Here is a 57,671-nt window from a genome sequence, read left to right on the forward strand (position 1 = left end):
GTAGATCAGCTGATTAAAAATGGGCCGAAACGCATTATCGTTTCATAGCGCTGCAATGAACGGTATAAATGCAGGAGCGTAGGTATAACCATCCATTCTTCGGAACTTGCTACCCCAAGTTCCGAAGAATTTTTTGTGCTTTGTCATCATTTTTACTGATTATCATCATCGGTCATTGATTATCCGATGAATTTATGTTGTATTTACAGATTGAAAAAACTATTGATCCAATGATGGGGAAACCTAGATTATTAATAACGGGAATAAAATTCCTTTGCTCCATAGGTGTCCCACCATATGAATAAATTTAGTTATTTATCTCTTCAGCATATGCTCAATAATATCCTAGACATTTTAACCAGCGATCAACGCCAAATCAGCTACCCGGCGGGCGATCTCTTCACCAATTGGGAGACAAGCCGTCGCTGCGGGCGAAGGAGCGTTCAACACATGAACCGTACGTTTCGTATTAATGATGTAAAAGTCATCAACAAGCGTGCCATCAGCGCGTAGCGCTTGGGCGCGCACGCCCGCAGTTGTCGGAATCAAATCATCCATTTCAACTTCTGGAAGCAAACGTTGCAGGTTCTTTAGAAAAGCTTTTTTACTGTACGAACGAACCATCTCTTCCATTCCTTCGCGCCAATACTTAAAGGCAAGCTTCCAAAAGCCTTTAAAAGAGAAAATATCCAGCACATCTTTTGCGTCAATATCTGTCTTCTTATACCCTTCACGTTTGAAACCAAGTACGGCGTTCGGTCCAACTTCGACTTCGCCGTTAATCATCCGCGTAAGATGGACGCCGAGAAACGGGAATTGCGGATTTGGAACGGGATAAACTAGATTTTTCACCAGATAGCGTTTTTCAGGGCGTAACTTGTAGTACTCTCCCCGGAACGGAACAATTTTCAAATCGGTGATAATTCCAGAAGCACGTGCGATGCGATCGCTATGGAGCCCCGCACAGTTGACTGCGAAATCAAAGGATCGGGCACCGCGATTGGTGATAACATCGACTTTTAGGCTGCTTTCTACGATTCGTTCTACTTCTGTATTTAATAGCAACTCGGCGCCGGCATCTTTCAACAACGACGCTATCATCTCGCAAACTTTGGTATAATCGACGATGCCCGTTTCTTTCACACGGATGGCTTCGATACCGCTGATATGGGGCTCAAAATCCCGCAAACGATCTTGATCGATTAGTTCCAGATCCAGCCCGTTTTTCAATCCGCGGTGATACAAGTTTTTCAGAAGCGGAAGCTCCTGTTCGTTCGTCGCGACAATCACCTTTCCGCATCGTTCAAAAGGAACGCCATATTGACGACAAAAATGGATGAGCATTTCTCCGCCCAATCTCGCGAATCGTGCTTTGTAACTGCCGGGCTTATAGTAAATGCCCGAATGAATGACGCCGCTGTTATGCCCGGTTTGGTGCGCTCCCCATCGATTTTCCTTTTCCATGATGGTTATTTCGGCGCTTGAATCGGCTTGTTTGAGGGCATATGCGGCAGCCAACCCGACGATGCCTCCACCGATGACGGCTACGTGGTTCATACAGTTCCCCCTCTTTTCTTTAATCTATTTAAATGTAAAGAATGCAAATTGCTGATGGAGGAAGATGGTCGTTTTCAAACAGATTAGAAACATACACCAAAATATTTATTTAGTGGTAACAGCTTATTATGATGGAACGATTGCGACGTCTAATGAACATACTTATTCCTCTAATGGTACACATAAGTTTTAAAATGTCTTCTTCTATATGCTGTAGATATAAGACTATATGAATGTTGATTATCCATTATTTTACTACTGAGAAACTAAAATCAATTCAAACGGGACTATATTGCCGACTAAAATAACAGATTATCTTAGCTTTTCTGCCGTAATCACCGAACGAGAACGCCACGGACAAAATATATTGTCTGACAAGCGTTCTTCGTTCAGTATAGACATGCGTGTCGCATGCTAAGTCGGCAAGCATAGCTGTGCTAACTTCGACAGAAAAGCGATTGATTGACCAATTGTAACTATTCTTTATTGGGTTAATAAAAATTGTATATATTTTTGTATAATATAAAGTTGATCATGCGTTTCCGTAATGACAGAGCTCGCATTTAAACCACCGCAATTTGCGTAATATTTTTATTTTAGTTGCCACCCTTTGGTCTCTGGCAAGAAAAAGATGACGAGAAAAACGGCAATGACAAATGCTATGGTCAAGAAACCGAATGCACCACCAAGACCGAAGCTGGAGGCTAGCATGCCAATGATCGTTGGGGCAAATGCAGCCAAAGCGCGACCAAAATTGTAACAAAAACCTTGAGCTGTGGCACGCACCTCCGTAGGGAATAACTCTGCGAGCACGGATCCGAACCCACTGAAATAGCCGGAACCGAAGAAAGCGACGAACGGTCCGATGAGAAGTAGCGCCGTCGATTGATGAATTAAACCGTATACGGGAACCAAAATCGCAGCCAACCCAAAGAAAAGGATGAACGTGCTTTTACGTCCAAAACGGTCAGCCATTAAACCGAAAAGTGAATAACCAAACCAGGCACCTATCTGCATGATGACAATCCATGTTGTTGACTTAACGATGTCAAGGCCAGCACCACCTTCGTTGACTGGCGTTGCCAGATAGGCGGGAATCCACGTAAACAGTCCCCAATAACCAAATTGTGCGCAGATACTCAATAACGAACCGATTATCGTCCATTTTCGAATGCCAGGGCGAAAAAGTTGCAAAAGTGATCCCTTATTTGTTTTGCCTTTTCTTTGTTTGCTGCGCGTTTGCCAAATCTCTGGTTCTTCAGTACCTCGCCGGAAGATTAAGATAATGAGCGCCGGAAGGATGCCAAAGAAGAAAACTGCTCTCCATCCTCCGAGAGGAATTAAAATCGCAGCAACAATTGCAGCCAATATATAACCAATGGCCCAGCTGCTTTGAACAAATCCCATTGCCTTACCCCTGTGTTGTGCCGGCCAGCTTTCCGTTACAAGTGCGGCACCGGCAACCCATTCACCACCCATGCCAAGTCCCAATAAAAGACGAAAGATAGCGAGCTGCGTGACGGTTTGCGAAAAACCGCAAAGTGCCGTAAATATCGAATAGACAAAAACACTGACGATGAGCGCACGGACTCGTCCAAACTTGTCCGCGAAGATACCGAAGAGTAACCCCCCAATGGCGGAACTCAATAAAGTCAACGTGGCCAAAAAGCCAGCGATGGATTGTGTCATGTTCAAATCCTTCATGATGTAGACAAGAACCATGGAATACAACATAACATCCATAGCATCCAACATCCAACCGAAACTAGAAGCCAAGAGGCTTCTCCATTGTTTGTTGCTAATTTCCTTGTACCACGGATTGCTGACACTCTGATTGGACATTTGTGGTTGAATCATCACCCGACTCCTCCTCACTCTTTATATTTACAATAAAATTGTTATAACTTTGGAAAAGTAACAGATATGATCTATGATTCGAATAGGTGATGTAACTTTTCTATTTAACTAAATTAGATAAGTAAAGTTTCTAAAAATATGATTTTACTGACAATTAAACCCGCTAAATGTCCGTATTTTCAGAAAACTTGGTGATGAATAAGGTCTTTAAGATGAAACGACGCGAACTGAGACTTGGACGGGAACTTCAATAGTGATGTCTGGGTGTGCGTGTTTTACAACATGTATAGCACTTTCATCCATACGTTCAAGAATAAGTTGTTCGTCATGTCCAGGAATGACCACATCAGCAGTATTTTTTATCCAAACGATACTCTGCTTACTGGCTTTGGGATCAAGTGTCATTGTCACAGTTTCGGTTTCAAGCTCATAACTGTTTTTGACAGCATCTGATGCAAGTACCCATTTTTTCCCTCCAATCGTAAGCAGCATACTACAAAGCCCTGGTGTATGTCCTGGAGTCAATACCCATTCCCATGTGTCGACACGCCCGCGTGGCCCACGTAATACACGAAGGTTATCTGATGATTCTAAAGCTAGAAACAATTCATGCGGAACGGCAGGATCATGGACGTTGCCGTTTCGACAAGCGTGAATATGGGCGATTTCTTTTTCATGAAGATAAATTTTAGCATTTGGAAACATGCCAACGTTTGCGACGTGATCGAAATGAAAATGACTTAAGAAAACCGCTCCGATATCTTCGGGTTTCATTCCGAGCTGACCTAATCGCTCGTACAGCATGACCCGTTCGTTAAACCCTGCCGTGTCAAAAAGTATGGGTGAACCGGTCTCGGGACGCACCAAAACACAACTGCTCCAACCGAGAAATCCCCTATCCGAGCGCCCAGGAAATCCTGTAAACAATATATCCAACCTCACAGAATCCCCTCCTTTTTTATCAATCCGTTTAAGTTTCTCTTCGTTATCAGGGCGGAGTAAAAAGCGCTTACAATACATTTTAATAAAAATATTCAGAATATAATTTGGTATATTGTATTGTGCACTTGCTATCACCATAGGGGTTCTATCTAACGTTTTTCGGTGCGGGCTTTAAAGTTTTTTATTTAACAAGCTCATAAGGATTGTCCACATACATTTTGCGAATTTCATCTTCTCTGATGCCCGCTTCCAACAGTCCTCGAACAAACTTGCGCATCGCCGTTATCGGATCGTCATTGAACGATTGCCCGAAGTCAGTGACGAGCAGACAACGTTCCGGACCAACGCATTGAATTGTCTTCGCCATTTCTGCAACGGTTAAATCATTGAAAGAATCGGTCGTCGCCAAAAAACATTTTTCCAAATATGCACCGCGTCGTGCCAGATCTATTTGATTTTCCAGAGAAACTGGGGCGATGCCCATATCCGGATGAGTGATTACAAATTTATCCAGTTTACGTTCAAAAACAGCATCCGCAAGCACCATCACTTCTTTTTCGCTGATATGGCCGGTCGCAAGTACACCGTTGTTTTCCTTTACGATATCTATGATGTCATATACAACGTCTCTTAAGCGTCCATCCTCACGTAAAAGCGAGATTCCGTTTACGGGGTGGCGGATATCATTGATCCCTTGAAATAGTTTGCCTTCCTTACCACGATAGTGCGAAATATGCTGTTCTGAAGAAATAGTGGGTAACCATATAAATGTACCGCCCATTTTCAATGCGGCTTCAACGGCGAAAGGGTTGAGACCACCGATGAAAGCATTGAGAACAATGCCACCCCGGATGATCAAGTCAGGCACTTTCATTTGCAAAACGAGCGCTCGGTCGACTGTCGATGACTCGTGTGACTTAATGACTATACCACCCAAACGGTGTTTCCGCGCGGCGTCGATCATTTCCCAATCGGTCCATTTACGAGGAAATAAACTTGGACTACTATGGGTATGAAGATCAATGCCACCTTCCAACAATTTGTCAATGTCCATTTTTTACACCTCCTGAGGAAAATGGTTTCGAGAGGGTGTTTTAACAAACGATTACCTGTCCTCTATTCTAGTGATTAATCCCACACGCTTCGGCCAACAGCTCGACGAGATGGACCGCTTTTATGCGGTCATTGAGCCCTTCCTTCGCGATGCCCGTCTTAATTTGCAACAAGCATCCTGGATTGGTCGTTACGATCATGTCAGCTTTTGTACTTTTGATGTCCGACATCTTGACGTCAAGAACATCCATGGACTCTTGAAAATGAATCAAATTGTAAATCCCAGCAGAACCACAGCAAAAATTCGGATTGTTTAACGGTATAAACTCAATGCCTTTGATCGAACGGATCAGTTTCTCCGGTTCTTTCGTGACTTTTTGGACGTTTGTCATATGACAGGAGGGTTGATAGGTGACCCGATACGATAAGGTTCTTTCTGGTTTGAATCCAAGCATGTCTAAAATAACACTGATGTCTACCGTTTTTTTGGAAAATCGCTCTGCCCGCTCCGACCAGTCCGGATCATCTGCAAATAATCGGTCATACTCTTTCAACATAGCTCCGCAACCGCCGGCATTGTTTACAATATAATCAAAACCGCTGTCTTCAAAAGCTTCAATGTTTCGCTTCGCCACCATTTTTGCTGTCTCTTCGTCACCAGCATGGGCTTGCAGCGCACCACAGCACGTTTGACCATCCACGACGATGACCTCACAGCCAGCCTTTTGCAATAAGCGGATACTAAGCAAATTAATTCGGTGAAACACAGCTTCCATGACGCAGCCGGTGAAAAACGCAACTTTCAAAGCCGGTCGTTTACCAATAGAAGAATACCGCCGGCCGTCATTTCTTTTAAAAGGAGGCTTTGCTTCAGTCAACCCTTTATCTAATAACTCGAGTTTTTCAGGAAACAAACGGTTAAACGGCTTCATGTGGGCGACTTTTTTTATGCCCAATCTTTGATATATCCACAAAAGACTGCCAAGCTTATTCATCACTTTTTTACGTGTAAATATCTGTTTGAACACTAAATCCTCGCAAAAACGGCGAAACGGGGAGGTGGATTGCTTTTTGTGATTGTGAATGGCGATCTTCGTAAGTTCAAGCATTTTCCCATATTGCACATTGCTCGGACAGACTTGTTCACACGCGCGGCAACCGAGACAAAGATCAAGCGGCCCGCTTAATTCGTCCAAAGTGATGTGCCCTTCCGCTGTCATGCGCACAAGATTGATGCGCCCCCGTGGAGATTGCGTTTCCGTTTTCATCGTCAAGTATGTGGGACAGGCAGGCAAACAATAGCCACATTGAACACAGTTATAGGTCAAATCTTCTGCTTTTTTCAAATGCGTTTTTTCTTCCGCTTTCATTGCTTTAACACCAGCCTGTCATTTGGTTTTGGAAAAATCTTTCCGGGATTCATAATCCCATTAGGGTCCCACGCCTCTTTTATGCGTTTCATCATTTCGAGCGAAAAATGATCGAACTCCATTGGCATGAAGGCTTTTTTCATTATCCCGATGCCGTGTTCGCCAGAAAGCGTTCCCCCAAGATCGATGGCGGCTTCAAAAATCGCGGTCACCGCCTTCTCCACTTTCTCCATTTCTTCTCTATCGCGCTGGTCGCAAAGGATGTTTGGGTGAAGATTTCCATCTCCGGCATGCCCGAAGACAACGAGGTCGATATCGAATTTATGCTTGATTTCCCGAAGCCGTTTCAAAAAGGCTGGGATTTGGCTTCTCGGAACCGTCGCGTCCTCAGAAATTTTGGTTGGCTTATGTCTTGCGATTGCTGGGGAGACAAGTTTGCGCGCTTTCCACATTTCTGCTTCTTCCTCGCTGTTTTCAGCCTTTTTGATGTGAAGGGCTCCTGCTTTCGCCATCAATTTATAGACGGAATCGGCTTCATCCCGGATCGCCAACGGATGGCCGTCAAGTTCGATGAAAAGGACAGCTTCAGCGTCTATTGGTAATCCCATTGGATAGTAACTTTCTACCGCTCGAATAGAAGATTGATCCATAAATTCGATTTTCGATGGAAGAATGCCTGAAGTAAGCACATCAGTGATTGCATATCCGGCTTGCACGATATCATCAAAAACAGCCATGAGAGAAAGCGTCGCCTGAGGCCTTGGAATAAGCCGCAAAGTCGCTTCTGTAATAATGCCAAGAGTCCCCTCGGAACCAACAATCAGTTTCGTCAAGTCGTAACCGGTTACATTTTTGACCGTCCGTCCTCCTGTACGTATAATGTGCCCTTCTGGAGTTACCACTTGCAACCCTAGTACGTAATCTTTTGTTACCCCGTATTTTAGACAGCGCGGTCCACCAGAGTTTTCTGCAAGGTTGCCAGCTATGGTCGAAACATTGGAACTACTCGGATCAGGCGGATACATAAGACCGACTTTTTTTGCAGCACGATCGATATCCGCGGTGATTACACCAGGGGAGACAATGGCTATCATGTCATCCTTATGAATTTCCAAGACATCATTCCATAAAGAGACATCAATCACAATCCCCCCTTCCACCGGCAGCGATCCGCCACTTAAGCCAGATGCGTGCCCTCTTGGCGTAACCGGGATTTTTTCTTCGTTTGCGAGCTTGACAATCTCCGACACTTCCTTGACATTCTTCACTTGGCAAACGACATCAGGTACAAAAAGTCCGAAAGACGCATCATATGCATAACTCAAAAGATCGGTTTTTTGTCTCAGGACTCGATGCTCGTCTCCCATGATCCGGATGATTTTTTCTATGGTTTGTGAAGTCAAGGACACATTCATCACTCCCAAAATAATAAGTCAAAACGAAGTCACTGCACGAAATCCTGATTGGTTTTAACAATCTAAATATGGGCTTTACACGCCACTTCAGACTATGATCGCATGGTTGGTTTTTGGTCAAAAGCCACACATATATATAGATGCAATTTGTCGTTGTACGATAGAAACTGCCCATGAGGCGATGTTTCGAAATAAAGTTATTGAGTAATCAATTACATAAGCTGAATTTATCTATCTAGACTTTATCGTTTTGATCAGAAGTCATTTTTCAAACTAATATTTCTGTAACGATAAATGACACTGTCGAGGTGATGGCGCATCGTCCGACGTGCTTCCATTCCATCCCCCTTCAGTATCGCTTCACAGATCGCGCGATGTTCTTCCAGCACATCTTTTGGATTACCGGCACCCGCAAGCGTATTTACAGTATTTTTTGTCACTGATTTAAGAAGTTTGTCAGAAATGAGCTCCATGGTTTTTAAAAATAAAACATTTCCAGACATTGCAGAGATTTGCATATGAAAGGAAAAGTCCGATTTGGCTGGAAGTTTTTTAGAACGAACCGCCTTTTCTAGTTCTTCAAATTGACGACGTAATTTTTGTTTATCCTCAAACGATCCACGTACAGCCGCATAGTAAGCGGCTTCCACTTCAACCGCCTGACGGAACTCCATCAGTTCATCGATCTCGGCACCGTTGTCACTCAAAATATCATTTAAGTCCTCTTCCAAATTCTCGTTTGTTTTTCGAACAAAGGTCCCGATACCGGTACGTATTTCCAAAACCCCAATAGCTTCCATAACAGTGATCGCTTCTTTTATCGTCGTTCGTGAGACTTGAAATCTTTCTGCCAAATCCCGCTCAGACGGCAATCGATCACCCGGTTTTAATTGGCCATTTTGGATCGCTTTTTGAATTTGCTCAATAATTTGGTGATAAACTTTCTTTTTTTTAACTGGTTTTATATCCATGTTTCTGAACTCCTCAATCAAGTCATATCATTGGTATTTTGGTTTAGTGTATCAGTGGATGGTCCACTCTACCAAAAATTTAACACGAAAACGGTTACTTGTAAATATCTATTTTTAATTAATTATCTGAAAAATAACTATTAAAACTACACTCATATTGGGTTTCGGTAACCCAACAGAATATTCGATATTTGTTAGAAACCTAAAAAATGAATTTAGGTCTCTTATCACCTGCCAACAAACAGAAGTGATAATTTGAACAAGGCTAACAAAAAAGACCAATAGAAAGGATCCGTCACGGCTTTTTTTAGTGTACTTACAAGCGATACCTTCACGGAAAGCGAATGAACCGACCTGAAAATGGGAAGAAGTTGATCTAATTAAAGAAGGACATAGTTATTATATCTGGGCAAAATGTGAATTTAGATGGGCTCCAATTGGAACGGATTGCGATGGGACTTTCACTATTAGTAGTTGGTATTAAGGAATTTGGTGCAAATGATAATACTAATTTGCACCTGTTGTTAGATTTTTTAGATTGTTAGTGAAAAAGAAAACGACACATCGGTAGTATTATGGTAAACTATTATACGCAATTCAAAATGACGCTTTTAGGTAAACTCATCCCCCTTGATGTTTCAAGGGGGATGAGTTTATTGAGAAGTTTGGAATTAGAGTGCGTTTTTGCAAACAAAAACTGGAGGTGTTTCTCCTCCAGTTCTCATAATTTAGTACCCATAAGTTGATCCTTCAAGTACCGACAAGCTTTTATATCGTGTACTACAAATATTATAAAATACCCACCTGTTTCTTTTTTAACGACCTTTAATACCTCAGCCTGCCATACTACTTTTATTTAATTTATGCTCCCCTTTTATTTACCCTTAAACACCGGCTTTCTTTTTTCTTTAAAGGCAGCGACGCCTTCCTTGTGATCCTCTGTCTGAACCATTAATGTTTGGATCAGCCGTTCTTCCTCCAGTATTTCTTCGAGTGTAGACGTAAAGGAATGCTCGATTAATTTCTTCTGTTTTCCGAATGCTTTACTTGGCCCATGTGCTAATTTTAATGCTAGTTTGATTGTTTCTTTCTGAAGTTTTTCTAATGGGAAAAGATAATTGATGACGCCTAATTGATACAGTCTTTCAGCCGGAATCGGCTCTGCGGTAAAAAAGAACTGTTTAGCCAAATGCGGACCGACTAATCTTAGCAGAAAATAAGAACCTCCGCCATCCGATACGAGACCAACTTGAGAGAAGCTTAAAGCAAACTTACTATCCTCCGCAGCGACAATTAGGTCGCAAGCTAACACTAGATTGAACCCTGCACCAGCTGCGAAGCCGTGAGCAGCAGCAATAATCGTTTTTTCTATTTCCTTCATCGCCAAAATCAGTCTATTGAGCCTGCCGATATGTTCATAAACTTGGACGACGTTTGCTTGCCCCATCGTTTTTACATCGCTGCCAGCACTAAATGACCGGCCTGCACCAGATAAGACGATCACTCGGACATCATCATCGTTTTTGGCATTCTTGAATAGCTTCTGTTAAACCTAAAATCATTTCCGGGCTGAAAGCATTTAAGCTTTCCGGACGATTTAGTGCGAGCGACGACACAGGTCCTAATTTTTCAATAACTAAATGTTTTTGAGACATGCCAATCTTCTTCTCTTTTATTCGTTATTTTATCAGCCAGCCGCCATCAACAAGTAAATCAGACCCAGTCATATAGGATGCTTCGCTAGAGGCCACAAAAGCGATTACATTGGCAATTTCCTCTGGCGTGCCGACTCTTTGCAGGGCTGTATTTCTTTGAATGGCTCTAACAAAACGATCATTTTGCAACGCATCTTCTGTTAACGGCGTCTCTACAAAACCGGGAGATACGGAGTTGACGCGAATTCCGTATGGTGATAACTCAAGGGCAAGTGATCTGGTAAAATTAATAACACCTGCCTTGGCAGCGCTATAATGGGGAATTTCCGCACCAGCCTGATGTCCGGAAAGGGAAGCAACATTTACAATCGCACGGTCACGTTTTTCCCGCTTTGCTCCTTCTGCCATCACTTTCCCTAGTGCTTTGGAGACAAGAAAGACACTTTTTAAATTGACATTTTGGACATAATCCCATTCTTGTTCAGACATTTGTAAAATCTTCGTGTGGGTAGAACCACCAGCGTTGTTCACTAAAACATGCAAATCCCCATATTGCTGCTCTACATACTCCGCTAATTTCCGAACCTCTTCTCCATCGGTTACGTCCGCAGGGAAAATGTCAGCCGTTGGAATTCCGCTGTTGCGGTTCATCTCCTGTGCGGTTTCTTCAAGCTTCGCTTTTGTCCGGCCGACTAAAATAACCTTTGCACCTTCCTTTGCCAAACGAAGGGCTGTTGCCTTGCCAATGCCACTTCCGGCTCCTGTTACTAAAGCAATGGTTTGTGAAAATCTCATCTTACTGCCCCCTTTGTTTTATCATAACTTTCAACCAGCACTTTCCTACCCTGTCCCCTTTTTGTTGCAATGCGTCAGTCATTGGTTTTGAATTTGTTTTAGTTTACATAATATATTTATGATAAATTAAACCTTTTGTTAGAATGTGAGCCCACCGCCATCAACAGAAAGGGTAGCACCAGTAATAAAAGACGCTTCATCCGATGCTAAAAATAAAACAGCATTTGCCACCTCCTCCGGAGTGCCAATTCTGCCAAGCGCATTTGCCCTGGAGATAATTGGCCATTTTCTCTCGTCCTGCTTCCAGCCATCAATAATTTTTGTATCAATGACACCTGGTGCTATCGCATTAACACGGATGTTGTACTTGCCGTATTCCAGTGCGGCATTTTGCGTTAGCCGTATGACACCAGCTTTGGATGCATTGTAAGCCGCTTGATATTTCTTCCCTTTTAATCCTAGTAAACTAGAAGTATTAATGATCGCTCCACCGCCAGATTTTTTTAACTCAGGAACAGCATACTTGATGCCAAGGAATACGCCTTTTAAATTAACGTCAATGACCCTGTCCCATTCCTCTTCTGTTAAATCAACACTTCTCACTTCAGAATTCGCGATTCCAGCATTGTTGAACATGATGTGCAATCCGCCGAATGTACTTGTTGTTATATGAACGAGCTCTTTTACTTGATTGGAGTCCGATACATCCGTTTTCACAAAAATAGCATCTCCCCCAAATTGTTGAATCATGTTAACTGTTTTCTCACCACTTAAGGAGTCTATGTCACTAACGACGACCTTCGCTCCTTCTTTGGCAAAGCGGATGGCTGTTGCGCGTCCAATTCCTCCTCCGCCGCCAGTAACAATTGCGATCTTTCCTTTCAGTCTCATGCATACACATCCTTTCTACCTTATCTAGTTCTGCAAAAAGAGTGAATTAACATCTTTTTGGCCTATATTATTATTGATATGGTTTAATTTCAGCTTGGCAATCTGGGCTCGGTGCACTTCATCAGGTCCATCAGCGAATTTCCATGTTCTTGCGTTCGCCCATGAAGCTGCAAATGGTGAATAGCAGATACTCTTGCACGGTCAATCGCTCCTAAAGACATTGACGAATTTTGAACACGCTTACATAAAAAAACATTTAGTCGTACCCCAACGACTTTCTTTCTGATTCTGTTGCTGTTCATACGCTCGTTCAGGCAGGCGTATACTCTTCCATGAAATTTATTACCTTTTCCCGTAATTCTTTCATAAGCGATAAGGAAATGAAGTCCTTGCATTTAGACGTGAGAGAATTGATCCTTCCTAAAATACTAACCGGTTGGTATGCTATAACACTATTATACATCTAAATATTAAATATTCAAATTATTATCTAAATATTCTAAAAAAGAAATTTGCTACGTGAACCTTCCCGACTAAATCAAAGAATTTTAGCAGAGGCATCAACGGTCTTTTGCTATTGGCTGATTAATAAATTTTCGGCCAATGACAGTTCCGTCAAAACGAATAGCGGAATTGGTTAATCCCAAATCCGCAGCGACAATCACTTTTTTCATGCCAGCTCTTCCAAAGAGAAGACATTATTTCTCTCAAAATCACTAATTATTTCTGGAGTCAATAGCAATCTCAATTGCTCTTTAGTCGACCAGCGGTAATCAATATGTTCCTTTGAGAGAACGACATCTCTATTATTGCTCCTACATAAGTAGGTAAGAATAATTACCTGCTTTGTTGGGCCAGTTTTGAATGTGGTTGCATATAAAATCTTTTCAACTGTAACATCTAACCCAACTTCTTCCTTAATTTCTCGTACAAGTGCAGTTTCTAAATCTTCTCCAAATTCTACTTTACCCCCAACTAATTCCCACGTTCCTCCGCCGATTTCATCATCCTTTGCACGTTGTACAATTAATACCTTACCTTCATATAAAATAAGACCTTTTACAACTACAACCATCTTATTTGCATTTGTCATTAGAAGTCCCCTTCCTTATAAATACTTATTAACTCTACTTTCACTTTTGTGCTGGTGAATATGAACGACTAATTACGATTTCTGTTCAATCTTTAAAACTTTGACTTTGGCCGGATATGATTCTAAAATCTCTGAATACCACACTTTCAGCTTTTGTCCATTTTCTATTCCCTTTAGAGTACCAAGCCCTTTAATCCATAACTTACTCATATTATATTTGCTTCTTAATTCTTGTATTGTTAACTTATTTGCGTCTTCCTGAACAAAATCTGAGTCTTCAACTAAATATACTTCGCCTTCTTTCATAATTATAAAACCTTCCAAAGTAGCTTCTTGATTAAGAGATTGATTGGTTCTATATTCGTCAAAGAAAAATAATAATACTATAAAACCTAGAATAATGCTTGCTGAAATAAACCTTTTCATACGCTTATCTCCTACCTTTTGTAAGATAGGCCTGCACAGCTACACATACAATCAAGATCATAAGTCATTGCCAACTTCCTTTTCCTCAACTATCCCGCTTTAAGTAAGTCATTTCTCTTCATCGGTCAATTCTAGGTCGCAACCCAAATTGAACTATTTCATCCTTGATGGTGAGTAAGCTGGCAAGCCTGTCTGGCTGTAACAAAGAAATTTTTGTTCCCCGATGTTATCCTTCCGTGGCGCCTCGTAGATGCGGCATGATGTCTCCCATGAATTTGTTCCAGACTATAATATTGAAATTGTATCAAAAAGCTTTCGGAATCGGAATTTTGATTAATTTGTCATCATGATTGGCTGGAACCCCTCTTCCATCCGTGTTGTTTGTGACAAAGAACAAATGATCCCCCAATATGAATACATCCCGCACACGGCCTACGTTGGAAACGATTTGCTTATATGTTTTATTTTTTAAATCGAACGCTAAAATACCTTCCCCCCGCAGCTGTGCAACATACAAAATTCCATTATGATAGGCAATTCCAGATGGCGCCCAAGTATGATTCCCCGAATGGAACAAGGGTGCGATCATCCCGTTTCTCGTTTCATCTCCTTGAATAAAAGGCCAGCCATAGTTTCCTTTCGGTTTAATCAAATTGATTTCATCATGTGCACTGGAGCCATGCTCCGAGCTATAAAGCCGGCCCGTTTCATCCCATGCCAAGCCTTGCGGGTTGCGGTGTCCATAGCTATAGACAAGAGAGTTGGGATCAGGATTATCGTTCGGTATGGTGCCATCAAGATTCATTCGTAAAATTTTTCCGCCAAGAGATGTCTTGTCTTGGGCAATCATCGGATCTGTAGCATCCCCAGTGGTGATGTACAGTTTTTTGTCTGGTCCGATTTTGATTCTTCCGCCATGATGAAACTTTCCGCTTGGAATTTGATCAAGCAAAACTTTTTGCTCAAACCATTCATTATTTTCTTCCCGTATTTCTACAACACGATTGAATTGCCCGTTTTTATCCTCATATGTATAGTAAAGAAAGGCGTAATTTTTTTTCTCGGGATGAAGCACAAAACCTAATACACCAGCTTCAGATGCCGTTGAAAGCTTCTTTTCTAAATATAGATTCTGTCTAATTTTTTTGTTGCCTGTAATTTTTACAATGGAGCCAGTCCGCTCTGAAATATAAAAAGATGTCCCATCCCAGTCGATCGCCCATGGCACACTTAAATCTTGGGCAATGATTTCCATATTGCCATTGTTACTTGTTTGTTGTACGTTTTGAGAGCTGTTTTCTTCTTGTTTTTCATTTGAACAGCCGATTAAAAGAAAAATGATGCTGATCATGATGAGAGGATATTTTTTCATCCAATTTCCCTCCCAATAAAAATGAATCTGCAACGTTTGTCATTCCGCTAAAGGTGAAGCGCCATCCATCATCTACATTGAGCTTGGCTGCTACGATAAAAATGAATTTCTACTTAAATAATCTTTTTCCCTTCCATTTAACTATGGATAACAGATTTTCTTTGAAAATATTTCATCGTAAGCTTCATTTAAAAAAGAAGGAAGCGTTAGCATATGCCTAATGCTTTTTCATTCGTAGTGTTCTGTAAATATAACACTCTTTTGATTTGTATTATGGTTCGTTTTTGTCATCTGATTTATTGTTATTTTTTTCCTCCCAATAGCTTCCTTCACCAAAAAACTCCGCACACACTTCATTTAAAGACTGTAGCTTTTCAATAAATCCCTTTACATCACAAGTGTGAAAAGTATCATGCAGTTCGCGATTTTCTTCCGTAACAGAATAAACATGAACTTCCATACATCCATCCCATCTGACATTGACATCGAATTGACCGTCTTCACTTTCCAACTCGAGCGCAACGGTTGCCCCATCCTCGTTCTTATGCTGTGTCTTAATAATCCACATAAAAGCACTTCCTTCTCGTTGGTTATACTTGTTAGGCCTTTTCACTTAATTTCCAATGGGTAGAGACAGTAGGAAAATATGAGGGAGCCACTTTGCTCCCTTGTATTTAATCCATCATTTGATTTGATACGGAGATAGGCGAACCGGTAGAAGTATGTTGATTTACCCATTCACGAGCTTTATCCAAAACTGCCGATTGGTTTGGAATTTGATCACTGTGTCGTGTAATCCAATTCATACAGTACTGCGGGTCAATATTGTGTTCTAAGCATTTGGATAAGAAAGACTCAACGTTCGACTCATTACAGTTTTTCCATGTCCCGCACGTTTTGCGCCAAATGTCTTCCATTGTTTCCTGTACGGAAGGAGCATCCACGGAGTTTTTCATTTCGTTTTCCTTTGTCATATCACTTCCTCCTTTCATCCGTTGGCATCGTCATTTACAGTATGCCCAATTTCCATGAAAAGTTATTGTATTCGATGGCCGATGGTTCCCATTTTTCCCATTCCCCACTGTCCGGATCAATGGAAACAAGACGAAGCCAGCCGTTTTTCACTTTTCTATGGAAATGAGGATCATCTTCGAGCAAGTGCTCAATATATTGTCGTGGAGCTTCGATGATGACAAGTAGCCGAAGCGGAGAATGGAACATTTCTTGATCGGATGCCATGACTGACTGCCATGGAAGCCCGGTAAGCAAATCGCTCGCGTTCCCTTGCATGACCCCGATTCCTGCGGTAACTGTTTGTGTTGCTTTGCTGCCGCTGCCATAATAATGAGGGGCAACAGTTGATGCGTAATATTGTAAATTAATCCATTGAGCAACTGTCACCGGACCGGCAATGATGTTTGCAAGCGATTCTCCAAATGGATCCTCGCGCCAATCATAACTGTGCAAAAATGCTCTCCCCTCTAAATGGCAATGTTTCGTTAGCTGACGGCGCCCGATAATAAACGCAGCATTCCCTGCCAGCCCCCATTCCGGACGGATTTCGCTCCAGTCTTCGGCACGGCGATATGCTTCGGCAAGCGGGTCTCTCTTCTTGTCGTTTAAGCCGGGCAACTTCGACAACCGCTCCATATTTGCATTACGGCTTACTTTTTTGAGCCTGCTTTGCAACATATCAAACGCTTTTTGTGCCGCTTCCGAAAGCATTGGCACATAAAGCCAACGAAGTTCATCGACCGTTGTTATATGCTCTGCCGCAACAAAAACGGTGTCCTCTGGAATAACGATCCCTTCCTTTGCAAGCCCTTCCCGCACTTCCTTAAGGTTGCAAAGCGTTGCGAACACTCGGGCATTGTATCCCCCAGCCGCTCCGCCGCATGCACCGCAATCTAAAGACGAGGCATACGGATTGTTCGTTGTCATGCTTTCATGACCACAGACAACAACAAGAGGCGCGAAAGAAGACGTCAATCCCATTCCCTTTAATAGCCGTTTGACATATTTTATTTTTTCTTCTGCAGAAAACCCTACTGGCAAGTCGGTTGCTTTTAAGGAGTCATTCCGATGCAATAAAAGTTCTGTCTTCGGTTTACGTTCTAATGTTTCTTGTATGCGACGGAGCAATCGGCCTGCCCTGCTTGGCGCTATGCTTCGGGCCAGCGTATGTAAACCGAGCCATGGTCCGCTTACTTCTGGAAGCAACATGCTTGCAAGCAGATGTTGTTTCATTTTTTTAAACGTATGACTAATTGAAAACAGTATGTTCCGCCGTCTGCGGTATTCCTTTAGGTTCACCGCCGCTGCGTATTCTCGAACTTCATGCTGCGGCTTTGCAATCACCGGGCAAGAAGCATGTGAATAGACACTGTCCAGTTCGCGCGTTTGGATAGGGAGGCCAAAAAAACCAGCACACCCGTATGTTTCAAATGGGCCCTCCCGTTCTAAATGCCGGCGGAAAGGTTCAGAACGAACATCAATGCAAAAGATGAGCTGAGCGGCTGCCTGTTTCGGTGCGTTGTTTGCAAAAGAGGACGTGATCCTATTTTTTAGTTGCGCCTCTTGTGTATCTTCCCATGCTTCTAGCCAAAGTTTTTTGCGGATGATTTGGTTAAATCGATCAACAAGAGATAAACGGGCTTGCTGCTCAGTTTGCGGCAATTGCAGCCATTGTTCTGGTGTCAATCCTCCCCAGTGCATCCAAGCCGCCAGAAGCGGAAGGAGAACCGTTGCGTCATCCTCCTTTCGTTTAGCCAATGGCAAATGTGGTGCGATCAACGCCCATTCAAGTGAGAGGCGGATCGCTAAATAATCCATTAGCAGCTCATGTGCTTGGCCGGATTGCTGCGAGCGCCACAATAACATTCCCGCCCATCCCGGCAAGGAAAGAAGATGCGCTTCCAAATAGTCTTTCATCGCTCCATGCGGTATGCCAAGCGCCAGCAACGCTTGTCGCAAAGCGTCTTTGGCATCATGCGGCAAATCTTTTAACCGTTTGCGTTGCTGTTTGTTTAAGGATGGATCGTTGATCACAAGCTTTCTCCATGCGTAGTAAAACCCTTTTTCCCGAAATGGCATCGTCCATAAAGCTTGTGATTCATCTAAAAATAACTTGCACCATTTTATCATTTGGTGATCAAGCATCTGAGCCCATTTTTCCTCGCCTTGCTCTTCAAGGAGAACGCTTAACGGCTGGATGAATAAACGTTTGGAATCTCCTTGTAATCGTATCTCTTTTACTTTCGCTGCCAAACTTTTTAATGTTGGAGACGTTAGCACCTCATTCGGAATTTCATCGTGCCAAAGCATTGCGCGAAAAACACGTTCAGCTTCTTCACGTGGCATCAATAACGGCTGCTCATCAAGCCAGCGTTGAAGCCGCATTTCCAAAAACTCCGGATTCAGTTCCCCTTTCCGTTGCGCCGCGCGCAGCATGGATATGGTTGGGTAAAGGTCAATATTTCGCGACAATTTGAAGCGGTACGCAACTTCCTCAAACGAAAGATGTTCCAACCCCATCCACGGGTGGCGCGCGACAAAAGTGGCAATAGGCCAAAGCGGAGCAATCACTTTGCTAGCGCTTTTGACGAGCTCGCTTATGTTTATATCTGCTGCGACATCTTTTCTCTGTTGCACGCGCACACTAGGACGTTCAAGCGATACGGTTGCCTTGTTCATCCACTATCCCCTCCTCCTGCAAATAAGTTACAAGATAATGTGGATGGCCTTCCACCGACTCTGAACGCGGTTCGCCTATATGGACGAGCCACATATATAAGTATGCAAATGAATCCGATGAACGATGGACAGAAAACCATATGCTCGCTAACCCGCCGAGCCCGAACATCAAAACGGCTGCCATTTCCGTGATCATCGATGTGCTCGAACTTGGCGGCAACGTTTTGTATAAAAGCGCCATGAGACCGCTATGCATCACCTCGGAAGCCAGCGCCAATCCAGCTAATACGGCCACCCCGATCCATCTCCCTTCTTTCAAAACAGCGAGCCGCCCCCACGCAAACGCCAGCGACCAGCCAAGAAGCAACGCGCTTAGCAACCTCGTGTTTTCTTCCGGCGAGGTCATCCAAAACACTAATCCTAACGCAAATCCGAATATGGCTCCGCCAAGCAGCCATGTTTTCGATAACGTCAGCGATGGGCGAAACATTTTATGTGGCCGCGGCACAACCGAGCCGGATTGTAAAAATAACGTTGCTTTAAACAGGCCGTGCAGCACTAAATGAATTACTGCTGCTGCATATGCACTTAATGCACATTGAATAAACATCATTCCCATTTGCGCCATCGTTGAGGCAACTAATTGCCGTTTATAGTCCACTTGAACCAAACTGATCCCCGTGCCGATCAACACTGACACAGAGGCGATCATAAGCAGCAGCATTTGCGAACCATTACCACTAAAAAGCGGCGAAAATCTTGTCAACAACAGACTGCCCGCATTTACCAAACCCGCATGCATCACTGCTGAAATCGGGGTCGGAGTCACCGTCGACTCCAATAACCAGCGTTGAAACGGCCACTGCCCCGCTGGAATGATCGCCGCTAATACGAGCAAAACGTTCACCCCGTCCGCTTCCCACCATTCTAGACCGGCAATGCTTTCCTTTGACAGTGCAAACGATAATCGCCAATATCCCGTTGCTTGCCACAACCATATGGCAGCTGCCAATAAAGCTACCCAGCTCAACAAAAACATCCTTGCCATTTGCATAACCGTTACTCTTACCGGCTGCCATTCTTTTTTCTGCATCGCCAGCAACGTAAGTCCGAGTAATGGCATTCCCCAGCAAAGAACAAGCAATCGTAAATCATCGCTCATCCACGTGATGGAAGCGGCGCTAACCGTAAACGTTAAAAGCATAAAATACATTCGATACGCGCGGTCGCCATGTAAATAGCGTATACAAAACCGCTGTATCATCCAGCCAAACATGAAAATATACAAGGCCATCAACCATGCAAGCATATCAGAGCGCCATGGTCCGATCGCCACATTTTTATCGGCACCAACAAGTCCTGCTAAAGCAACTGCTATCGGCAAAACAAGCAAACTGACATGAATTCGAACGTAACAGACAGGAATGCGAGGATGTAATAGGAATACCGAACTGATTAGAGTAACAGTAAGTGTTGCAAACAAGGTAATGAGCATTGTTTCACTCAAGGCGATCCTCCTCTCCCTTTAATAACAAAAAAACCGACTATGTCATCCATACTGAGTGCCCCTTTTTAACCTGAAAAAGGTAATGGCCGCTGTATGGATTGCACATAGTCGGTTTATCTTCAACGAATCCTTAATGGATTTTTTGAAGATCTACCTTCTTTATTTAACCCTAATGCTTCATTCGGTTTACCTTCAACAAATCCACGACAGTCACAGATTTTTTGAAGGTCTACCGACACGTTGAAACTGGTTATTCAGTTATCCAACATAATGATGTTATCAATGTTAGTGATAGTATATAAATTTATATAACATTAATTATTATATTATTTTAAAAGTTTTTTCTCAAGATCATTAAATAATTTGAACACCATGATCCGTTCTCCTGTACGAGTGCTTAAATCAGTGTGAAAACTCTTCACTTTTTCCCCAGTTATATGTAGGATAATTTCCTTCAGCTCTTCCTCTCCTGATTCAACCAAGCTGGATCGATTTCTTTTTACCGATAATCTTCCTTCCTTTGATTCACAAAGTGAATATTCGGCAGGGGTTAGAATCCCGTGCAAAGAGACAATAATCATATCTCGCAAAATATCTGTCTTAACAGATACTGAACCTCGTCCAAGGAAATCTTTTTCCCATTTCGTTAATGCTTTACTTATTTCCGCTTCCATAAAGCCTTTTGATTTGTTCATTATGAATTCTCCCCTCTAGCCTATATAAGTTGCAACAATCATTTTCTCTTTCCGTCTACATCTTTATCTCCGTATAGGATGATACGATAGCGCGGTGGGCGGACAGTCGGATGTAAAATCAAACTGCAACTGATATAGCTCCTTAGTCAAGAAATATATCAATCTATCTTATTCTTTTCTTTTAAGTCAATATCAACATCCATAAGTAATTTCGCCCACACTACTTCATGAAAATAACAGCCTGGACTCACCGTTATTTTCACAAAAAAAAGGACTGACAATATGTAAAAGTGCCTAGTTAATCAGAAGATCAAATAAACCTTTTTCGGTTTTTATGTCTAATTATAAATTTGTCTTCGATTATACAGTATGTCAACATTAAAAAGCAATAATATTCCATATGGAGCTTTTTAGGGCAAGTCCACATTACTGTGTAAATTCCTCTTTGATAGACGCCTTCGAACAGATGATTTGACATAAGGTAGGGTCCCAATTGCAGGCCAAGAATTTCCCGTTATCCTCCCCGCAGCAATAAAAACCACTCTAATAAAGCAATAAAGGAAACTTGGAGGACCAAGTTTCCTTTCCTTATTTTGATTCTACCTTCGCAGATTTTGTCAAACCAATATTTTTATGTATGGAAGCCCATGGTCTATTATTTTCCCAATGAACTTTCAGTGCCAATTGAAATGTCTCTGATAAAAACTCATCTGTTAATACTTCCTCTTTTGGTCCTGCAGCTACGATTTGTCCCTCTTTTAACAATAATACGTGTGTCATCTCTTCTACAATTTCTTCAATATAATGAGTGACATATAGTACGTGGCATTGCTGATGGGTAATAATTTCTTTCGTTAATGATAAAATCTCTTCCCTTGCTAACATGTCTAATCCTATAGACGGCTCATCTAATATAAGCAATTTCGGTTTCGCCATTAACGCTCTTCCGATCAGTACCTTTCTTTTCTCTCCTTCTGATAGTGTGTCATACGTTTTCCCCTTTAAGTGATCGATTCGAAAAGATGCCATTAGCTGTGCCGCCTGTTCCCGGTCCTCATTGGTCACCTTTTCGTACAATCCTATCGAAGCAAATTTACCGCTGATCACAATATCCTCTACCGTTTCCGATTTTAAAGTTTGACTAAACCGGTCAAGAGAACTGCTAACAAATCCAATTTGCTTTCGCAGCTCAGGCAAGTTTGTTTGCCCGAATGGATGTCCTAAAACAGAAACTTCCCCTTTTGTCGGATATTGATAGCCTGTTACGATATTTAATAGGGATGTTTTTCCTGAACCGTTTAAACCTAATATGACCCAGTGTTCCTTTTCTTTTACTTCCCAATTTATATCCTTTAAAATAACTCGATTTCCTCTTATCAAGGACACATTTTTCATACTTATGATATTTTCCATTTCACACTACCCCTCTATTTTTAAGAATATTATAACAAATCAACAGGCCAGTGAGTAGTTCCAAAAACAAGGCTTTCTTATGTGAATATTTCTGTTCTGTTTAAAAAGATAAAATTGTAACAGTTGACAATTTGTGTCTGCTCACAGATAATACAGTAATAGGAACGTATATTCGCTCATTTATTGAGACTAGAATTTAATGCCGTTCTTACATGTTTATAAAAGGAGCTGGTTATAAGTGGGAAATTCAAATCAAAAAATTACTACGTGTTTCATGTTCAATGGCAAGGCTGAAGAGGCAATGAATTTTTACACCTCTGTATTTGACCAGTCAGAAATAAATAGTGTTTTTCATCATGAAGATGGAACAGTATTACATGCTACATTCACATTAAAAGGACAAACGTTTATGGCTATGGATAATAGCAACAAGCAAGAGCACCCTTTTACTCCTGCAATATCGCTGTTTGTAACATGCGATACCGAAGAAGAAATAAATAGAGTTTTTAAGCAGTTATCGCAAGATGGCAAAATTCTAATGCCATTAGCTGCTTATCCATTTAGTGAAAAGTTTGGTTGGGTGGAAGATAAATATGGTGTTTCATGGCAATTAAACCTTGCAAAAAGCTAACGGTTTGTTGACGGCCAATTTTAAATGTTAACGAAATATTTTTCCTCTGTTCATCGGTTCGATGGTAATCATGATGAGCTTGGCCGGTTTGTCGAAAGAACGATTCTCTTTATTATGACCTATCAAGCCTCTGCAACTCTCTTTTCATTGGCATTCTGGCATACTCCCGATGTTCCGAATGCTTAAAACGACTGAAGCCAAAAATAACAACACCTATTTTCTTTATTCAACTAGCAAAACCTATTAGCCAGCCATATCGCGGCGCAGTACCACAGATGATGAAAATGTTGTTTTATGTCTATTAAAATAGATTAGTAGGTTCCAAAAATAACCGTTTTTGGAACCTACTCTGAGTGCAGTGAAAGCCTCTGTACTTTTAGTCTTGAACAAAAAAGCGATATAGTTATCGACGTATCGCCACCACATCATTTAGTTAGTAGATTCTCCTTGTATTCACTGGATAATAATGCAAACAAATAATTGTCTCTCCTCTGTCCTTTCACATACAATTTCTGCTTGAAATGCCCTTCTAATCGGAACCCTAAACTCTGGAGAACCTTGATGGACTCTATATTTTCAACATCACATGTTGCAAGGTATCTATCGGTTGGTCGTGTTTAAAGAAAACTAAAAATCACTTTATTAATATGCTCGTCACTCGAACATTTTCAATCTCAAACCTCTTATTTGCTAGGTCTTCATTGGTAGTTGCGGCTAGCAACTCTACTTTTAACCCTGCTTCATCGGATTGAACAAAATGCAATTTTGTCTCTCCCATGTCATATGTCGCCATTCGCTCATCTCCCGAAAGAGTTGGAAATATCGCTCTTATATACTTCCATGCTGCTTCAGAAAATTGATAACGAACAACTGCTTCTTTTATCCCCGTAATCCCATTTTTCTCTGCATTCGGCTTCATGAAATATTTTCTCATGTATTCATACTTCTCTTGGCTGTCCATCTCCAAAAAGAAAATCTGAAGATCAGTCCCTGGAATTGGCGGTGTATAAACACAACGAAACGGCAGGGATTTCCTCAATAGCCCAAACAGCATCTTAAACGTAATCCGCTCTGGGGCACTGGCTGCAATGCCTCTTTCTCGCAATTCCTTTTCCAACGAATCAAGTTGGTCCGTCATTAAGCACAAACCGAAGATCCCTCGCAACCCCCGGTTATACTTCTCGACCCACTCTCTGCGCCAACCGCCACCGTCTTTTGTTTTCAGCCAAATCAACTCTAAGTATTGGTCGCCAATCCAAATATTTGCTACCTGAAATCCTTTGGTTCCCTTACCGGATGTCGGATTGAAAGGAAAGCCTATCGGCACTATTTTGTCTTTCAAGGATTCTAATTTTGTTTGATCTTGATCGATATGTACTACAAAATGATCCAAACGCATCATGATTGTCACTCCTTCAAAAAACACTTTTACATTATCTCCGGACTTTTTTCGTATGTTCCAGCAAAAATCCCCCTTTGCATTCGAGGGGGAATTGATTAAATACGATTATTTCGAATATAGCAACTCATTACTTGTTATGGCCTCAATTTATTCGCTTTTTCTAAAAAAAAGACAATCCAATCATAAAAATAATTCCAGATACCAGTAGCGTAGTGACACAGTACCCCATAATATCTCTCACTCCTAAACCCGCAATGGCAAGAGCAGGGAGTGCCCAAAACGGCTGAGCCATATTCATCCATGCCTCACCGTAAGCAATAGCCATCGCCGCAATCCCCGGATCTACTCCTAAAGATGCAGCAGCAGGCATAATGAATGGTCCTTGAACAACCCAGTGCCCTCCGCCAGACGGCACAAAGAAGTTAATTACGCCTGAACTTAAAAAGGCAAGAATCGGAAAAGTATGCTCATTAGAAATAGAAATAAAGGCATTCGTAATGACACCACCTAACCCTGATTGCTCCATCATCCCTTGAATTCCCGCATAAAAAGGAAATTGAATCAAAATGCCAGCTGTACCACGCGCAGCGTTTGTGATTGCTTTCATATATGATAGAGGAGTACCGTGCAACAACAAGCCAGTAAAAAAGAAAATTAAATTAACTGTATTCACATCGACTTTAAATCCCTTCGTCGCAAAGTAATATATCAAGTATGCGTATCCCATAGCGACAATGAAAAATGTCAAGATTCTGCTGTTTTCCATACGAACAGCGAAACTTTTCTCATCCGATATAGTCAATGATACAGCAGTTTCGTCTTCCGCAAGCAATTTCGGATCAATGGTTACTACTTCATCAGGCTTCGGCATCATTAATCTCGTCATAATAGGGAGAACAATGAGAAGTGAGACAGTAATAAATAAATTAAAGTCTGTAAAAATAGTCTTCGTTAATGGAATAACCCCGGATATTTTCTCCATTGGATTGCCTGGTGTTGCTGCCAATAAAGGAATCGACCCAGAAAGTCCGCCATGCCAAGTCAAAAAGCCTATGTAAGCACTTGCGATTAACAACCGATAATCAGAGCCTGGAACCTTTTTGGCTACTTCTTTGGCAAACAAGGCACCGACAATTAAACCAAATCCCCAATTGATTAAAGATGCGACCGCTGCACCTAATGTAACTAAGACAACACCCTGAGCAGGAGTTTTGGCAACGCTCGCAAAACTTCGTAACCATTGTTTAACAAGCGGTGAACTAGCTAAAGCATGTCCCGTAACTAAAATTAAACTCATCTGCATAGCAAACGCCAATAAATTCCAAAATCCATCTCCCCAAAAGCGAATCATATCTATTGGACTATGGGGAGTAAAGATAATCCCAAACACAAACAAAATAGCCGTTAGAATAAGTGCAAACACAAAAGGATCAGGTAAAAACCTCTGTACAAGCACTGTAAAAAAATTAGATAATAATTTCATATAATCCCCCTCCCTTATTAACACTAATATTTTATTAATTATAAATTAACATAATATTCTAAATTTTAAAAGCAGGTCTGCTTTCATCGTTTAGGACTGGGGTGTAAATATTTTCGTTGAGTATGTTCCGGGGGAACGTTACAATATTGAATTTACAGCAGAAAATTCGTTCCATTGTCATGATTTGCACCATGCTTCAGCCAAAACGGTCAAAAGATACAACTTCACCTAACAACGATTGTTAGCTTGCATCTTGTGTATTGTAAAAAAGGGAATCAATTCGGATTACATCGCTTCTGGCAGAAATGATAATATGTCTCTCTTTCATTATGAATTCTATCTGCCTCGCATTTGTTTTCATAAAAAACCATCGTGGCGCCTCGCTGATTAGCAGATAGGGGTCAAAACTTGTAATCCTTTCTCTTGTCCAAAATCTAATGCTAACTGGCAGATTATTAAATTAGGAAAGAACTTTTATACAAAAACCATTTGACTATGACATTACGTCACCCTTTATCCTGTAAATGGAAAGGAGGAACCACTTGGATCGTATAATTTTACCGTATCACCGAGTTTGCTTGGAAGGCTTCTGTTTCCGTTAGAACGCTGCGCTATTACGATAAATTAGGCTTGTTGGTACCAAAGCATAATCAATCAGGTCATCGATTTTATACAGATGAAGATCTAATTCAACGGCAATATATTCTATCTCTAAAGTTTCTTGGATTTTCTCTAAAAAAATTAAAGATTTTCTTAAAGTTGATGCTAAACATTTGCAAAAACGATTAACGCAACAGAAAGCAATGATGAAAAGAAAGATTGCTCAAATCGAAAAAATAATCGAAGCAATTGAAAACGTAGAAAATGCTTTAACGTCAAATAAAATAGATTACGACTCCATTATAAATACGATCCAAGTGATACAAATGAAACCGGAGTGGGTAAATCCATATCTCACTGCCAAAGAGCGATCGACAATGAGAGAATTGGTAAAACAATCATATTCAAAAGAAGCGTTGCGAAAATTAACTGCGAAAGGTTGGACAGAACAAGACTACAACCAACATATCAATCAATATCGATTATTTAGAGAATCGTTGACAAAACTTGTTAAGAAAGGCGCCAGTCCCGATAGCCCTGAAGCACAGGAACTTGCAGCATTTTTGATGGAGATGATCCATCGTCGCTCACAAGGCGACCCGGATATTCAGGAAGGCATGAAAAAGATTTGGGAAAACTTTAACTCATTACCAGACCAAGAGAAGCTCAAAATTCATATGATTCCAGATAATGAAAGAGAGTTCATCAAAGAGGCCTGCATCATATATCTCAAGAATAAAAACAGATAAACAGATTCAAGAAAAATGTAACGGCCTTTCCTCGATTGGTACCGAGAAAAGGCCAAGGCTTTTCATTGCCTACTTGTTAGGAATATTTGCAAATAGACACTTTTTTAATACGGCGCCCACCTCGGCTGGTCTAGCCAAATCATTCTGGAGTCTATCGACTCTTGCACGATTCGTCTTATGCTTGTTAGGACTAAACAGGGCGCTTGCTCCTTTTGTTCTTTCAATATATTAAATCGATAAATTCTTTTTTCCCAATATTTCCGAAATAATGCTTAATATCAACATCTTGCAACGCTTTTTCAATCTCAGATTTCTCATATCGTTTTCCGATAAGTTTTGCTTCGATTTCCCCTATGTCTCCGACTCCAAAAAAGTCACCGTAAATTTTGCAATTTCTAATTATCCCTTTTTGAACTTCGAGTCTCACATCTATTTGGCCTGCCGGGAATCGGTGTGAATGCTGAAGATTAAATTTAGGCGATTTTCCGTAATTCCATTCCCAATTTTGATAACGTTCTATAGAAAGCTTGTGAATGTTAGCCCAATCCTCTTCCGTCAAGACATATTCAGGAATCCCCTTGTCTTTTCCAAAAATACTTTCCAACAGAACGGAACGGAACTCTTCTATCGTCATTTTTTCTTTTAGAAATTCAGAAATATTTGCTACCCGGCTGCGAATGGACTTAATTCCTTTTGATTCAATCTTATCTTTTTTTACATTAAGTGCTGAAACAATATTCTCTATTTTCGAGTCGAATAACAGCGTGCCATGGCTGAACATTCTCCCTCTTGTTGAAAACTGAGCATTCCCTGAAATTTTTCTTCCTTCTACAACGATATCGTTACGACCGCTTAATTCCGCATTAACACCAAGTTTTTTTAACGCTTCAATAATAGGTTCCGTGAATTTTCGGAAGTTAAGAAAACTATCGCCATCATCTTTCGTAATAAAACTAAAGTTTAAATTTCCTAAGTCGTGATAAACGGCTCCGCCACCTGACAGTCTTCTGACGACATGAATCCCATTCCGCTCTACATACTCTGTATTAATTTCTTCAATAGTATTCTGGTTTTTTCCGATAATAATGGAAGGTTCATTTATATAAAACAATAGATACGTTTCATTAATATCGAGGTTTTTTAAGGCATACTCTTCGATTGCCAAATTAATTCTTGGATCCGTAATCCCCTTATTATCAATAAACAACATTTTTCCATGCACCTCGATTCAGGAAAATCCCTTACATATTCCGTTTTTTGACTGCTTGGTTGTTTAGGTATTTTTTTGTTTTAATTTCATTGATTATTTAGCACATAATTCTATTTTTTATAATTTCTAAAATATAAAATAAATAAAAAATGCTACCTTCCTTTTTTGGCAATCTAGGAGTTCTCCCTCTGTATTCAGATCATTGACAAATTCGCCAGCGCGGTTTCTGTTCGGTTTATCACCGGCTGAAATGAATAAAGTCGATCTAACGGGAAATCATGTTACTACTCATGTGTTTGACAAATAGATTATCATTTTTTTCTCCCAATGTAAAGCAAATGAGTTGATATTCCAAAAACATAGGGATTTGTCGCTGTTTCTTTTAATAGATCAATAAGTTGAGCGAACTCATGCTCTCCACAGTTTTTCCAATATTCCCACTTTTCTGGTGGCAAAGCAACGCCAATGTTAGTCGAGCCAATTAGATTTAACGTTTCAAAGCCATGTGATTCCATAAAAGGCTTAATATCTTCTATATTGATCAAATGATGAGTAATAATCAATAATAGTACGCATAAATTGTTCGCCCTTCTTCAAATTAAAATGACTCTTTCCCTTCGCATCTTTTAACTATTCTTGAGCCATTCTATGTGGTTTTGCAGCTATAAAAATAAATAACGAGGCTTGGGACATAACTAAATCCAAAACCAGCTTCAAATAGTGAGAGAGGTGGATTTGAGTGTACTCAAATACACTTCTTTCTATTTTTATGTAAAATTCTTCTATTACTTTAGTGAATGGCAGTGAATTTTCTTAAATTCACTGCCATTAACACAAGGCCCATTTCGTTTTCCACCTTCGATTTCCCTCTTACAGAAAATCGAGTGAAACGCAAATTAGCCTTCAAGAATCCAAAAACTGGTTCCACATCGATTTTGCGTTTTCGATAGATGGCACTCGTTTTCTCTTCTGAAAGCTTTGCTCTTACATATTCTTTTTGTTGTTCCCATTTTTCATTCACCATTAGTTTTCGATTGTTGCCTTCTTTAGCTTTTGTACATAATGAACGGAATGGGCATTCCGAACAGTCTTCACACTCATAGACTTTAAATTTTCGTTGAAAGCCTGTTTGATCATTACGGACAGTATGATATTTAAATTGAAGACGTTTTTGATTAAGGACATGTATATGTATCTGTTTCTTCATCATACTGCCAGTTGTCGGGATCAAATATATTTCTCTTATGCTTTTTCTTTTGTTCCTTCAAATACATGTTGTACGTAATAAGTGCTTCTCGTTTTCTATTGGAAAGAATATCATTATAGTTTTGTTCACTACCATAACCTGCATCTGCGACAATGTGTTTCCCGCTGCGATTTGTACGTTGTAACCAGCTTTTAATTGCCCATTTTTCATATAATCATCTTTCATTCGCATAAATGTCGCATCTGGATCTGTTTTAGAATAGCTATTACGTGTACCAAAGATTTCAAAGCCACGTTGGTATTTCTGTTTTCGTAAGACCATATCAATCAATTGTTTTTTCACTTGTTTCGGATACTTTCGTTCACTTCTTAAAGCTTTTCGTTCTGAAACGTCTGATGTTGCTTCAATTTTTTTATCATATTCGGTTACTACCTCGTCCACTTTTTGAGCCAATTGAGTGAGTTCTTCTATTGATAACTGTTCATTGTTTTCACGTTCAATTTCAGGTATAACTTTGTTCTCAAGTAGTTGTATATCTGGTTAGACTTTTCTATTAAACTTTGATGATATTTCTCAATTGATTTCTTCCAAACAAACGTGAATTTATTCTCATTCGCTTCAATCTTTGTTCCATCGATAAAAATCGCTTCTTGATCAATAAGTTTTTCTTCTATCAATTGGCAACGGAATTGGACGAAACACTGACGAATTATTTCTTTCACTTCTGGTTGAACACGGAATCGGTTAATTGTAGGTAGCTTGGTTCATACCCTTGTGCTAGCCACATCATACGAATACTATCTTTTAATAGGGCTTCAATTTTGCGACCTGAGAAGACAGATTGTGTGTAGGCACATAAAATAATTTTAAGCATCATGCGTGGGTGATAGGCAGGACAATCTTCATTTCGCATAAAATGGCTCAAACGCTTCTCGGGGGATGCTTTCAACTAAATGATGGACATAGAATGCAATATCATTTTTTTGTAATTTTACTTCTAAATTCTAGAGGCAATACTAATTGATTCATGGTATAATTTTTAAACATAAGGCCCCTTCTTTCTGGTTGAATTTTTTGTCGTAACTTTATTTTATCAGAAATGGTCCTTATTTTAATTCATAAAATAAACAAAACAGGTGATATTTTACTCGTCATAAAATTCACCTGTTTTTCATATCAGAGGTAGGTTTTGTCCCAGCCTCTTTCAGTCGCTTCTTATATGAGAAGAGTATTTTTTTATTCTTTAGGCTTAACTGCTTTAAATTCTTCAATAGTGTCAGGTGTACGCACACCATCTTTTCCTTTGAAAAGATCCATATTAATAGTTACGTCCATACAGCCGAGGTAATTTCCATTTTCATCACGTACTGCCATGAATTTTTGATAAATTTGACCAGTTTCTTCACCAGAAGTTTTTGGGTACCAAAATTCCCATTCGTCGCGTTTTCCTGTACGGAAATCATTTAGCAATTTTTCAACGTGGTGAGCCACTTTTGGATGAAGCTCAAGTACAGGGCGACCTATTGCTGCTTTACGGCGGCTATGTATGCGACCTGGATTGTTTGAGTACCAGCGGAAAATATCGTTAGCATCACAAAAACCCATTTCAAATGGTAAAAGTTTAATGATTGCATCCAAAGTGCTTGCTTTTATAGCACCAGATTCAAAATTAATAACAGCATCAGGACTAACTACTTCAGACAATTTTTGTTCAGACATTTATAAAATCTCCTTTATGGGGGAATATTGTTACATTAGTGAGCAAAAAAATTGCCTATTATTATTATAAACTTTTTAAGACAAATTGCCAGTGATTTGCTTGCTTTTACTTATACTCCTGCAGATTTTAAGAAAGGTTATTTTCTTTCAACTGTTTTTTAATCTCGTTCCCATAACTTTTTCCACTTTTTAAAATACGAATCTAGTTATGTCCCAGCTTCTTTTACTTTATTTTTGATTCTACCTTCGCAAATTTTGTCAAACCAATATTTTTATATATGGAAGCCCATGGTCTATTATTTTCCCAATGAACTTCAGCACAATTGAAATGTCTTTGATAACAATTCATCTGTTAATACCTCTTCTTTTTGTCCTGCAGCTACAATTTGCCCCTCTTTTAACAATAATACGTGTGTCATCGCTTCTACAATTTCTTATAGTACATGGCATTGCTGATGGGCCATAATTTCTTTCGTTAATGACAAAATCTCTTCCCTTGCTAACATATCTAATCCTATTCACACTACCCCTCTATGTTTAGAATATTATAACAAATAAATTAATATTAATATAAGAAAATTGAGTTATTAGATGTGTCTGATGTTGATGATAGTTTACGTTTAACGGTAAAAAGCAATCGAGGGCTTTCTCCCTGCTGCCGGCATATTTCCTCTCGTCCGCATAATCGGTATATAAAATCATCCGCCAAATTAGGAGTGAGTGAAGTTGTTCACAACTGCACACTTATATTTCGCATAAATAAACTTGTTCTTTATAAAAACGCAACGATTTTTCCCACTTTTCAATGAGCCTCATCCATTCTTGGATATTTTCGCTTTGGTCCATTAGCAAAGCGAGCGGCACTTTTAAATTTAACAACCGGCCATTGATGATAAATCGAGTCACTCCAGCTGGAAGCGTCCATCCGTTTGTAACATAAGCTTCTATTGCTTCGTAGCTTATAGGCTGATATTTGATTAGCACATATCCTTTTGGAGGAAGATGTTCATCCTCTTTAGGAATACGAATGACAGGATACTGTTTAGAATAATAGGAAACAACTGTATGCCAATAGGCTAAAAGATCGGATTGAATATCCTCTAGATAGAGAAAATGTGATTTATTTTCAGAAGATACTCCTTCTACAAATATAGTTCCTTCTTTTTCTTCACGAACCCATGGCAAGGATGAATCATTCAACATTTTTTCATACCATTCCCCGGTTGAGATGAGGTGATTCCACGCTGTATTGGAAAAGTCTTTTTTCTCCACTTCCTGAACAGGAACTTTCCTACATCCGATAGCCCTTAATGCGCTTAAGCGATGAACTCCATCGAGTACTAAATAACTTCCGCCGTTTAACTTTGTCACTAGTATTGGATGACGAAGAAATTGATCTTTCCTAATCTGTGTAATGGTTTTTTCAAGCCTAGACGGCTCATATTCTTCGTGTAAACGTAACTGATTAATAGGAACGAGTTTTAAAGAAGTGATAACCTCTTTCAAGAATGACTCCTCCTTTGATTAAATATGTTTATGTTGAAAATGTTACACGTTATGTATCTAAGTAAATATGCTTTGGATGAGGATGGCTCAAAAAATCATGGTGTGAAATTGCCCAACCATACGCTCCCGTGTAACGGAAAAGGATAATATCGCCAATCCGAAGGTGATGGACGAACACATCTTTGGCAAATACATCTTTTGGAGTACAAAGTTGACCTACGATAGTGATGTTTGTTTGCTGTACTCCTTTTCTTGGAAACGGATACGTCCATTTTTCAATCGGAATAATTTCAAATGGATGGTTATGCTGCCAAGAAACAGGAAGACGAAAGTGTTGAGTCCCCCCTCGTACGACTACAAATGTTTTTCCATGATTCTCCTTAATGTCTAATACTTCAACAGCATAATAACCACAAGATGCTGTCAAAAATCGTCCACATTCAAATATAAGCTTCGTATCTTGAAAGTTTTCTTTTTCTAGTAATTCTTTCAACCGGTTAGTAAAAGTATTCCAATCAAATTGTTGGGCCAAATTCTCATAATTTACTCCTATTCCACCTCCTGCATTTACATATGAAATAGACAAATTATATCTCTTTTTCCATTGCTTCACCTTTTGGATATATAGCCTAATTAACTGTAAATGACTATTGGCATCTAATTGATTGGAAACAGAATGAAAATGAAATCCCATTAATTTCAATGATGAGCGTGATAGTGCGAAACGAATAGCATCATCCATTTGATCCTCAGCAATTCCAAATTGTGTCGGTATTCCTGCCATATGTAGCGTTGCTGATGGAAATGGTCCGATTAAATTGACGCGAAGTAATATAGATACAGTTGTTTTTAATTGCTCAGCCATCCATGCAATTCTTTGTAATTCCTGAATGCTTTCAACATGAATCAGTTGCACTTGATGTGTGATGGCTCCTTTTATTTCATCATCTGTCTTTCCGGGTCCTCCAAATATGATTGGTACGGTAGGACTAATCGCTCTTGCTTTTTTAATTTCTCCTAATGACGCAACTTCAAATCCTGAAACCAATGGATAAACAGCTTTCAATATACTCGTTTCTGAGTTCGCTTTCATCGCATAAAACATCTCACAGTTCGCTGGAAGAGCTTCTGTTACCTTCAAAACATGATTCTTTAAGGTTTGTAGATCATAAAGATAAACACAAATTGGCTGATCACTATTCATACTGAGATGCCTAATTGTTTCGATGACGTTATTCACTCTGACTCCCCTTTCTATATTCCTTTTTGAATTCTAAATTCTCTCTAAGTGTTCGGAAAAAAATGCCACGATCATCGCCGACCACAAAAGCTTGAACTCCGAGATTCAACCATTGGACAAAATCTTCATGTGCCCGAGGAATGGCACAAAAAGGAATTTGTTTCTCTATTGATATATGGAAAATTTTTTCGATTTCTTTCTTGACAATACTTGAGCGCGTTTGCCACGGCATTCCAAGTGATTGGGATAAATCCGCCGCTCCCTCTAAAACCATATCAACACCTGGAACAGATAAAATATCTGGTAAATTTTTTAATCCTTCTTCATCCTCAATCATGAAAATAACCATCACTTCTTTATTGGCTTGTTGAATGTATGTGGTTAACGATTCTTTACCAAATCGAGCCGGTCTTCCACCGTTGAGACTTCTCATGCCGAGTGGAAAGTAGCGGCTCGAACGAACCGCTCTTTCCGCTTCTTCTTTTGTGCGAATATGAGGAACAACAACTCCTTTTGCGCCTGCATCAAGCGCTCTTAAAATGGCTCCTTCACTGTTTTCACTTACTCTTACAAAAGGAGTTAAACCAGCCGCTTCAGCAGCTCTAATCATATTTTCTACTGTCTCAGGGTTAATAGACGCATGTTCTGTGTCAATGATGATGAAATCATATCCTGCATACCCTATCATCTCCACGATAAGCGGGTTAGGAATGGAACAAAACAGGCCAAAGACTTGCTTTCCATCTTTAAGCAGTTGTTTGACATGATTTATGAACATTTCTGTTTCATCTCCTCATAAACTACATACAATGGGTTTTTGACTTTATGTATTCTTAATTCTGTTTCCGGGAACATTCTTCGTTTTGTCAACTGTTCGACCTGAATGGTTTCAGCAAAAAGAGGAAACAGCTGAAAACGTTCGGCAAGATGTGAAAAGCGCTGTTGATACTGAAGAATTACCTCAGCAACCATTTTCCAAAAACTCGCCTCCGGCAAATCGTAATGCTCTTCTAAAAACAAGCAAATTTCCGACAAATTAATGAAAAAGAAAGCATCATGAACAAAATCGCGTACTAACAATAAATCATCCGTTTCAATAAATGAATTACGATTAACTCTTGCATGAATGTCCGGTGTTGGTCTTAATAATGGGCAAAGTGTTGGATCATTCAAACCCTCTCTTGAAAATCGAATACCATCGTGAAAATCTTTTAATGCTAAACGTGTCGGCATTCCATTTTTATGGATCAGTATCATATTTTGCGCATGCGATTCCATCGCGATACCATGCGCGTACAGTAAATGGATTAACGGAGTAACGGAAACATTCAGCATTTGCTTGACCCATGTTTCCAGTCCATACGTTTTTATCCAACCATCAATAAGCGGGCGTTGTTGATTGGTCATACTGCATATTGCTTGAAAAGGAAACGCTTCTTCGTCCTCTTGTAAATAAGAGTGAATACTTTCTCGCCAAATAGTGGATAATGCACCATAAGTCTTTTCTTTTTCGAATTGCGTAAATACATGTGATTGATAGGATATTCCCATCACCTCTCTTAAAAACACCGTCTTCCATTCATCTTTGAGATACGCATCTTTTTCTTTTATTGTCTGCAGCCAGTCTGAAATTTTTGCCGCGTTCTCCACCGTATGCGGAGCTAAAATTCTGCTTGTTGAAGTATTGGTAATGCTTAATGCCAATTTTACATAGCATTTTTCTGGGCTGGTTTGATTGGTTAATGTCCGAATCGACTGTTGAGGAACGTATCGATCGGTTCCTTCTCCCAGCAGTATCAAACGTCTCTCTTCTATTTCTTTAAAGAAGAATGGAAGAATCATTTCTCTCCATTGCCAAGGATGCACAGGGATAAAATAGTAGTCGTTGGCATCTAGATGATAGGCTGTTATTTTTTGTACAAATCGTTCATAATCCTCTCCAAGTTCAGATTGGATAAATTCTTTATAATTGATAGCTTCAGACATGGATAATTCTATGACACTATGATGTGCTCCTAGCCATATAAGAGAAAAGGAAGGCTGAAAATCTGGTCCAAATTGCTCGTTATCTTCTAGGTTGAATCCGATTCTTGATTTATAGGAAGGATGATACGGATGTCCTTCCATTGCAGCACTTTCGATTTCGTCATAGGTAGCAGGTTGACGGTAATTAACCCTTTTCCACCGATATTGTGCCAGCGCATCTTTTATTAATGTTTGGTTTAGCTCTTCAGCAAATGTTTTAAGTCTTGTTTCATCCGCTTGTATGTAAGGCGTAATTTCTTCTAGAAACAATGAAAATGAACGCGCTTCCTCTTCCACATTCCCACTTTTTCGAATGAGGGGTTCGCAAATTCGAATGCGTTGAAAACTCATTTTTCGTTCTCCGCCACATATGTACGTTACCGGATTGCCATCTTTGTCTTTTCCTTTTATTTCAAATTGCATCCTTCCATTGTTTAAAGGATATGTTTGGGCTTTTACTATATTTTCATAGATTAATGATTCTACCAGTTGACGAAAGATTCTCCTCCGAACATTACGGTACTCTTGAGATTGAAATAACTGTTCTAATTCATAAAACCATTCTTCTTTACCTAGAATCATGACTTCCACCTCTATTTCTATAAATTGGATTTGGTATATGAACATATAAAGGAGTTTCGCCACGCTCTAAAAAACGACTGATTAAATTCGCCTTGGCTGGCAAAGAAGGACTATCTAATAAACGGCCAACGGCACGCTTTAACATATCACTGGCAGTTTCCGTCTCCAGTTCAAGTAAAAAGTTTCGAACTACAGCCCATAACTGATACTCATCTAATTTATTTATTTTGGCTAAGCTGGATACGACATGACTGAGGTGATTGACAAAGAAATAATAAATGAATCGTTTCCATGCTTCTTGATCGCTATATATAACAGGACTCTCTTTTTCTATTAATCCCGAAAAATAACCAAGTTTTTCAGCATGCTCTCGTGAAATGCTAATTCCTTCAAGGTCGCGTACGTAACATTTCTCCGGCCAGCCGTTTTTAAGTATGATCAATGAATTCTGTGCATGTGCTTCAAGGCTGATTCCTTTTTCTGCAAATAAGCATAAAATAGGTTTCAGTGTTACATGTAAATATTGACGCAGCCACTCTTCCTCATTATGATTGTACTGGCGGATTTGCTGTGCCAAAATGCTGCAATCGCTATTTGGGAGGCTTTCCAGTAATGAAGCCGCAACATATAATGATTCGTGTTCATTGATATTTATTTCCGCTGGCCCCTCCCGTAAAAGAACTGCTGTATTTTGAATTAATATCTCATTTTCTTTCTTTGTTAACATCGGGGAAAAAATCGCCCGAAAACCATGTTCTAATAAAATACCAAATGATGAATGGTTATCTTGTCGAAGTAATTTCTTGATCACTCTGCTTGCGTCGATAGTGCGTCGGATTTGTTCTAGTGTATTGGTACGAATAAAATTTGTAATTCGAATATGTAGCGGCAGCTTATAGAAAAAATTATGTGTCGGCACCCATACCGTGCGTACCGAAGCCGTTGGATACACCTTTCTTCCCATCTTTCCCAAGTCAATGATTTTCTTGGTTTCTATCCACTTTTTAATGAATGGAATCATTTTTATATAATTTGCCTGCCACGGGTGAAGAGGTAATAATCGATACTGATGATTTTCGTCTCCAATCTGGCTACGAATATGGCTCTTTTCTTCTTCCGTAAACTCGTCCCCAAAATCTAATGCATGTCCATCAATAAATTCCTCGAATATTAAATCTTTTGCTACAGCGAAATAGTGCAACGTAAAGGAAGCACCTAATTCTGGAGCATAAAGCGGTAAATCGTACTCTGAAAAACCTTCTGAACTTTTTGGCGTAGGGTGAAACGGATGTCCTAACAACAATGATTGTTCAGACTGTAAAAATACTGGTTTCTTTTGACTACGCTCTTCCTGATGTATCGAATTTTTAAGATAAAGAGCAGTCTTATGGATGCTGTTTTCCATGTGAAATCGTAATTCTAGTTTTTTGCGATTACGTTCTGCTGCATCTTTCTCCAAAAAAGCCAATTCCTCTACAATTACATTCATTACTTCATCGGCATTTGCCGGAATCCATGTTTCATTTTCCAAAGGTTTTACATAAAATGTATCTTCATATTCATGATGACCAGTTGCTGACCAAAATGAAAAATACCCTAAAAGTTCATACCCGGTCTGTTCTAACAATAGGTGAAACAATGCACCATCTTTTGTTTTTTTCAATGATAAATCATTACGCTCATTGATGATCCTTGGATCAAAAATCTCTTTTTCTCTTAGGTACGAATTTAATAAACGTTGTACTTCTGCCATTTTTGCTAAATACATACTGGATTTGGTATGTAAACTTGTAAACACGTTGTTTCATTCCTTCCCCTCTTCTAACTTTTACCTATAGATGGATGTTTCATTTTTAGCAACCCGTGGAAGAACAAAGAATGCACTCACAATCAATATCGCTCCCATAACAACAAATACAATGCTTGGAGAAAACATTCCGGCAATCGCAGAACCGCTCAATGAACCGGCAATTTGTCCTCCCACTAATAAGCTGTTGGTTGCCCCAATACTAACTCCTCGATTTTGTCCGTGAGAATATTGCACAATCACAAATACGACCGATTGAATTAATGCACTAAAAGTAAGTCCTTGGAAAACCCTCAACAACAATAAACTGATCATACTTTCTGTATATGCCTGCAAAATAATGCTTACACCACATGCTAACGTTGCAATCACATAATTGATTTCCACAGATCGTTTATCATTTTGTTTTCCCCACCAAGACGAGCTTATAAAGGTAGCTCCCCACATGGCAGCTTGTATGAATCCAATCCATGTTGCTGCTAGGTGAGGGGACTGAGAAATATTTTCAACATACGGCGCAAATGCCGTCACAAGACCAAACATAGCAAATTTTGCTGCAAATCCTGCCATAATAAATCCTCGTGTACATTGATGGCTAAAAAGAATATGAAATGTTTGCAACACCGTAAAATGCGTTTGTTTTCTAAGTTTTTCATTAAAGTTGTTTTTCTTTGATTGTTCCGTGAGGGTAAAGGCAGCTACAAGAGCACTAATTCCCGTAAGAATCCCCATGGTCAAAAGCAGCGGCCGAAATCCCCATAAATCAACCAATATTCCGCCTAGTAAAGGTCCGACTAGTGCTCCTGCTGCCTCAGCACTCTGTAAATTTCCTAACGCTTTTCCGCGCTCATCTTTTGGTGCCTCCATGCTTACAAAAGCGCTGGACGCATCAACAATTCCGCCGAATGCACCTTGCATCACCCGAATAACTAGAAACTGAAGAGGACTTGTTGCAATCGCCATTAGCAGCAAACAAACACAAAGTCCGACAAGCGCACGCACAACCATCCATTTTCTCCTAAAGCGATCCCCTAATTTGCCCCAAATCGGAGACATAACAGCAAGTGATACAGCAGGAGCGGCAAGAGCTAAGCCGCTCCAAAACTGAATGGATTGCATACTAGTCGCACCCAGTTCTTTCATATAGAAAGGTAACAAGGGAACAAGAACGGTAAGACCTGCTATGGAAATAAACTGTCCACTCCATAAGACATAAAAATTCTTTTTCCATATTTCCTCCTTTATCATGTTTGGTAAAGACCCCCATCGTCATTGAAATGGATTTCGAATGGTTCCGATGCTTGAAGGCATACTTCCTCCACCACTTCCTGTCCGCATTAGCAATGGATGAAGCACTTTCTTGACCGGCCAGCTTTTCCGTTGAAAGAAAAGTTCATGGATGATACTCCGATGTTCATCAGGGATATCGATTTCGCATAATGTTTGAATAAAGCTCTCTTTTACTTCTTGCCAAAATTCAAATTCATCTATCTCATAACTAGTACTTAATGCATCGACAATCGAATATAAGTTCACTTGAATTCCTAAAGTTTGAAAGTATGCAAGAAATGATTCTGGTGACTGATGAATCAGTGTATTTGGCGTATCTTTTCGGATCACATATTCTGGATCATTTAATCCCTTCGTTTCCATCCATCTTGGGAAAATTCTTACCGTATCATGATCTCTTAACAAAAATCCTTTTAAGCGGTATTTGTCTAAGATAAGCACAACGTTCTGCCCATGTAGCTCAGGCATAATTCCATAGCTAAGCAGACGAAGAGATAATTGAAAAAATACTTCACATAATTCCCTGAATAGCAGACGGATATTCTCACTAGTTAGATCTTTGCCTTTTTTGTTTAACCATAATGCAAATGGATGACGATGTCCTCTTAGGTAGTTATTGGCGAAAGCGGCCATGGGCAGCAGTGAAATATCAGATGAATCGTTTAATTCCTTCGGATACTCTCGAATCTGAAAAGCCAAATGTCCCGGTTTATCAGAAAACAAATCGTTTTCCTTATTTCGAAACGTCCACCAATGTATCTCGTTACATAGAAATAGTTGCTTATCTATTTCCTTGCTTTTCTCTTTCACCCTCTGAAGCAATTGTTGCCCCTTTTCTCCATTCATAAAGTAGCGTGGGGGAAGAAGTCGCAACGCTCCGAGGGAATATATCCCGATCGGAAGCTTTAGGTGAAAACGCCTTTGTTCTAGATGGGCAAGGGACCGCAGCGAAGATGTTGCAACCATTCCCCTTGTTTCTACTGAAAGTGGAACACAAATCTTTTGATCTATTTCGTTACGGTACAAGTCAGACAAAACATGCTGTTTCTGCCATGGATGAATAGGGAAAGCCATATAATCTGATTTAGAAACTCCGGCCTTATCAAACGCATCGTTCAATCTTTTTTTCTCTTCTTCCTGAAGCAATTGCCACAATAGCGCTTCATCGGCATTTGTTCCACTTCCGATATACGCACGATGAAGAGCAACCCATTTCAGCTTAATTTCGCGGCTGTATTCGGGGCTATATTTCCTGTATTCCTCTGCATTCCATCCCATTTTTGCTTTAGCTGTCGGGTGAAATGGACGATCTCTGAAAGAAGCAATCCGTTCAGTATGCAGCAACGATAAATCATACTTTTCTGGCAAAGATTCATTTGCTTCCATCGCTAAAGCGGTTTGTTGGATGGCCGTTGATATCTCCTCACAAAAACGTTCCAGTTTTTCTTTTGGATAAGGATGAAAATCAGATGCTAAATTCATTAGCGCTTTTATAACACCCAGCGGCCCGATCGATTGCATGAGTTTGGATGGTTTATCAATAAGATATACTTCATTCCTGGACATACGATAAGGTTGTATAACAGAGCGACGAACTGGAAAAACAAGTGATTTTTCTTTATTTAATGGCACTTCGTACAGCATCTCATCTGATTGTAGTGAGATATGGCAGTAGTACTCTTTTTCAGAGATATCAACTATTTTCCCTTTTGTCGAAAAGCTAAAAAGATCTTCTAACAGGAAAGCATCGATTAACTCTTTTAATATTCGCCGAGATGCACGGGCATTAGTAACAGCAGCTTGTCGTTTGGTGAGATGCATACGTACAAATATTTGCTCCTTTCTGTATGCGGTTCAATTAATATAGTGATAATGTTGTACCAATTTGCATGTTCACTGCTCGTTGATATATAGCGTATGCGCACGCAATATCTTCTATCGCCATCCCCATCGGGTTGAGAATAATGATTTCTTCATCATTCTCGCGCCCGACCTTCTCTCCAATCACAATTTCTCCTAACTCGGCATATAATTGCTCTTTTGAAAATTTACCTTCAAGCACGAGCTGATGTATGACTTTCTTTTCACGGTTTGCTTGTTCCCAATCATCGACAATAACTTTATCTGCTTTTAAAAACACTTCCTTTTGAACATCCATAATGGAAATATTGCTAATAAATGCTCCTTTTTGAAGCCAATCATATTGAATATATGGCTGATCAGTAACAGTGCACGGGATAATAACTTCTCCTTGTCTAACCGATTTTTCAGCAGAATTTTCAATGATAAATGAAACATGAGGAAATAATTCTTTCATGTCCTCTGCAAGCTTAATAGCTGCAGCTGGATAAAGATCATAAAGATAAATGGATGTGATTTGCGGGAATTGTTCAAGCATGGATTGTACTTGCTTACGTGCAATCAAGCCGCATCCAATGATTGCGACTGTTTTAAACCCTTTCTTAGCAAGATGTTTGGCTGCTACAACACTCACTGCTGCTGTACGCATACTGTTGATTAAGCTTGCTTCCAGCACTGCTATTGGATAATTTGTACTCGGATCATTTAAAATGATTAAGCCGCTTGCCCGCTCAAGTCCTCGCAATGTTGGATTATCATGTTTGCTTCCGATCCATTTTATTCCAGAAACAGGATATTCTCCGCCGATATATGCAGGCATTGCAATAATTCGATCAGCAATATGCCCTTCTTTCCCTTCTGTACGTAAATAAGGTTTTAACGGTTGGACAAATTGTTTTTGGGTGTGTAAGCATAGCACATCCGTAATGGCATTTACATATAAATCGGATGTATCTCCCCCGACTCTAGCAATATCTTCTTTATTTAGATAGAGTAGCCTAGGCTGGGGAGCGCTTTTATTAGACGGCTGTTTTTGTTCTTTATGTATTAACATTTTCACAATCCTCCCTAATCAATTCTTTTTCTTTAATCGAGATAGCCATTCATCGTTATAAACCAAATCTAAGTAACGGTCTCCACGATCCGGGAATATCGTTACCAGTTTTGTATGATGAAGATGAGGAATCAATTTTTCAATAGCAGCAACAACAGAACCGGAAGATCCCCCTGCAAAAATCCCTTCTGTTTGCAAAAGTTTTCTACAACCAATTGCCGATTCATAATCATTTACATAGATGACATCGTCTATTTCATCACGATTCAAAATCTCAGGAACGCGGCTTGCTCCTATTCCCGGTATTTCTCGATTTGCTGGAGGCGCGTTAAAAATGATCGAGCCGACAGCATCTACAGCAATCACTTTCAATTTTGGAAATCTCTCTCTTAATTTTCTGCTTATCCCCATAATACTTCCAGTGGTACTCACAGGCGCCACAAAGTAATCGATACCATCGGGCAATTGGTCTACCAATTCACTTCCAGCCCCATAGTAGTGAGCCTTCCAGTTGTTTTCATTTGCGTATTGGTTAATCCACAAAGTTTTAGGATTCTCCTGAATGATTTCCTTCACTTTCTGAATGCGTTTTTTTAGATAGCTTCCATGTTCATCCTTTTCAGTAACCATTACAACATTCGCACCAAACTGCTTTAAAATATTGAGATTTGCTGGGGAGATTTTGGGATCCACCACACATGTAAGCTGTAAATTATACACTTTCGCCACCATCGCTAAGGCAATTCCCAAATTACCAGACGTACTTTCCACAATATGGGTATCCGGAGTAATGGTTCCAGCTTTTAGCCCTTGCTCAATAATGAAACGGGCTGGGCGATCTTTCATACTTCCACCAGGATTCATGTATTCTAATTTTGCAAAGACTTGCACCTCCTTTGGCGGAAACAAACGATTGAGTGAAACGAGCGGCGTGTTTCCTATACATTCAATAACAGATTGCCTTAACATGTTGTGTCCAATTTCTGCTGCTACGTTATGTAACATTTTTTCACCTCCTGCATAAAAGAAAATGATTATTATTTTCATAGTCGAACACTAATTGAGAAAAATAATCATTATCGTATTTAAATATTAATTGAAAATGACTCTCATTGTCAATATATAATTTAAAAAAATTTGGTTTTTTTATTATTTTTTGGTTCATCACCATAAAATGTACTTGTCAAACTATTGATGTTGTGTAAGATGAGTTGCCGGCCCCCTTTTGGTACTTTACAGCTAGTGTGGCCCCTTTTTTCGTTGTTGGTATCATCATATCTATTACGTTTATGTTTCGTTATAGAAATGAATCAACACACTAACCTTTTTTATCGCTTGCTTTCCTAATTAAAGTAGTCTTCGTTCTTTAGGTGTCTGAGGTTTTTATTTGGCTCGCATGATGGGGGGATAAGCACACAAAAAGAGAAGGCCGGCACAGGCCTTCTCTTTTTTCATCAAAACATTTAACCAATACCTCCGAGTTTTCCTTCAGAATACAATAATCCAAACTCGTCAACCATCCACCACCCCGGATCAGAAGCAGCGTTTGCACAGAGATATCATTCGCAATTTTACATAAAAATCATCCAAACACCTGTGCAGCGATTCCATATAATGTCCCATTTCGTCGAGGTAATTGCTTTGCATTCATGATCATGATTGGAGGTTGACTTACTTTATAAAAACCGCGTTGCTCCAAAAATAACATAAACTCTTCGTGTCCTGACGGAACATCAATTCTTAATCTTCCTTGGTGATTGCGAGCCAATTCATCTATCAACAAAGAAGCTATTTCGAAATTAGGAGCTACAATTGGACCTAAGATTAGGTTGATAGGTCCCAAGATGGAAAGTCCATAACCGATGATTGTTCCGTTACTATCTTTCACTACTAAACATTCTTTTGCTTGTTCAATCCTATTAACAAGAAACTTACTTCTTTTAGCTCCAACAGCTTTCTCGTCCAATTTTATCATTTGCGTTACATCTTCTTGGCTAAAGGTATTGATTTCAATATCCATTTTATTGATTGAACGAACAGGTATGTAATGATCGCAAAGATATTTATGGACACAATCAACGACGCTGAAACCCATTTTTTCATATAAAGGTTTTCCTTGTTCCGTTGCAATAAGCATAATAGCAGTATCTTTTGAAACGGTATTTATACAAGCTCGGGTAACTATTTTTCCAAGCCCCATCCCCCTATATTCTTCATGAACGATGACCATTCCAATAGAAGCTAAAGAAGTATCATAAGGGATTATAGCCGCACTTGATACAACTTTCCCTTCTTCGTTTTTATGCCCATATATTTTCCCTGACTTCATCATTGTTCGAATTTCATGTTCATCATAATCCCATCCCACTGATGCTGATAGCAATATCAATTCCGGAATATCTTCATAACCAAATGTTACTAAGTTAACGGACGTTCCTTTCATGCCCATTCCCCTTTTGAAACTTTTAATTTACTTCTTCTTTAACTTCATTAGAAGCAAGTTAGAAAACTCCGCTATAAAGCTTTCCATTCGGTATGCACCGCAGACAAGGACAACGTTAAACGTTGTCTTTATTAGTGCAGAAATCAATGGAAACATGGGAGTGTATCCCTTAAATGGAATATTTGCATCTATTATAAAGGAAAGAATCGATTTTTGCAAATCTTTCTTTTGTCCGTATGAACCTCTCCCACCTACACTCTGTTTAGAGGTGGGAGAGGAATCGGTGAACATGTTAAACCACACATAGAAGACTGGAAAAGTTGCGACTCTTTTTGGTACCTTGTTCATGCCAGTTTCCCCTAATGTCCATCTTGTTAAGCTACCCGTTACTTAGTATTAAGAACCGTTGCTAGCTCGTCAATTGCCCGCCGGACTTCATCCTGCGTATTGTAGAAATGAGGAGCGATTCGGATTACATCGTTTCTAGCAGAAACAATAATATTTCTTTCTTTCATTATGGATTCTATCCGCCCAGCATTTTCTGCATAAAAAGCAGTCATGGCGCCTCGTTGATCAGCAGATAGAGGCCCGACAACTTGTAATCCTTTTTCCTGTCCATAATCTAATGTGAATTGAGCTAATTCATTTAAATAAGAAGATATATTCTCCACTCCTATTTCAAGAAGCAAACAAATAGCGGCCGTAGCTGCATAAGCGCTGATAAAAGATGGTGTCCCCGTCTCAAAACGACGTGCTCCAGGCGCTGGTGTTAGTTGATGAATATCGAATTTCGAATGATTTGCCTGGCCAAACCATCCTGTTACACGCGGCTTCCATTTTTCTGCAAGTTCGGTTTTCATATATAAGAAGGCCATCCCCGGAATACCTAACATGTATTTCCTAGTTCCTGCCGCCAATATGTCAATATCCATTTTCTTGACATCAATGGGGACCTGTCCTGCTGATTGGTAAGCATCAACAAATAAAAGAGAACCTTTACGATGAACAATTTCTGCAATAGCTTTAATATCTTGTTTGAATCCATTGAAATAACAAATATGGGAAATGGATGTAATGAGCGTATCAGACGTTACAAAACGTTCGTAATATTCTATAGGGATGACCCCCTGCTGTGAGGGGATAAAACTCACGTTCGCACCAAACTTCCGCTGGGCAAGCCATACATGACCTACGGTTGGAAAGTCCATGTCTGTCGTAACAATTCTATTTTTCCCTTTTTCAAAAGAAAGAGAGGTGGCAATAGTGGAAAAAATGTCAGAGACTGACCCTAATACAGCAATTTCATTAGGTTCAGCACCAATTAATTTCGCAAAACCTTTTTTTGCTTTTTCGACTTCTTGGATTGATTGACTCCAATTAACCCCTGTCGTCAGTAAACTATTGAGGTACTCTTCCATAGCTTCGGAAACCGTTTTTGATATTGCGCCTTGTGAACAGCTCGCAAGGTGGATCTTAGAAGCTAAAACAGGAAATAAGGAACGATAACTAGCATACGGATGATCCAAACTTAGTTCCTCCTTTCGATCCGAGTAAACAGTTGCTCTTGGTTGCTTGGCCTCCCTATTATAGTCAACAATAGCACTTGAATCCCCTTCTAGTTATTACTACGTTAAAATGACTTTACAAGAGTCATTTAAAATTACGTTATACCATACTACCGATAGTTGAAAAAGTAATCATCCCTAATGTATCGGCGGGGAAGAATGAAACCTCTATTCCTTCACATTTCCACGCGTTCATCCGAAAAACCCGCTTTTATTTCACTAGTGCGAATCCAATATAAATCGCCGCTCCCCACATCACTAGCGCAGAAATCTTATTGAGGACCACCATCAAGCGTCCAGATTTATCCATCTCCCCTGTTATTCGACCTGCCACAGCCAGTCCCGTAAACCAGATCCAAGAAACTAGAATGGAAGCAAGCGCAAAAGCGATTTTTTCCTTCCCATTGTATTGAAGTGAATTCGTTCCGATCACCCCTACTGTGTCCATGATCGCATGAGGATTCAGCAGCGAGACCGATGCCGAAAACGCAATTTGTTTGAGGGGAGTAAAAGTTTCTTTGACTATATTTTCGTTGTTGCTATTTTCAGGGGCACTTTTCCAGGTACTCCACCCCATATATAGCAAAAACACTATTCCGACACTCAGTAGTATCGTTTTGATCCAAAACGAACCTAGGATCACAAGAGATACCCCGAAAACAGCAAGGATGATCAAAAGCGTATCGCACAGCGAAGCAGTAAGAACGACCGGGAGTGCATGGATAAAGCGTTTCTGAAGGGCCCCTTGATTAAAAACAAAAACGTTTTGGACGCCGAGTGGAAGAATGAGTCCAAACGCAAGAATAAATCCGTGAATGAAGGCTTCTGCCATTCCAATCCCTCCTATTGCGTGTCGTATGAAAACAATTATACTCGGATATTGATCATTGTCTCCAACCAATTAGATGGATTTTATACCAACCAAATTGTATAATCGAAACAAAAAGTTTTTACATAGGAGAGAATCTTTCATGATCGAATTAGATTGGAAACCTGACAAATCATCTCCAACTCCCCTCTACATCCAGATCAAAGAATATATAAAAGAAAAGATTGAAAAGGGAGAATGGACCGTAGGGACGAAAGTCCCTCCCCAACGCACATTGGCCCAAACATTGGGAGTGAATCGCAGCACGATCGTTGCGGCTTTGGAAGAATTGATCGCAGAAGGATTGCTGGAAGGAAAAAGCGGGAGCGGTACAAAGGTGATTAACAATACGTGGTCCTTGATGACCTCTACCCCGCCCCCTGATTGGAACTCCTATGTACAAGCAGGGAATCCATCGCCCCAATTTGCCTACGATACAGGAAATCAACAAAGCAGAGTTTGATCCAAATATCATCCGGTTGGGAACAGGGGAGCTTTCTCCCGATTTGTTTCCACGTAAGATGATGAAACAAGTATTTAACCGGTTGTCGGACCGCATTGATTCACTTGGCTACAAAGAACCGAAAGGGTTGCTTTTTCTTGGGGAACGCCTTAGCGGGTATTTAAAAACCATCGGGATCGAGGCTTTCCCGTCTTCCATTTTAATTGTGTCAGGTGCCTTGCAAGCACTGCAATTGATTTCAATAGGTCTATTACAGCAGGGGTCTACGATCTTTCTTGAGAAGCCATCGTATCTGTATTCCCTGCATGTGTTTCAATCTGCCGGGATGCGATTATTCGGACTTCCTTTGGATGAAAACGGGGTTCAAACAAAAATGATTATAGAAAAAGTCGCCTGAAAGCCCACGGTTTCAATCGTGGGATGAAAGGCGGCGTTGCTCGGTGCCCTCTGAATAGGGCGCTTAGAGTAACATCTTTTGTTTTTGGTTGTTGCAGTATGAATAAAATACTGATACAACTAAAAAACCATGGGACAAGCATACAGAAGAACGAAAACGAAGGTATCTCTGATTCACTATCACTTTGTTTTTTGCCCACGTTATCGCAGAAAAGTGTTGGTAAACCAAGTGGAAGAGCGATTCAAACAGTTAGTAAAAGACATCTGTCAGGAAAACGGCTGGGATATCCTTGCCATGGAAGTGATGCCAGATCACTATCATCTGTTTTTAAACTGCCTACCCAGCGATTCACCATCTGACATCATGGCAAAATTGAAGGGAGTGACTTCTAGACCCTATTCTTTAAAGGCAATCAATGCGCATACATACGCAGACGCTACGCCGCCAAACGGCGGAAGCTGGGCAAAACCAAGAAGCTCAATGCGATCCGCAAGTTCAAGGACAAAGAAGCCCGGTGGATGAAAGATCACAATCACAAGATCAGCCGTCAAATCGTCAACTTTGCGGTATCCAACGGTGTTGGACTCATCCGCATGGAAGACTTGACGGACATCCGAAACCGGGCCAATTCAAAGAAAGAAGCCGGAAGGAACCTGCATTCCTGGGCGTTTTATCAGCTGAAAGAGATGATTCGCTACAAAGCAGAGATGGCGGGCATTTGGGTGGAGATCGTCAACCCTGAATACACCAGCCAAACCTGCAGGTGCGGTCATCGCGAAAAGGCGAACCGAAGCGGTATCCGCTTCAAGTGCAAACAGTGCGGATACACCATCCACGCCGATCTGAATGGAGCGATCAACATCGCCAAAGCCATTTCAGGGTTAGTAGCCTAGCACACTGGTAACAGGTGTGCCGCCCATCCGGGTACGTACTAACCGGGTGGGACGGGCTGATGACACAGCCCTTAGCTTGAGGGTTGCCCGAAACAGAAATGGACTGAGGGCGTTAACCACTCAAGAATCCCACGGCTTTAGCTGTGTGGAGTGTCAAGCTTATTGCCTTCGCTTTCTATACGAGAACTTTTCGAAAAGGCATTAGAGCGGGGAATTTTATTGAATCCGGGAAATGCCTATGATCACCATGCAACCCAGTACCTTCGACTTTCTTATTCCTATGCTTCTTTAGCTGACTTAAACAAAGGGATCTTTCGTCTTTCGAAAGTGATTCGGCAGCTGATCTCATAACCTTTTGTCGCGTAAAAAATCCAAACTTGGATTCACTTTTAGTACTGTATGCGACATTACTAAAAAGGTATAGACAAGTTTACCAAATTGCCCTAGATAGAGGCTGCACCTGTTGTCCGTCAGAAACCCTAGAGAAAATGAACAATGAATAACAAACCATCCGCATTCGCGGAAAATTATGTAAGCCCAATCAAACTGATAAAAAATCCCATATTATAAACTGAAGACAAATAAATGGAGGTGTCATTAAATGAGTGCTGGAGGATATGCAGGTGCTGGCTTTGCATTAATCGTCGTCCTGTTCATCTTGTTAATCATTGTTGGCTGTGGCTGTATGATCGGCGGCTTTGGTAGAGGATATGGATATGGCTGCGGTGGTTATGGACCAGGATTTGGATTCTGGTAATTCCCCCCTCTTATGAGGATTGGAGAATTGCTAAATGCTTACACTCCCGTTAATTGTTGAACTACGAGTGCCATGGTTGAACAAGACACACAAAAAGACTGATTTATTTCAATCTTTTTCTTTTTGTGTGGTCTAAAACTCAACACCGGAATTTAACAGGCCAAATTAAAAAGGCGGAGCCTTGCTTCTCCTTCTTATTTTTTATGAACAAAAAGGGCCTACTCAAAGTGAAGTGACCCTTGTCAAGTAGACAGGAATAAAAAAGCACATTTAAGCAGCCTGAGTCCTATATAAGGACTCAGGTGTTATTTTTTCATTGCTTTTGGAAACGTTGATGGTTATAAAAACGAATATATTTGTGTACAGCATATTTCACCTCTTTGGCCGTGCGGAAAAAGTACAGATGGAAACACTCTGACTGGAAATAGCTGAAGAAGTTTTCCATACATGCATTATCTAAATAAATCCCCTTTTCTAGACGTACTGGCCCTTTATATTGTATTGTTTAAGTAAGATGCGATATTGTCTTTTGATGTGTACTGAACTTTTTTAAATATTCATTCTCCGCACGTAAACGTTCCCGTGCTTATTCAGGTGTGAAAGGATTTTTTCTTGGTCTACCTTTATGTAAACCTTTTGTCTTTCCCGTTTCTCTTCTAATCCTTGAATTCCTTCGTTTTTATAGTGAGTAACCCATCTATGTAACACGAAAGAAGAGATGTGAAATAGATCCATGATTTCACGCTTCATCCATCCCTCCTAACAAATGCTTCTTCACCACATCAATAAGTTTTTCTGATTTTTCCCATAAAAATATCCCCTTCCATAGCAGAGACAGTATATCCCTTTCTTTTTTTATCTACTATAAGGGGATCCTATCATGTACTGGTTGTTTTTTAGATTATTCTAGAATATCCGTTTTTTCAAAGGTTGGGTAATGATAGTAGTAGTAGGCATGGACTTTTTGTGTTTTTTCGTCCACATGGAAAATAGAATAGCCTTTTATAGTGGCTTGTTCATCATATTCCACAAAGACGATGACCCCTTTATATTTTTTTACCCCATCAATATCTACATCATCTAATTGCGTTCCATCCTCTGCTAAGGTTGCGATAAACTGATAATGGTCGGGGAAGGCTATATCATATCGGTACATGGTTTTCCCGTCCAACGCGCTAACGATTTTCACTCCTGTAACCTTTAGGAACGCTTCCACTTCCTCTTTGCTCATGCCTTTATGGAGAGTGCTTTTCACTTGGTCGTAAGTGAGTGCTGCGTTCGTTTGCTTCTGCTCATTGGCCGATGATTTTATATTGGTCGGATGTTGATTAGTTGTATTTTTGAATTCTTGTAGCTGTTTTGAACCGATGGAGGATTGTGCAGGTTGCTTCGAAGTGACAGTAACGTTGTCTTCTTTTGCTGTTGGATTTTGCGTTTTGTCAGCGGGAGCGGTAACAGCCTTGTCATATTTTGGCGATGGTGTGTTTTGCTGTGGGGGATCTTTTTTCTGATTAGCAATGTTCCCGCTCTGAACAGCTGCTTCTTTGACTTGACTTCCTTCTTGTTGTGCCATTTCTTTAGACGAACAGGAACTTAAAAACAATAAAGGAAATAAAAGAAAAGCTGTGAATAATTGTTTTTGCATATGATATGCTCACCTCCTGTTATATAAATTGTATTCGACGTAAAATACTTTTGTACCTCTAACTCCGTTTATTTGCTCTTTTTGTTAAGACCGATTGCTTTTTGGCTTTAACAGCTCTTCATTTGCAGCTTGTCGATAAGTTGAATGCAGAGAAAGCCTCTGTACTTTTAACTTTTATATTTTCTCCGCAATAATGAAAAATCTATGCGATTTAAATTGAACAAACCCGTTTTTATGTATTTCAAGATGGGTCTAATGAAGTTGATCAAAACGTTACTCATCATATCCTCTTTTGCAATGTTTGAGTGTCCACTTTTTCAACAGCTAACCATTTATAAATAGTTTAAGGACAATCATACAAACGTTTCACAAAAAAATCCATAGGATAAACAGCAGGAATATAGAAAGGAATGATGTACTTTGAATGTGGAAGGAAAACATATTATCATTGATGCATTTGATTGCGATTCCTCTCTTTTAAATAACATGACACATTTAGAACAATTGCTGACAAAAACGGCACAAGATGCAGGCATGAATGTTTTGTATTCGTATTTTTACCAATTTAACCCACAGGGAATAACAGGAATGCTTATTTTATCCACTTCGCATATATCCATTCATACATGGCCTGAAGAAGGATATGCATCGTTGGATTTTTATACGTGCGGGAAACAAGACCCTATGGACCAAGTTGAATCTCTGTTAAAAGGGCTTTCTTCAAAAAGAGCGATGGTTTACTCCCTTTTCCGCGGAGTGACACAACTTCAACTTATTTCGAGCAAGGAAATAACGCCTTTTGATTCTTCGAAAGGAGGATAGCTTCCCATGAACTCAAGAAAGCAAAAAACAAAACCCTGGTTTTCTCCGGAATATGACCGTCGGTTACATTCCTCTTCCGCTTCTTTAACACCGCGAGTAGACAGTAGTATTGGGATTGTTCGCGGAGACAAATGGGATCGCATCGGATTGCAAGAGCTTTTAAATGTCAAGCATAGGAGCTTATTTAAAGAAAAAAGTGCGTTTCAAAACATCCAAATTATTGAAGCAACCGATTTAAGAATGTATTTAGATCAGCAATTGCAGTTTAGTTCCTTAGATGAACGAATTTACCATGAAGCACTTGTACACCCCGCCTTTACTCTTACTTCCAATCATGAACGGGTGCTTATTTTAGGCGGTGGGGATGGTTTGGCGTTAAGAGAAGTGCTCAAATACGACGATGTGAAACATGTTGACCTTGTTGATTTAGACCCGTTAGTATTAGAGGCTGCTAAAAAAATCAAAAGCTTAGCATCTCTTAATCAATATTCACTCTATGATTCCCGAGTAACCGTTCATCCTCAAGATGCCGTAGACTTTCTCGCTTCCAATCGCTCTCCTTATCATATCATTATCGTTGATTTTCCTGACCCGACAGATCAAACGATTAGCGATCTTTATACAACAGAATTTTATTCCCTCCTAAAACGTTCGCTTGCTGATGACGGAGTGTTTGTCTGTCAATCCAATTCCCCTGAAGATACGCCAATTGTCTTTTGGAGCATCGGAAGAACAATTGAAAGCGCAGGGTTTCAAACGCTTAGCTATCACACGATTATTCCTTCTTTTGGAGATTGGGGTTTCCATATAGGGGCAAAAAGATCCATCTCGTGGGGGAACAAGTACGTTCAAGTACCGTGCCGCACTTTGCCTGCTAATCTAAAAAAATTGTCCTATTTCCCTCCTAAAATTTTAGCGAAGAAAAACCACGCTATCGTAAATTCAAAGAGAAACTCCATATTGCACAAGATATTTAAAAAGGAAAATTTATACTTGTGAGTAAAACAGAAGTCATTTCCCATTTAAAAAAGGAGTTGGCCCCAAAAATTATACTTTTGGCCAACTTTTTTCTAAAAATGGGCAACTCCATAACAAAGTTGCCCAATTCTTATAGTTAAATAGAAGAACGGAAACACCAATCGATGAATCCTAAATACTAAGAATGATGTGGATGATTCTCATGAGATTTGTGTTCTATATAAATAACTCCTTTTAATGGCTTCATTTGATTTGTTCTATAACGCATCTTCAATATATCTCTTGATTACGTTTTTGAAACATACAATTTCTGTCTTCGACTTCATAAGCTTCGTAAAGTTGATTGTTCTTACGTCATTGCGCTATCAATGACATAGGTTCTATTAAGTGTAGTTTTTATTTTTTATTTCATTGGTTATTTAGAACATAGTTTTATTTTTATAATAAAAAATTTGCGCTTAGTTTTGGAAGATTTAGTAAGATATAACAAAATGTATATTATTAATATTTTTTGTTTTACGATGAATAACCACTTCGGCTATTGTTGTATTTTTGTTGTATTTGTCTAATCCTTGAATCGGTATAAATCGCCTTTCCACACTCCCCCTCTTCCCCAATTTCTCTTTTCATATGATACGGTCCTCTGCTGCTGTGCGAATGAGCAAGTTAAATGGTATAAATGCTTAAACTGATTGTAAATCTTTGTTTTTGAAATTTTCAGAGTTATACATGGACAAAAACTGAAATAAAGCATAAATAATACAGTAACGATTAGTCCAATTGGGGAGTGAAATGTAATGAAAAGGACTGACTATAGGAGAATGAAGCAAATACGTGCTAAAAAAATAAACGCTTTTCAATCTTCAGGAGCTCAAAAAAAATCTATAGCCCGCTGTTATCAATGTATAAACAAAAAAAGGGCAGAAAAGGGTAACCATGCTATTTACGAATCAGATACTGGACCAAGCTATGTTGATACAGTTGAGCAAATTCCTCATTCTGAAACTAATCATGTTTCTAAAAGGGCTGGTTTCACTGATATTAAGCATGTTTTTCAGACTGGCCATGCCGATAACACAAATGCTGAGTCTCAAACTGATTCTGCTTTGGAACCTGTGTATACTTCTGAATCTGGCTTTGCGGATGAAATGAATAATATGCTTGCCAGAGAGAGTATTGATGAACCCAATCGAGCTGGTGATGCAGATGAATCTCATCAATACGGAAAAATACGTTCTATGACGATAAAAAGTCCATTCTCCATTTTTGTAGAAATTAACGATTTTCTTCATCCTCCTGTCTTTGGCGGTACAGTTCAACATAGGGCTGAATTTCTTGATCTAAACAATAGACAAACTCCTCAATTAGACACAAAACTATTTCATACAACAACTTATTATCCTGAACAGCCTTATTGTTGTTTAATTTCCTCTAAAATTCACGAAATGATATTTTTCACTGACACGGTCCGCACTTATGGCACGAAGAACAAAAAAAATCATTATAAATCAGTTGTGATTCCCGTACATGACTCACTATTTACAAAAACAAAAGAAACAGATAATCAATCCTGTAATTCCCATGATTTCATACAAATTAGAGTTCCGGTTGTAGTCGGGGAATACGAAATTGAAATATGTTTAGAAGAAGATGTGGTGTTTGAAGAAGAGATTATGAAGGTTAATGAAATCTCTAAAGAAGTCGTACTGACAAATTGCAAATTTGTACCTACGCAATTTTCTCCATCATTGGATAATGGGATATGTACAGCATTAAAGGGAAATTTATTTATAGAAGGATATATACATCAAAATATTGAGTATACCGCAGTTTACAATAGAAATACGGGTTCCATACAAAAAGACCCAGCAACTCAATTACATCAATTATGCCAAAAAATTGTATTGGATTTAATCATTCATTTACTGCAAGTACAATCAGTTCGAGTCCGTTATGATGGCAAAGGGATCTAGAAGATAATCGAACGTATCTACTAATTTAAAAATGATAAAAATCACTATTATATTACCCTATACTTTCAAATGAATGCTGAATATTGTATTAACGTAGAGCTTGAGAAAAGCTCAAAAAATATAAGGAGTGAATTAGTTATGAGTGGAGGATTTGGCAATAAGTGCGGACAACCATCCCCGGCTTGTCCAGTAACAGCGACAGAACAAATTCCATTATCCAATGAAAATACCCCGGTCATCCAAACACCAGGTCTTACGCCAATTCTTAAAGTTCCGGTTGTACTAGCAGAAAAAACCATTCAAGTTGTTGTAGAAGCAGACATTCCACTTAGCCCAGCAGCAACTGAAATTAAGAGAGTGACAAAGAATGTATTTCTAGAACAAGTGAAACTGGTACCTGTTAGATTTGAGCGTATTGGCGAAACTGACTTTTTTAGAGTCACAAGAGCTAAATTATTTGTATCAGGATTCATTCGGAAAGATATTGAATATGCTTCCAGTGCATGTAATGGAGCACTTCAGGATCGAATTGCGGAAGTTGCGTTCTCTGGTTTTACAGAAATTACAGCTGATCAGTTCCTCACGTTCCCAATTATAGGTGTTTCAGAAGACAGCAAGGCTTTCTTCCTTAATGAGAAAAACGACTTAACTCCTCGCTTAGATAAATATTTCTTCCAAAATCTCGTGAAATATAATGAACAACCATACGGCGAATTAGTAGCTGCAAATTTCTACGAACTTGATTTTTCACCAGTTAATGTAGACATCAAAGGACAATTTAGCACGTTACGCGAAAAAATCGTAATGGACCTTACTTTAAAAATATTACAAGTCCAACAAATGCAAGTTCAGGCTACACAAATAACTCCTGCTCTCCCTGAAGGCACTGTTGATTGCTAACAAATCTTTCACTAAGGGAGGGAGGAAAGGTTAGACATATTTCGATTTTGGCACGATCTGAATCACCACATGGAATAAATTTTTGAAAAGGTAAAGCAAAACCTCCTGTGAAGTAGAGTGTTGTACAGGGACGCGTTCCATGCAGCCCGTGTTGACATACTAAGCTATTCATGAGACAAGGAAGCTCCTTTCCAGAGTTATTCTATCAAAGGAATGCTTCCTTGTTTCTTTTTCGATGGATTTATAATCATCATAGGAAGTGTCTTAAACTCTACTTTACATCGTCATAATAAGTATTTATTGAAACAATCAGGTATAGGTAAACATCCAGCTTACTGAATGAGGACTATTCATAGTATTAGAAAAGCTCTAAGCATTACTATTGTTACAGGGCTTAATAACCAACCACATTTTGGATTTATCAATCCCATTTGTTCCCGATTGTTAGGCTACGTTGCGCCTACACCTATCCCCCTAAAAATTTGTCATTTTATAAAAGTAACGATTAATCTATACCGACAATTTGACTGCGGCGTTCGAGCAATACCACATCCCGCCATACTCCATTTAACTTTCCTATACGTTGTCGTATGCCGACTCTACGAAATCCAACACTTTGATGTAATCGCAAACTTGGTATGTTTTCAGGGAAAATCCCCGCAGTTAATGTCCAAAATCCTTTTTCCTCGGATTCTTTGATTATGGCTTGTAGAAGTTGCTTCCCCACTCCTTTTCCACGACTTACGTCTCGAACATACACACTTACCTCTCCCACTCCTTCATATACACAGCGATCTGATACTTTACTTATCTTACACCAGCCTTGAATGCCTTCTTCGTCTTCAGTGACTAAACATAAATTTGCGACAATGGTCGATTTCCATTTTTCGAGCGATG

At 39.8% G+C, this 57,671-nt stretch carries 47 protein-coding genes and 7 pseudogenes (2 of these 54 running past the window's edge); 13 read left to right on the top strand and 41 right to left on the bottom strand.

Annotated features, from left to right (window positions below):
- Positions 1-48, top strand: the 3' end of a protein-coding gene (locus tag HT574_RS10275; protein ID WP_375154098.1) for a serine/threonine protein kinase. It extends 777 nt beyond the left edge of the window; the window shows 48 of its 825 coding nt (coding positions 778-825); the start codon falls outside the window, past its left edge; the stop codon is at positions 46-48.
- A 306-nt stretch (positions 49-354) separates the two neighbouring features.
- On the opposite strand, the gene lhgO is transcribed toward HT574_RS10275, so the two are convergent.
- From lhgO to HT574_RS10370, 19 genes and pseudogenes are all read right to left on the bottom strand, one after another.
- Positions 355-1,557, bottom strand: a complete 1,203-nt coding sequence (gene lhgO, locus HT574_RS10280) for an L-2-hydroxyglutarate oxidase (RefSeq protein WP_175244514.1) — start codon at positions 1,555-1,557, stop codon at positions 355-357.
- Positions 1,558-2,148: 591 nt separating this feature from the next.
- On the bottom strand, positions 2,149-3,414 hold the full coding sequence (locus HT574_RS10285) for an MFS transporter (protein ID WP_175244515.1): 1,266 nt from the start codon (positions 3,412-3,414) through the stop codon (positions 2,149-2,151).
- Between the two features lie 207 nt (positions 3,415-3,621).
- Positions 3,622-4,494 (bottom strand): MBL fold metallo-hydrolase, encoded by an 873-nt coding sequence (locus HT574_RS10290; protein WP_175244516.1) that lies wholly within the window; start codon positions 4,492-4,494, stop codon positions 3,622-3,624.
- A 43-nt stretch (positions 4,495-4,537) separates the two neighbouring features.
- Positions 4,538-5,410, bottom strand: coding sequence for a DUF6282 family protein (locus HT574_RS10295; RefSeq protein WP_175244517.1), 873 nt, complete (start codon positions 5,408-5,410; stop codon positions 4,538-4,540).
- Positions 5,411-5,477: 67 nt separating this feature from the next.
- Positions 5,478-6,779, bottom strand: a complete 1,302-nt coding sequence (locus HT574_RS10300; protein ID WP_175244518.1) for a (Fe-S)-binding protein — start codon at positions 6,777-6,779, stop codon at positions 5,478-5,480.
- Positions 6,776-8,146, bottom strand: coding sequence for an FAD-binding oxidoreductase (locus HT574_RS10305; RefSeq protein ID WP_254698654.1), 1,371 nt, complete (start codon positions 8,144-8,146; stop codon positions 6,776-6,778). Before HT574_RS10305 ends, HT574_RS10300 begins: the two co-directional genes overlap by 4 nt.
- Positions 8,147-8,448: 302 nt before the next feature.
- The gene (locus HT574_RS10310) at positions 8,449-9,165 is read right to left on the bottom strand and encodes a FadR/GntR family transcriptional regulator (RefSeq protein ID WP_175244520.1); all 717 of its coding nucleotides are present in this window, start codon (positions 9,163-9,165) and stop codon (positions 8,449-8,451) included.
- Between the two features lie 874 nt (positions 9,166-10,039).
- Positions 10,040-10,820: pseudogene (locus HT574_RS10315) on the bottom strand (enoyl-CoA hydratase/isomerase family protein).
- Positions 10,821-10,844: 24 nt separating this feature from the next.
- Positions 10,845-11,615, bottom strand: coding sequence for an SDR family NAD(P)-dependent oxidoreductase (locus HT574_RS10320; RefSeq protein WP_175244521.1), 771 nt, complete (start codon positions 11,613-11,615; stop codon positions 10,845-10,847).
- A 138-nt stretch (positions 11,616-11,753) separates the two neighbouring features.
- Positions 11,754-12,506 (bottom strand): SDR family NAD(P)-dependent oxidoreductase, encoded by a 753-nt coding sequence (locus HT574_RS10325; RefSeq protein ID WP_175244522.1) that lies wholly within the window; start codon positions 12,504-12,506, stop codon positions 11,754-11,756.
- A 670-nt stretch (positions 12,507-13,176) separates the two neighbouring features.
- On the bottom strand, positions 13,177-13,599 hold the full coding sequence (locus HT574_RS10330; RefSeq protein ID WP_175244523.1) for an NUDIX hydrolase: 423 nt from the start codon (positions 13,597-13,599) through the stop codon (positions 13,177-13,179).
- 72 nt (positions 13,600-13,671) lie between these two features.
- Positions 13,672-14,025, bottom strand: a complete 354-nt coding sequence (locus HT574_RS10335) for a DUF3221 domain-containing protein (RefSeq protein ID WP_175244524.1) — start codon at positions 14,023-14,025, stop codon at positions 13,672-13,674.
- A 304-nt stretch (positions 14,026-14,329) separates the two neighbouring features.
- Positions 14,330-15,397 carry a PQQ-dependent sugar dehydrogenase gene (locus tag HT574_RS10340; protein ID WP_017435404.1) on the bottom strand — a complete coding sequence of 356 codons (1,068 nt, stop codon included), beginning with the start codon at positions 15,395-15,397 and terminating at the stop codon, positions 14,330-14,332.
- Positions 15,398-15,668: 271 nt separating this feature from the next.
- Complete coding sequence (locus tag HT574_RS10345; protein ID WP_175244525.1) at positions 15,669-15,965, bottom strand: hypothetical protein; 297 nt, start codon at positions 15,963-15,965, stop codon at positions 15,669-15,671.
- A gap of 106 nt (positions 15,966-16,071) precedes the next feature.
- A complete protein-coding gene (locus tag HT574_RS10350; RefSeq protein ID WP_175244526.1) occupies positions 16,072-16,371 on the bottom strand; it encodes a hypothetical protein in 300 nt (99 codons plus the stop codon).
- A gap of 34 nt (positions 16,372-16,405) precedes the next feature.
- A complete protein-coding gene (locus HT574_RS10355; RefSeq protein WP_175244527.1) occupies positions 16,406-19,090 on the bottom strand; it encodes a DUF2309 domain-containing protein in 2,685 nt (894 codons plus the stop codon).
- Positions 19,065-20,585, bottom strand: a complete 1,521-nt coding sequence (locus HT574_RS10360) for an NADH dehydrogenase subunit 5 (RefSeq protein WP_175244589.1) — start codon at positions 20,583-20,585, stop codon at positions 19,065-19,067. The genes HT574_RS10355 and HT574_RS10360 overlap by 26 nt, the downstream gene beginning before the upstream one ends.
- Positions 20,586-20,923: 338 nt before the next feature.
- Entirely contained in the window at positions 20,924-21,292 is a 369-nt protein-coding gene (locus HT574_RS10365) for a Na-translocating system protein MpsC family protein (RefSeq protein WP_017435409.1), read from the bottom strand.
- A 588-nt stretch (positions 21,293-21,880) separates the two neighbouring features.
- On the bottom strand, positions 21,881-22,705 hold the full coding sequence (locus HT574_RS10370; protein WP_175244528.1) for an ABC transporter ATP-binding protein: 825 nt from the start codon (positions 22,703-22,705) through the stop codon (positions 21,881-21,883).
- 238 nt (positions 22,706-22,943) lie between these two features.
- Here HT574_RS10370 and HT574_RS10375 point away from each other — a divergent pair, with 238 nt between their 5' ends.
- Positions 22,944-23,336, top strand: a complete 393-nt coding sequence (locus HT574_RS10375) for a VOC family protein (RefSeq protein ID WP_017435411.1) — start codon at positions 22,944-22,946, stop codon at positions 23,334-23,336.
- Between the two features lie 634 nt (positions 23,337-23,970).
- Here HT574_RS10375 and HT574_RS10380 read toward each other — a convergent pair.
- Positions 23,971-24,738 carry a VOC family protein gene (locus tag HT574_RS10380; protein WP_175244529.1) on the bottom strand — a complete coding sequence of 256 codons (768 nt, stop codon included), beginning with the start codon at positions 24,736-24,738 and terminating at the stop codon, positions 23,971-23,973.
- Between the two features lie 160 nt (positions 24,739-24,898).
- A complete protein-coding gene (locus HT574_RS10385; protein WP_175244530.1) occupies positions 24,899-26,221 on the bottom strand; it encodes a TIGR00366 family protein in 1,323 nt (440 codons plus the stop codon).
- A gap of 564 nt (positions 26,222-26,785) precedes the next feature.
- Between HT574_RS10385 and HT574_RS20510 the strand changes: the two genes are divergently transcribed.
- Both HT574_RS20510 and HT574_RS10395 read left to right on the top strand, forming a co-directional pair.
- Positions 26,786-27,010, top strand: a complete 225-nt coding sequence (locus HT574_RS20510; protein ID WP_175244590.1) for a MerR family transcriptional regulator — start codon at positions 26,786-26,788, stop codon at positions 27,008-27,010.
- The gene (locus HT574_RS10395; protein WP_175244531.1) at positions 26,995-27,570 is read left to right on the top strand and encodes a TipAS antibiotic-recognition domain-containing protein; all 576 of its coding nucleotides are present in this window, start codon (positions 26,995-26,997) and stop codon (positions 27,568-27,570) included. Before HT574_RS20510 ends, HT574_RS10395 begins: the two co-directional genes overlap by 16 nt.
- A gap of 220 nt (positions 27,571-27,790) precedes the next feature.
- On the opposite strand, the gene lplA is transcribed toward HT574_RS10395, so the two are convergent.
- From lplA to HT574_RS10475, 17 genes and pseudogenes are all read right to left on the bottom strand, one after another.
- Positions 27,791-28,780: a lipoate--protein ligase gene (gene lplA / locus HT574_RS10400; RefSeq protein ID WP_175244532.1), complete on the bottom strand. Its 990-nt coding sequence runs from the start codon at positions 28,778-28,780 to the stop codon at positions 27,791-27,793.
- Positions 28,781-29,570: 790 nt separating this feature from the next.
- Positions 29,571-31,034: pseudogene (locus HT574_RS10405) on the bottom strand (transposase).
- A 189-nt stretch (positions 31,035-31,223) separates the two neighbouring features.
- Positions 31,224-31,706, bottom strand: a complete 483-nt coding sequence (locus HT574_RS10410; protein WP_175244533.1) for a PAS domain-containing protein — start codon at positions 31,704-31,706, stop codon at positions 31,224-31,226.
- Positions 31,707-31,929: 223 nt separating this feature from the next.
- Positions 31,930-32,224, bottom strand: a pseudogene (locus HT574_RS19925) (molybdenum ABC transporter ATP-binding protein); the annotation flags it as partial.
- Between the two features lie 226 nt (positions 32,225-32,450).
- Entirely contained in the window at positions 32,451-33,212 is a 762-nt protein-coding gene (locus tag HT574_RS10415) for a ParB N-terminal domain-containing protein (protein ID WP_175244534.1), read from the bottom strand.
- Between the two features lie 49 nt (positions 33,213-33,261).
- Positions 33,262-34,416: a type III PLP-dependent enzyme gene (locus tag HT574_RS10420; RefSeq protein ID WP_175244591.1), complete on the bottom strand. Its 1,155-nt coding sequence runs from the start codon at positions 34,414-34,416 to the stop codon at positions 33,262-33,264.
- A 28-nt stretch (positions 34,417-34,444) separates the two neighbouring features.
- Positions 34,445-35,230: an HpcH/HpaI aldolase family protein gene (locus HT574_RS10425; protein WP_175244535.1), complete on the bottom strand. Its 786-nt coding sequence runs from the start codon at positions 35,228-35,230 to the stop codon at positions 34,445-34,447.
- A complete protein-coding gene (locus HT574_RS10430; protein ID WP_175244536.1) occupies positions 35,221-37,059 on the bottom strand; it encodes an IucA/IucC family protein in 1,839 nt (612 codons plus the stop codon). Before HT574_RS10430 ends, HT574_RS10425 begins: the two co-directional genes overlap by 10 nt.
- The gene (locus HT574_RS10435) at positions 37,046-38,857 is read right to left on the bottom strand and encodes an IucA/IucC family protein (RefSeq protein ID WP_175244537.1); all 1,812 of its coding nucleotides are present in this window, start codon (positions 38,855-38,857) and stop codon (positions 37,046-37,048) included. Before HT574_RS10435 ends, HT574_RS10430 begins: the two co-directional genes overlap by 14 nt.
- A 30-nt stretch (positions 38,858-38,887) precedes the next feature.
- On the bottom strand, positions 38,888-40,114 hold the full coding sequence (locus HT574_RS10440; protein ID WP_175244538.1) for an MFS transporter: 1,227 nt from the start codon (positions 40,112-40,114) through the stop codon (positions 38,888-38,890).
- A gap of 21 nt (positions 40,115-40,135) precedes the next feature.
- On the bottom strand, positions 40,136-41,977 hold the full coding sequence (locus HT574_RS10445; protein ID WP_175244539.1) for an IucA/IucC family protein: 1,842 nt from the start codon (positions 41,975-41,977) through the stop codon (positions 40,136-40,138).
- A gap of 37 nt (positions 41,978-42,014) precedes the next feature.
- Entirely contained in the window at positions 42,015-43,070 is a 1,056-nt protein-coding gene (gene sbnB, locus HT574_RS10450) for a 2,3-diaminopropionate biosynthesis protein SbnB (protein ID WP_175244540.1), read from the bottom strand.
- An 18-nt stretch (positions 43,071-43,088) separates the two neighbouring features.
- Positions 43,089-44,075, bottom strand: coding sequence for a 2,3-diaminopropionate biosynthesis protein SbnA (sbnA, locus tag HT574_RS10455; protein WP_254698641.1), 987 nt, complete (start codon positions 44,073-44,075; stop codon positions 43,089-43,091).
- Between the two features lie 577 nt (positions 44,076-44,652).
- Entirely contained in the window at positions 44,653-45,519 is an 867-nt protein-coding gene (locus tag HT574_RS10460) for a GNAT family N-acetyltransferase (RefSeq protein ID WP_175244541.1), read from the bottom strand.
- Positions 45,520-45,540: 21 nt separating this feature from the next.
- Positions 45,541-45,861, bottom strand: coding sequence for a hypothetical protein (locus HT574_RS10465; protein WP_175244542.1), 321 nt, complete (start codon positions 45,859-45,861; stop codon positions 45,541-45,543).
- 38 nt (positions 45,862-45,899) lie between these two features.
- A complete protein-coding gene (locus HT574_RS10470; protein WP_175244543.1) occupies positions 45,900-47,039 on the bottom strand; it encodes an aminotransferase class V-fold PLP-dependent enzyme in 1,140 nt (379 codons plus the stop codon).
- A gap of 250 nt (positions 47,040-47,289) precedes the next feature.
- Positions 47,290-47,910, bottom strand: a complete 621-nt coding sequence (locus tag HT574_RS10475) for a LysE/ArgO family amino acid transporter (RefSeq protein WP_175244544.1) — start codon at positions 47,908-47,910, stop codon at positions 47,290-47,292.
- Positions 47,911-48,049: 139 nt separating this feature from the next.
- Here HT574_RS10475 and HT574_RS10480 point away from each other — a divergent pair.
- The 5 genes and pseudogenes from HT574_RS10480 to HT574_RS10495 all read left to right on the top strand — a co-directional run.
- A pseudogene (locus HT574_RS10480) lies at positions 48,050-48,788 on the top strand (aminotransferase-like domain-containing protein); the annotation flags it as partial.
- Positions 48,789-48,935: 147 nt separating this feature from the next.
- Positions 48,936-49,199: pseudogene (tnpA, locus tag HT574_RS10485) on the top strand (IS200/IS605 family transposase); the annotation flags it as partial.
- Positions 49,199-49,699: pseudogene (locus HT574_RS10490) on the top strand (RNA-guided endonuclease TnpB family protein); the annotation flags it as partial. The pseudogenes tnpA and HT574_RS10490, both read left to right, overlap by 1 nt.
- A gap of 159 nt (positions 49,700-49,858) precedes the next feature.
- Positions 49,859-50,050: pseudogene (locus HT574_RS19930) on the top strand (PLP-dependent aminotransferase family protein); the annotation flags it as partial.
- A gap of 250 nt (positions 50,051-50,300) precedes the next feature.
- Positions 50,301-50,456 (top strand): YjcZ family sporulation protein, encoded by a 156-nt coding sequence (locus HT574_RS10495; protein WP_017437171.1) that lies wholly within the window; start codon positions 50,301-50,303, stop codon positions 50,454-50,456.
- A gap of 313 nt (positions 50,457-50,769) precedes the next feature.
- Here HT574_RS10495 and HT574_RS20515 read toward each other — a convergent pair whose 3' ends face one another.
- Positions 50,770-50,901 carry an IS3 family transposase gene (locus tag HT574_RS20515; protein ID WP_175244545.1) on the bottom strand — a complete coding sequence of 44 codons (132 nt, stop codon included), beginning with the start codon at positions 50,899-50,901 and terminating at the stop codon, positions 50,770-50,772.
- Between the two features lie 456 nt (positions 50,902-51,357).
- On the bottom strand, positions 51,358-52,101 hold the full coding sequence (locus HT574_RS10505; protein ID WP_175244546.1) for a hypothetical protein: 744 nt from the start codon (positions 52,099-52,101) through the stop codon (positions 51,358-51,360).
- 426 nt (positions 52,102-52,527) lie between these two features.
- Between HT574_RS10505 and speD the strand changes: the two genes are divergently transcribed.
- From speD to HT574_RS10525, 4 genes are all read left to right on the top strand, one after another.
- On the top strand, positions 52,528-52,923 hold the full coding sequence (speD, locus tag HT574_RS10510; RefSeq protein WP_309138298.1) for an adenosylmethionine decarboxylase: 396 nt from the start codon (positions 52,528-52,530) through the stop codon (positions 52,921-52,923).
- Positions 52,924-52,929: 6 nt separating this feature from the next.
- The gene (locus tag HT574_RS10515) at positions 52,930-53,922 is read left to right on the top strand and encodes a spermine/spermidine synthase domain-containing protein (RefSeq protein WP_175244548.1); all 993 of its coding nucleotides are present in this window, start codon (positions 52,930-52,932) and stop codon (positions 53,920-53,922) included.
- A gap of 776 nt (positions 53,923-54,698) precedes the next feature.
- Positions 54,699-55,874 (top strand): BC_2427 family protein, encoded by a 1,176-nt coding sequence (locus HT574_RS10520; RefSeq protein WP_175244549.1) that lies wholly within the window; start codon positions 54,699-54,701, stop codon positions 55,872-55,874.
- A 138-nt stretch (positions 55,875-56,012) separates the two neighbouring features.
- On the top strand, positions 56,013-56,774 hold the full coding sequence (locus HT574_RS10525; RefSeq protein ID WP_175244550.1) for a CsxC family protein: 762 nt from the start codon (positions 56,013-56,015) through the stop codon (positions 56,772-56,774).
- A gap of 505 nt (positions 56,775-57,279) precedes the next feature.
- Here HT574_RS10525 and HT574_RS10530 read toward each other — a convergent pair.
- A protein-coding gene (locus HT574_RS10530) for a GNAT family N-acetyltransferase (RefSeq protein WP_175244551.1) crosses the window boundary here: on the bottom strand, positions 57,280-57,671 show its 3' portion. It continues 100 nt past the right edge of the window; the window shows 392 of its 492 coding nt (coding positions 101-492); the start codon falls outside the window, past its right edge; its stop codon occupies positions 57,280-57,282.

The organism is Parageobacillus sp. VR-IP, from assembly GCF_013357975.1.
In the GTDB taxonomy this organism is placed as follows: Bacteria; Bacillota; Bacilli; order Bacillales; family Anoxybacillaceae; genus Saccharococcus; species Saccharococcus caldoxylosilyticus.

What these genes read in the sequence shown, in the direction of transcription:
- lhgO (WP_175244514.1), bottom strand. Translation starts at nt 1,557, where the DNA reads ATGAACCACGTAGCCGTCATCGGTGGAGGCATCGTCGGGTTGGCTGCC.
- HT574_RS10285 (WP_175244515.1), bottom strand. Translation starts at nt 3,414, where the DNA reads ATGATTCAACCACAAATGTCCAATCAGAGTGTCAGCAATCCGTGGTAC.
- HT574_RS10290 (WP_175244516.1), bottom strand. Translation starts at nt 4,494, where the DNA reads ATGGTGATAGCAAGTGCACAATACAATATACCAAATTATATTCTGAAT.
- HT574_RS10295 (WP_175244517.1), bottom strand. Translation starts at nt 5,410, where the DNA reads ATGGACATTGACAAATTGTTGGAAGGTGGCATTGATCTTCATACCCAT.
- HT574_RS10300 (WP_175244518.1), bottom strand. Translation starts at nt 6,779, where the DNA reads ATGAAAGCGGAAGAAAAAACGCATTTGAAAAAAGCAGAAGATTTGACC.
- HT574_RS10305 (WP_254698654.1), bottom strand. Translation starts at nt 8,146, where the DNA reads ATGGGAGACGAGCATCGAGTCCTGAGACAAAAAACCGATCTTTTGAGT.
- HT574_RS10310 (WP_175244520.1), bottom strand. Translation starts at nt 9,165, where the DNA reads ATGGATATAAAACCAGTTAAAAAAAAGAAAGTTTATCACCAAATTATT.
- HT574_RS10320 (WP_175244521.1), bottom strand. Translation starts at nt 11,615, where the DNA reads ATGAGATTTTCACAAACCATTGCTTTAGTAACAGGAGCCGGAAGTGGC.
- HT574_RS10325 (WP_175244522.1), bottom strand. Translation starts at nt 12,506, where the DNA reads ATGAGACTGAAAGGAAAGATCGCAATTGTTACTGGCGGCGGAGGAGGA.
- HT574_RS10330 (WP_175244523.1), bottom strand. Translation starts at nt 13,599, where the DNA reads ATGACAAATGCAAATAAGATGGTTGTAGTTGTAAAAGGTCTTATTTTA.
- HT574_RS10335 (WP_175244524.1), bottom strand. Translation starts at nt 14,025, where the DNA reads ATGAAAAGGTTTATTTCAGCAAGCATTATTCTAGGTTTTATAGTATTA.
- HT574_RS10340 (WP_017435404.1), bottom strand. Translation starts at nt 15,397, where the DNA reads ATGAAAAAATATCCTCTCATCATGATCAGCATCATTTTTCTTTTAATC.
- HT574_RS10345 (WP_175244525.1), bottom strand. Translation starts at nt 15,965, where the DNA reads ATGTGGATTATTAAGACACAGCATAAGAACGAGGATGGGGCAACCGTT.
- HT574_RS10350 (WP_175244526.1), bottom strand. Translation starts at nt 16,371, where the DNA reads ATGACAAAGGAAAACGAAATGAAAAACTCCGTGGATGCTCCTTCCGTA.
- HT574_RS10355 (WP_175244527.1), bottom strand. Translation starts at nt 19,090, where the DNA reads ATGAACAAGGCAACCGTATCGCTTGAACGTCCTAGTGTGCGCGTGCAA.
- HT574_RS10360 (WP_175244589.1), bottom strand. Translation starts at nt 20,585, where the DNA reads ATGCTCATTACCTTGTTTGCAACACTTACTGTTACTCTAATCAGTTCG.
- HT574_RS10365 (WP_017435409.1), bottom strand. Translation starts at nt 21,292, where the DNA reads ATGAACAAATCAAAAGGCTTTATGGAAGCGGAAATAAGTAAAGCATTA.
- HT574_RS10370 (WP_175244528.1), bottom strand. Translation starts at nt 22,705, where the DNA reads ATGGAAAATATCATAAGTATGAAAAATGTGTCCTTGATAAGAGGAAAT.
- HT574_RS10380 (WP_175244529.1), bottom strand. Translation starts at nt 24,738, where the DNA reads ATGATGCGTTTGGATCATTTTGTAGTACATATCGATCAAGATCAAACA.
- HT574_RS10385 (WP_175244530.1), bottom strand. Translation starts at nt 26,221, where the DNA reads ATGAAATTATTATCTAATTTTTTTACAGTGCTTGTACAGAGGTTTTTA.
- lplA (WP_175244532.1), bottom strand. Translation starts at nt 28,780, where the DNA reads ATGTTGTTTATTGATAATAAGGGGATTACGGATCCAAGAATTAATTTG.
- HT574_RS10410 (WP_175244533.1), bottom strand. Translation starts at nt 31,706, where the DNA reads ATGTCTGAACAAAAATTGTCTGAAGTAGTTAGTCCTGATGCTGTTATT.
- HT574_RS10420 (WP_175244591.1), bottom strand. Translation starts at nt 34,416, where the DNA reads ATGAATAGTGATCAGCCAATTTGTGTTTATCTTTATGATCTACAAACC.
- HT574_RS10425 (WP_175244535.1), bottom strand. Translation starts at nt 35,230, where the DNA reads ATGTTCATAAATCATGTCAAACAACTGCTTAAAGATGGAAAGCAAGTC.
- HT574_RS10430 (WP_175244536.1), bottom strand. Translation starts at nt 37,059, where the DNA reads ATGATTCTAGGTAAAGAAGAATGGTTTTATGAATTAGAACAGTTATTT.
- HT574_RS10440 (WP_175244538.1), bottom strand. Translation starts at nt 40,114, where the DNA reads ATGATAAAGGAGGAAATATGGAAAAAGAATTTTTATGTCTTATGGAGT.
- HT574_RS10445 (WP_175244539.1), bottom strand. Translation starts at nt 41,977, where the DNA reads ATGCATCTCACCAAACGACAAGCTGCTGTTACTAATGCCCGTGCATCT.
- sbnB (WP_175244540.1), bottom strand. Translation starts at nt 43,070, where the DNA reads ATGTTAATACATAAAGAACAAAAACAGCCGTCTAATAAAAGCGCTCCC.
- sbnA (WP_254698641.1), bottom strand. Translation starts at nt 44,075, where the DNA reads ATGTTACATAACGTAGCAGCAGAAATTGGACACAACATGTTAAGGCAA.
- HT574_RS10460 (WP_175244541.1), bottom strand. Translation starts at nt 45,519, where the DNA reads ATGGGCATGAAAGGAACGTCCGTTAACTTAGTAACATTTGGTTATGAA.
- HT574_RS10465 (WP_175244542.1), bottom strand. Translation starts at nt 45,861, where the DNA reads ATGAACAAGGTACCAAAAAGAGTCGCAACTTTTCCAGTCTTCTATGTG.
- HT574_RS10475 (WP_175244544.1), bottom strand. Translation starts at nt 47,910, where the DNA reads ATGGCAGAAGCCTTCATTCACGGATTTATTCTTGCGTTTGGACTCATT.
- HT574_RS10495 (WP_017437171.1), top strand. Translation starts at nt 50,301, where the DNA reads ATGAGTGCTGGAGGATATGCAGGTGCTGGCTTTGCATTAATCGTCGTC.
- HT574_RS20515 (WP_175244545.1), bottom strand. Translation starts at nt 50,901, where the DNA reads ATGGAAAACTTCTTCAGCTATTTCCAGTCAGAGTGTTTCCATCTGTAC.
- HT574_RS10505 (WP_175244546.1), bottom strand. Translation starts at nt 52,101, where the DNA reads ATGCAAAAACAATTATTCACAGCTTTTCTTTTATTTCCTTTATTGTTT.
- HT574_RS10515 (WP_175244548.1), top strand. Translation starts at nt 52,930, where the DNA reads ATGAACTCAAGAAAGCAAAAAACAAAACCCTGGTTTTCTCCGGAATAT.
- HT574_RS10520 (WP_175244549.1), top strand. Translation starts at nt 54,699, where the DNA reads ATGAAAAGGACTGACTATAGGAGAATGAAGCAAATACGTGCTAAAAAA.
- HT574_RS10525 (WP_175244550.1), top strand. Translation starts at nt 56,013, where the DNA reads ATGAGTGGAGGATTTGGCAATAAGTGCGGACAACCATCCCCGGCTTGT.